Origin of the sequence: Niallia sp. FSL W8-0951 (assembly GCF_038006525.1) — a bacterium.
Classification (GTDB): domain Bacteria; phylum Bacillota; class Bacilli; order Bacillales; family Cytobacillaceae; genus Niallia; species Niallia circulans.
Genome location: NZ_JBBOVK010000001.1, coordinates 922745 through 980415, shown reverse-complemented (window position 1 = coordinate 980415; position 57671 = coordinate 922745). Strand labels below are relative to the sequence as shown.

Here is a 57671-nt window from a genome sequence, read left to right as displayed (position 1 = left end):
CTCTTTCTATAGCCTGGGTTCCATCGCAACAACTTTTTTATTTGTTCGATTTATGATGATACTGATTAGAAAAGCAGCTATTAGGCAGCCAGCTAAAAACTGATTGACTTTTTCAGTCCTTTTAACATGAGCAAAAAAAGCTACTAAATCTTTCGAATCTTAAAGGAATATTTTCCCCTTATATAGAATCTTTATCATACATTCTATATAAAGGTGGAAAATAAATGAACTCACTCTCTTCTCCTATTGCTTGTAAAGTAAATAATGTTTTTATTCATGTTGATAATCTTGAAAAGGCAGCTGAATGGTATAGTGAATTACTCGGACTTCCTTTCAATAAAAATAATGTTGAATCGCCTGTATACAATATTCCAGTTACTTCAGAAACGGGGATTACTTTGGACGACCATACTTTCGATCCAGGCTTTAAGTTAAATCCCTCTGAGCATGTTTTGTTTAACTTTTTTGTTCAAGATATTGATGAAGCATATCAGTTTATCAAAAACAAAGGGATTACTATTGTGAAAGAGATAGAACGAATTGGTGATTTTGCTTATTTTAACTTTAAAGACTTAGATGGAAATGTATTAATGATTTGCAATAACTAATACATTTCCATTCATCCATACAGCTTCTTTTTGCTGTATTTCTTTATTCTAGGCTTCTAAGTCCATTATTGTTCGTTTCCTTGTAAGTCTGCAATCACCTGTAAGCTTATACTAACTCTTCTATTAATAAAACTCTTCCTTTTCAATGAAAAACAGCCTTCTTATAAGCGGCTGTTTTTCTAAAAGTTACTTGGATGGTTTAGGAATAATGGGCACCCAGAGTTCATGGCGCGGCTTATGTCCTGGGCCATAATAACATTCTATGCATGGTAAATTGGCAAGCTCATATCCAGAGGTAGGAACCCATTCGGAATATAATCGTTTCCAAGCTTCTACGATATTGGGAAAAACAGCCCATGTTGCTGGAGGAATAAAGATGCTTTCCATCCCATTCTTTGCTTCTCCCTCATATCGGACACCCGTAAAATAATTGAATTCCTCGTCCATTATGGCGGCTTCTTTTCCACATATACCTAAAATCCCTTCCAATGAGCACTTTGGATTTTCCCATGACAGGTCAATCAATTCCTGCATAAATCCATCTTTTTTCGCTTTGCTCCAGATGGTCGGAATCGTTTTAAAGGCTCTGCTTGTTTGAACCGAATTGCTTTTCCCAACAATCTTTACTTCAAAGTCTATATTTTCGATTCGATATTCCATTTCTGTGTCTCCTTTCATAGTGATTTGAAAGGAGATTTTTGGAAAGGCCTTTAGCTGTGTTCCTTGATGACGGCATTCTGAAGGCTTTATTCCATGTAGTTTTTTAAAAGCACGAGAAAAAGAATCAGCCGATTCATAACCATATAATTGAGCAATTTCAATAATCCGCCTATCGCTTTTTTGTAATTCAAAAGCAGCAAGCGTTAAACGTCTTCGTCTTATATATTCAGATAGAGTAAATCCTGATATAGATGCAAACATTCTCGAAAAATGAAACTCAGAACAGTACGCAATTTTGGCTAATTCTTTGTAGTCTATCTCTCCTTCTAGATTTGCTTCTATGTAGTCTAGTACATGATTCATTCTATCCAGCCAGTCCATAGAATCCCTCCTTTCACTTCCTATCTTATAAAAATTAGAGACATTTCGTCCGACATATTCTGCCTATAAATGTCGTATCCAGATGGAATGATAAAGACCGCTAATCTGCCATATACTCATTCACTAATTCATAGCATCTCTTCTTAGTGGATTCGTATAAAGAAATATAATTAGCAACATTTTCAAACGTACCGCCACTATATTTTGATCTCTCTTCCTTTGCTGCCGCTTCCTTTTGTTCAATCCACTTCACTTGATCTGTTTTCAAATTATTCATTACTTCTGGTGATAACTCTGCCTTTAAAATGCTATAAATCTCGTTCAGAGCCTCATCATACTTCTCATAGGATACGCCATAGTAGTTAATCATCGCGTTTGTTACCCCTTTATCTGAATCTTTCTTATCAGGCATAGCATCTACTTCTTTTTGGATGTTATCTAACTTTGCGATAAACTCTGCTTTTCTTCCTTCTACTTTATCAACTGCTTGCGATTTATCTTCGCTCGCCGGTTTGTCCATCTTGCTATTCTTACTATTTACAGCAGTTTCTGTCCTATCTGCAGATGCTTCATTAGACGGAGAAGAAACGTCTGTGTTTTCTGCTTTCTGATCAGTTTCTGACTGCTTATTATTAGTGTTATTCGATGAATCACTTTCTGACTGCTTATTATTAGTGTTGTTCGATGAATCACTTTCTGACTGATTATTATTTGAGTTGTTCGATGAATCACTTTCTGATGCATTGCTGCATGCAGACATACCTGCTAATAAAAGAACAAGCAAGGTTGCTGCAAAAAATATACTGCTTTTTTTCATTTTGTAAAACTCCAATCTCTTTATGTCTTGTTCGAAAAATTTAACCTTCCATATCTATTTTAACATAGATTCCCAAATTTCTTCCTTTTTCGCTAATAAATAACTGTGTAAATGATAGAAAAGGATTTTTATCCAATTCTTAGATATAATTTGGGAGCTTTAGTTCATAAAACAATGTTTTACTATGACAGTGGCTTGGGATACTGAAGAAAAAAGCTTATTCTTAGATTTAATTCACTTCTTCTCCTGATAAAGGTACTGAAAACTCATATTAAATAAAGTGACTGTTGATTGAATCTTTCTAGTAATAAGAAAATACGGATACAAAAAAATAATTGGTGGATTGGCTTTTTTTGAGCTAAATTCTTTTTCTCCTAATCTATTTTGTATTTGTAATAGAAAGCGAGATAAAATGAAGATTTTATTTGGGGATAAAGGAACGGTTTTTGGCTCTATTAGCGTTATCTAGAAAGGCGCCAATAGACTATTTCCTGTTTTGCTGATATTTAGAATGTAGACAACCGTTTGAAAGTTGGTTTGAAAAGAATGGTATCAATAATAACAAGCGTAGAAACAACAAAGAATAAGTAGAAAGCAGCTAAAAAATGAATTTGAAAGCTGCAGTCTGCATTTACAGACACAGCAGCCTCCAATAAACTTTAGAAAATTAACGATAAACTAAGCCACCATCTGTTAAGATTGCTTGTCCTGTAATATAATCGGCATCATCAGAAGCTAAAAATGATACTAAGTTCGCTACATCTCTTGGTGTTTGATAACGCTGTAACGCAATATCTGCACTATACTGAGCAAATGCTTCACCTGGTTGTAAAGCACCATTACTATAACGTACCATTTCTTCATCAATTCGATCCCACATTTTTGTTTTCGCAATCCCTGGACAATAAGCATTAACAGTAATTTGATATTTGGCAAGCTCTTTCGCAGCAGAATGTGTAAATGAACGTACTGCATGTTTTGTAGCAGAATAAGTACCTAACATTTCAAAAGATTCATGACCTGCTATACTGCAAGCGTTTATGACTTTACCTTTTGAGCCTTGCGCTATAAATTGTTTAGCAGCAGCTTGTGTACCAAAAACTACACCATTTACATTGATGTTAAATAGGCGGTTTAATTCATTTTCTTCAATTTCCAAGAAAGGTTTAACTGCATCAACACCTGCATTGTTAACAAATACATCTAAACGTCCAAATGCGTCTACTGCTTTTTGGACAAGATTAAACTGATCTTCTCGCTTTGAAACATCTCCCACAACACCAATTACATCAGCATTTTGAGATTTCATTTCTTCTAGAGTGGCATTCAATAACTCTTGATTGATATCATGTATTACTACTTTGAAACCATCTTTAAGTAAACGTTCTGCAATACCACGACCTAAACCACCGGCTGAACCTGTAATAACTGCAACTTTACTCATTGAATAAACACCTCTTGTAATAAATTATTACAGAAAAATCAGTTTTCTGTCACTTTAATTATATAAATTACCTATAAAATAAAAATCAAAACATTTGAATTCAAGCAATTTTTAATTTTGGTCTCCAAGACCCTCAAAAAATCATGTTTCAGTGGATGTATTATGAGAGTTTGTTTGTATGATTGATGTTGGAATTTGTTAATCATCTATATATGCTCTACCTTTATCACTAAATCAATCAGCCGAACGTTTAACGAAAAAAACAACAGGGTACAAATTAAACATAACATAAAATGAGGAGTGATCAATCATGGCAGAAAATAAACATAGTATCGCAGATAAAGTAAAAAGTGGTGTATCAAAAGTAAAAGGCGAAGTAAAGGATCAGATTGGTAACGCGAAAGGCGATACGAGTATGCAAGCTGATGGTAAAAAAGATAAGCTGAAAGGAAAAATGCAGGAAACAGCAGGAAAATTTAAAGAAGATGCCGACCGTAAATAATGAAAACAAAAAGGGACGTCTTATTACCAGACAAAAAGTCTTGTTAAAGGAAAAAAGCGTAATCTCTTTTGGTGATTACACTTTTTTCCTTTATTTTATAGTTGGTTGGCAAGATATTATCCAAAACTGGATCCATATCAATCTTACGTTAACGGTAAAATTTTTAGTCGACACGAAACTGAGTATGACGAAGTCTAGTGTATGTCCCTCCTATTTGAATTAATTCTTTATAAGTTCCCTGTTTCTGTATGCCTGCTTCCGGAATCACTAGAATACAATCAGCAATTTTTATGTCGCAAACCAGCTGGCGATGACTAAGATAGTTCTTCTTTGTGACAATTCAGTGGATGCTCTTTGTATAGCTGCTTCGGTTTCAGTATCTCAAGCTGAAGTAGCTTGATCAAGAATTAATATAGATGGATTTAAATTTCTCCCTTTCGGATATATATCAATAGTTGTTCATAAAATAGTGAAGTTGATTATTAATTTATTTCGCAAAATTCTAAGTTAATAATATAGTAGTTTAAGTTATTTAAATAATCCTCAACTAAAGTACCTTTGTTGGAGGATTCATTCATTATTTATGATATGGTTCTCAGTGGTGTATCTCATTGAAGTTCAAAGTGCATTACTTTCCTAATAAAGTACGATGTTCAAGTAATAACCGAAGCCATTGCGAAGGTTTATGATTAGAATCAGATTTATCTTGTCTATTTGGTGTGATATATAAATGCCAGCTTAGCGCTCTTTGAATACATGCTAGCTCATCAGAAATCCGAAGAGTTTTATCAATCTCTTTCATTGACCCAAATCTGGTCCAAGGTTCCAGGTAATATGGACGAAATTCTTCTACCATACCCAACCATTCAGTTTCTGATGAAATTAAGTTATCAAGCGCATGCCAGAAAACTCGGGTACTGAAGAAGGGATGTGAAATTGATGCGTCACCCCAGTCAAAGAATACAAATTTATTTTCCACAATTCTAATATTGTTTGTATGAAGGTCCCCATGTTCAATTGAAGCTGGTATATTGGATGCCATTTCATCACACATCTCAAGTAATATTGGCAAGAGTGAAAGTATCTGATTAGTTTCTTCCTTGCTTAACCCTGTTAGACACATTTCTTCTAAATACTGGTTGATTTCCTCTTTAAGAATAGGCATTCTTCGATCAGGAACCCCAATCTGTAAAAACTTATCCACGTTACCGATTTGTGAAATTTGAAGTTCAGCATAATCCCCTATAGCTTTTTGCCAAAGTTTTTTATCTTTTTGTATCCGTAAGGGCTGGCCTTTAAAATCCTTCATCAATAGCCATCCTTCTGTTTCATTTATAGCTAGTATATCACCTGTTCTTTCAGGGCATTTCCTATATAATTCCTTGCTTAGGGCTGCCTCAAACTTTAGTACTGAACCAACTGCCTTAAAATAATAATTATCCTCGTTTGTTGGCACACGAAGTAGGAGTGTCAGATCGGTTTCTTTTATATGCTTTATATTACCTTGTACTCGTAAATTTACTTTGTCTAGTTCTTCCACAATCCAATCAATTATTCTTCCGTAATAGTTCTCTTGGGACCACGGAATAGTTCCTTTTTTTTTCGACATGTAGATATTCCCCTCAACAATTTCCTATAAATAATTGATATATAAATTATAATCAAAATTTCCATTTTTTTTAAATGAAGTATATTGTAACATGTTATTACTAAAAAACGGGAGATTTTCCACTAGATTTTCCATTTTAAATTCTTTGTTTTCATATAACGTTTGCTTCCTGTAGATAAATAGCGGTGATCCAATGACAAATATAATGATTCCTATAGGCAATTCAACATTATGTATTAATGTTCTTTGGTAGAATATCCGCTCAAATTAAAAGCAAGCCTCCTACTAGAAATGTTCCTAGCATTAACGTTTATAATCTTCCCCAAAAACACTTCTACATATATGGGGAATAATAAGCCCAACAAAACCAAACATTCCTGCATATGCAACCAATGTTCCTGTAACCAGAGCAGTAGCAATCATGTAAGATTTACGGAAAACGCTTAAATCAATTCCCAAAGTAATAGTAGATTCATCCCAAAGTAGCCTTGTGTTTAACACGCGATATTGAAAAAGAAACAAAATGCACCCTAGCATAATGACTACTGCCATAATAGGGACTTTTGTCCAACTAGATGATGCTAAGCTTCCCATAGACCCAAAAATAACTGTTTTGATACCATCACATTTATTAGAAAAATAAATAATGAGGCTAGAGAAGGAACCACATAATGTAGTAATCATAGCTCCAACAAAAGCACCAAACGCGACACCAAATTGGGATAAAATCGTACCACTGCTAACCCCAAATTTAATTTTTCCATAATAAAAGAGCCCTTCCATGCTTATACTAAACATCGAAGGGCTCTTTATTATTCTTATCTTAATTGGTGTTTTTTCCCCCACCATTTAAAGCTTCTTTAATTAACTCATTTACCTTACTATTTACTACTAATCCTAAATGGCCAACACCGCTTATTTGTATGTTTTTAGCGCCTTCCAATTTTGAGAGCATATTAGGAACTAAATAATCATTTTTGCTGTAAATAGAAGTATAAAGGATTTTATGATTAGGATCTTTTCCCACAGGTGCTTTTGACGTAATGAATTTGTTTGGAGATCCCAATGTAATCACATCATTTACCTTCGTTCCGCCCGTATTTTGGATATACTTAAGGGTATTGATTCCACCAGCACTGTGACCGATAATATCTACTTTGTTTTTTCCCGTTTCCTTTAACACTTTATCTACATATGATTCAAGCTGCTTAGCATTCGTCAAGCTGTTGCCTGTTTTATCAATTAATTCAATTGCGAATAATTCATCAGAAGACCAGCCTTGCTTAAGCAAATAATTTTTTATCGCAAGAAAGTTTGTACTGCTGCCGCCAGTTCCATGAACATAGATTACTGGATCATGTCCAGTTGTCTGAGCTTTTAAAACAGTTGGTTTCATCCCCATAACAGAAATGATTATCGCGATACTCATAGTTAGTGATAATAATAGTTTAGTTTTTCTCATGATGTTCCTCCCTGTTTGGTTGACTGCTATCTTGCTATATCATTGTTATATATTTTAAGAGCAGAAACAACCGGTAACTTTTTCTAGTCTGTTTAAAGATTATATGAATATGCCTTTTGGATCCACAACTTTACTCAAAAATACATGATACAAAACTCCTTTTCTTTTTCATTATTGTAATAAACCTTTTTTATTCATTTCCTCCTCTTCAACAAAAGTAAACAAAACAGAGACTAAGTTATTAAACAATACTATCTTTTATGTACATACATCCTCTCATCGACCCCAGCGTCAATTCGTGAATAGCTTGTTAGCTAGAAAATAAAAAAACACGGCTAGTACTAACCGTGTTTGAGAATTAACAATTACCATGTTTATTAAGATGTAATGGCGGTGGAATAAGCCAGCCTTTTTCTTTATTTAAGCGAAGAACTTTTGCTCCAAGAGCTGCCTTTTTGGTATGAAATTGACCATACATAGCAGCAACGTCTTCTCTGATGGATTTTCCAATTATTTGGCTGCAGGTAACTAAGCCCGCAGCAATATCAGCAGAAAGTGTAGCTGCTATTGCAGGATCTGGAATTTTTGCTCCAACTGGAATATCCTCTAAACATGCTTCAGGAGGTTCGGGAGCAGCTGGTGGTGTAGCGACACCATTTTCTTTCAGAATTTCTTCTAGCTGTTTTTTTTCTTCCTGACAAGTTTCAATAGCTTCGACTAATAACTTCTTTAAATCCCCATCACCAGCATGATTCAACATCGTTTGGTAACCTGCTGTCATACTGTTTCCGGCCAATAGGGAAGCCCAAATATCAAAAACTTCCCCATAGTGTAAGGGCTCTTCCTTTGGATTTCCAGATAAAATCCCCATTATAATCCTCCTTCATGTTAAGTAATTCTCTAGTTAGTGCATCTGTTCGCACTTCCATAGCTTTTCCAACAATAGAGAAGATTATTGATATTACGGTCGTTTTTTTCAAATAATATAAGCTATCACAACAATGATTAATATTATGCTAATAGACAACACCCGATTTTTAGTCTTTTTAAGGAAATAGATGCTGAAATCACTTAATATGTTGACTCACAGCAATAAACTAAAAGTCTGAAAGTACAATGAAGGAAAAAAACTTGTTAAAAATAAACGATGATGGGACAGAAATATTTCGATCCCAATAAGTTAAAGAGAACACATTTTCCTATTAATTCATCACGATTTGATCCCATCGGGGGCTGTTCCAGCCAACCATGTACTATCATAAGTAACCCCCAAGTAGAGATAATACAGTAACCATCCCCCTAAGTTACCTCTAATATGTACTAATCGGTTTATTATCCGAGAAAATCAACTAACACTATAGCTAATTTCTTTGTTCTTGTCGTTTATTACTTTAAAATGGTCATTTTCCTTCATAAATAGCTGAACTATTTAACGATATTGCTTTCAATACTAAGTAGTGATGTCTTTAATGTAGTCACAAGAAAGGCTTTGTTCTAGTAACAATACGTTAGCATCCAGCCATTAGACAAGAGTGTTATCACTATTTTTTTTTAATGATTTTCTTTCCTTTACAAACTGAAAGCCATATAAAAGTAAGGATTTAAAAAAGAATAACAATGATAGTTGATACTTTTTTAATCGAACTAACGAAGCAATTCCTAATTTTTTTAACCAATCTACCAAGAAATAGACGAAGATCGAATCAACCACTAAATTTATAAAAATGTATCTGAAGTATTTGCCGTAAGTCCATTTTAAAATCCACAAGGAACCAATAAAAAATGGGCCCCATAAAAAAGGAACAATGCCAGATAGCTTTGGATGAATTTTTTCGTACCACCACCACCATTTTCGCTTTTTTGCAATTATATCTTCTATGGTGACAATCAAAGCTATAAATAACCCTGCTGGCAAAAATCTTTTTACAGCATCTTTCCCTATTAAAGGAAGGAAAAACCAAGACAGAAACATCATCAATACTAGTAATCCCCTTGAATGCCTCATCAACTTCATTAACAATCCTCCTATTCATCCATTGGGAATAATATTCCCAATAACAGGAAAAATATAAAAAGAAATATTTTATATAAAGAATGGGCTAATTAAGGCAATCACTTTTCCAGTTCATATTAGACTTATTCTATTGTTTATTTAGCGTAATCTGTATTTTTTACACTTCATTCTTTTTACCCGGAAAAAATTTTTCTATTAAGTTTTAAATGGTATATAAGTTACTTGTTCCCTTAGGTAATGTTTCCCATTCCTTAACAAATATTTTTGTACAACTTTTATTGTTAAGAAAACTATTGTATAAAAATAAAAAATAAAAACCACAATAATTTATGGAGGAAAGGTGGTGTTATAATGAAACATGTTAAAGCTTTTTCGATAAAATTTATTTCAACACTTGTTCTACTATCTTTAATTTTAATGGTTCTATTTAATTTTCCATTTACAAATGTCTTCATGATTACGGTTGTATTAGGAGTTTTAGCATACGTTATTGGAGATATGTTTATCCTTTCTCGAACCAATAATCTAGTTGCTACTCTTTCGGATTTTGGATTGGCCTTCTTTGTTATATGGCTAATGAGTGAAAATTTCACATATAGAGGGAATACAGTTATGACATCGTTAATTGCCTCTTTAGGAGTTTTAATTTTTGAATACTTCTTTCATAAGTACCTTATTCAAAACTTTATGCAAGAAGCAAAATCCAATCCACGACAAGAAAAACTCCAGTTCCAAACTGAAATGGCCGAAGAATTTCATCCAAGTAATAAGCCAGATAAAGACAAATCTTAATATAGCTCATTTTACCAAAATAAATATCCACTCGGAGCCATTATTATAGCCGGTTTTTCGACTATGACAGCTGCTTTATTCGCCGTTACTAATTTACAAGATGGAGATGCTTCAGCATTCTTTGGAAAGAAAGCCCAAAGATTAAAAAAACTCCCGCTTCCTTCTTTAGGACTTGCCACAGTCGGGCTTATATATTCCATTATAACTGCCTTATTATTACTTGGGAAAATATATGGATATATTACGACTGCTGCTGGAATTTTGCAGATGTATAATTGGGCATTTATCATTATTTCGGCGTTGAAAATCCTCAAGATAAAGGAAAAGATAAAATCACTTCTGTTATTGGTCTTATTTTACTACTGGGGGCAGTAAGTGGAACTATTTCTGAAAGTATAGACGTTTTGGTTTCTTTTTGAGCATCATGAATAAAATATGGAATACCACAAATAAAAGTGAAGTAAAAGGAAATTAAATTTTTTAGATGTTAAAGTGAAGAGTCGAAGCCAGAAGGAATCGGCTCTATCATCTTAACCTAAAAAATTACAAAAGTGGGATATTGCTTTCTTTACAAGCAGTAATAATAGCATCATTCCATACAGATACTTGAACTTCGCCAATATGTGCTTTCTTTAACAGAAACATCATTAATCTCGATTGTCCTATCCCGCCGCCGATTGTATACGGAAGTCTTTTCTTTAGGATACCTTGGTGATACTCAAGATCTTTTCGATTTTCATGATTAGAGCATTTTAATTGCTGTAAAAGTGTCTTCTCATCTACACGTATCCCCATAGAAGATATCTCGACAGACTTTTCTAACAGCGGATACCATAAAATAATATCTCCGTTTAGATTCCAATCATCATAATCTGGCGAACGTCCATCATGCTTGTTACCAGATAACAATTCTCCGCCTATCTTCATAATGAAAACTGCCCCAAACTCCCTGGCAATTTCATCTTCCCGCTGTTTTGGTGTTAGAGATGGATATCTATCTTCAAGATCTTGTGTCGTAATAAAATGAATATTTTCTGGCAGGCTGGGTTCGATACGAGGATATAGCGTATATAAGAAATCCTCCGTAGACTTTATCGATCGATAAATTTTTTTGACCTCTAATTTTAGTGTTGTTAAATGACGTTCATCGTAGCTGATAACTTTCTCCCAATCCCATTGATCAACGAACATAGAGTGTAAATTGTCCAAAACCTCATCTCTTCTGATTGCATTCATATCAGTGTATAACCCTTCACCATAACTAAATCCATAACGTCCTAAGGCAATTCTTTTCCACTTTGCCAATGATTGAACTATTTCTATTTGTGAATGTTCTACATCCAGTGCATTAAAAGTAACAATGCGTTCTACTCCATTTAAATTATCATTAATACCATTTCCGGCCTTCAATATAATCGGGGCGGAAATCTTTGTTAAATTTAACTCTTTAGAAAAATGATTTTCAAAGTAAAGTTTTAATTTATTTATAGCAATTTGGGTTTCTATAAAGTTCAAGTTAGGTTGATATACATTGGGAACAATAAGTGATTTAGTCATAGAAAAAAATACCTCCATTTATATCTAGGGTTGTTCTTTATAATTGGGTTTTGATTCTGTTTACTATATGATGGAATCCTAAAGTTGATATCCGCTCCTGCCTAATTATTGATTTGGAAGATTAAATTCCCCTTAACACTTGCCCATAAATAAATGATACGGTACAGATTACTAAAAGAACTTGTACTAGAAAAGATACTGGTGACCTTAATCAATCAATTAGTTTATACCATTGTTCCCCTACAACCATACATCCCTGTTGTTTCATAGAAAATCTGCTAATATTTTTTATACTTCTCTTTACTCATGTTTTTATATTAAGACTCATATGGGTACAGCCTAAATACGTATGAAAATAGGTCATAAATTCACTTTTATTCCCCTTTATAAACGATACAGTTTTCCAAACTAAGTTTATCCTTCTAGCAAATGGAAATAATAATGGTATAAACTATTATATGGAGGAGTTAAAGTGGCCGACAACGCTAATTACAATGAAAAATTACCACCTAACACCGAATCTTATTGGACAAACACTATTCATTTACCAGAGTACCCATGCCTTGAGGATAACATGCAAGTTGATGTAGCTATTGTAGGTGGTGGCATTACAGGCATTACTTCCGCCTATCTGTTGGTGAATGAAGGTCTGAAAGTTGCTATTATCGAAGCAGACAAATTACTGAATGGGACAACGGGACATACCACAGCTAAAATCACTGCCCAGCACGATTTAATTTATGAGGAACTAATTCGCTATGCCGGGAAAGACACGGCAAGATTATATTACGAGGCGAACACCGATGCTTTAAAATTTATTCAAGAAACGGTCAATAAGCATCAAATTGATTGTGATTTCACTCATCAAGATGCCTATGTATATACCACAACAGAAGAATATGCACGGAAACTAGAAAAAGAAGCAAAAGCCTATGAGGAGCTTCATATTGAAGGAAAACTCGTAAACAAACTTCCTTTCGATTTAGAAATATATAATGCACTTGTTATGAAAAATCAAGCTCAATTCCATCCACTTAAGTACTTAGCTCATCTTACCAAAATAATCACCAAAAAAGGAGGATACATCTTTGAAAATACAACAGCTGTAAATATCGAGACTGGCGAACACCCCACAGTTCTTACCCGTGGGGGAGCACGAATTACAGCGAAATATGTTCTTTCCTGTTCTCATTTTCCCTTTTATGAGGGGGCTGGACTTTATTCTACAAGAATGCATGCAGACCGTTCCTATATTATTGCTGCAAAAGTAAAAACAGCCTATCCAGGTGGTATGTATATTAGTGCAGATGAGCCGAAAAGGTCTCTCCGGTATGCAACAATTAATGGGGAAGAAATGATTCTCATTTCTGGGGAAAGTCATAAAACAGGACAAGGCGGAGAAACACTGAAGCATTACGAAGCCTTAGAAGCGTTCGGTCAACAAGTATTCGGAATTGAAAATATTATCTACCGCTGGTCAGCACAAGATCTAACTACTCTGGATAAAATTCCATACATTGGCGAAATTACTTCCGGCCAAAAAAATATATTAATCGCTACTGGATACCGGAAATGGGGAATGACAAATGGAACTGCAGCTGCGCTTTTATTCCGAGATACCATACTCGGTAAAAAGAGCAAGTACCAGGAATTGTATTCTCCTTCCCGTTTCAATTTGAATCCAAGTCTAAAAAATTTCTTAACGCAAAATGCGAACGTTGTTAGTCACCTAATTAAAGGGAAATTAGAAATACCTCAAAACGATATCCATAACCTATCCCCTGATGAGGGAGCTGTTATTGACATTAATGGACAAAGAAAAGGAGCTTATAGAGATAAGGAAGGTACGCTTCATATTGTCGATACAACTTGTACTCACATGGGGTGTGAAGTTGCATGGAATGATGGTGAACGATCTTGGGATTGCCCGTGCCATGGTTCTAGGTTCTCGTATACAGGAGAAGTTCTTGAAGGACCAGCTGAAAAGCCATTACAAAAATATGATTATAAAATGATCGATAACCTTACCTCAGAAGACTCCGGTTATTAACTAAAATTAAGTAGGTAAAAACAGCTGAACCATATTCAGCTGTTTTTACCTACTTTTTTATTAAAACGAAAGCACCCGTATTAATTTAAGTGGGATTATTCCTTTATTATTGAATAAATACAAATGTCAGTTAGCTTGCTGCCATCTGCGGATAAATCATCATTTCTTAAAATTCCTTCTAATTCAAAACCTAGTTTTTCTGGAATCGAACGACTTTTAACATTTGTTGATTCACATCTTATTCCAATCCTGCTAAAATTGAGTTGTTGAAAACCATGGTTAACTAACGCTCTTACTGCTTCTGTCATATATCCTTTGCCAGTATATTTTGTATTAATCCAGTATCCAATTTCACATTTAGCAATCTTCCAATTAATTCCGTGAAGGCTAGCAGTTCCAATAAATTCGTTAGTTGCCTTATGAAAGATAAGATAACGAAAGCTTTCTCTTTTCAAAAAATCAATATGGGCATTTCTCAAGATAATTTCTATTTCTTCAACAGTAGGCATTGTTTGAAATAAGCTTAACCATTGCTTTAACTCATGAAATGAATCCTTTATAGCTTGGCATACGACATCGCCGTCACCAGCTTGAAGCGGTGCTCGAAGAATCAGTCTATCTGTTTCGATTTGTAACGGAATATCTAATAAAATAGGATTCATTTAAAATTCCCCCTCTAATACTTAAATTATGATTGTATTTATTATATTCTCTGGGTAACTAACTATCCCTGTTAGTAGCAGAACAAAAAACAAAAAAGAAGCATAAACAATTTAAGAAGAGTTTGTGTTTATAAATCCTTTCTTTGGTTCAAAACACCACTCAATATTTTCATTTAAACTCTTACCATCAAAATTTTCGTAAAATACCCAATTTTTATACTTCAATGATTCCCCTCCTATTAAATCAAACCTTACAATTACATAAACCAAATTTTATTTGTTCTTAACTAGATCTATCACGTATTTATTTAGTTTCTTTTTTTGCCTATAACTATAATACTCTTATAACTACTAAGTCCATTTACATTATGATAGGAATGGAAAGAGATAATTTAACGAAGGAGCAAACACTTCAACAAGTAAAGACCATTCAGCAGCAATTGGATAATGAGTCGATTGATTTTTAATTAGCTAAAGTTGGCTACTATAGTATTGTTAATGGCGAGAGAATGTTATGAATATGCTAGTTTTACTTCACATCAATAAAATAAGCATAAAAGATGTAGATTAAATATCGTACACTTTTTAGGCTTCCTTTCGGGCAATTAATGAAAGTTCTGTTCTAAGTTATCGGGCAACTTTATAACAGAGGTTATTAGGAATGCAAAAGTTAAAAAATTATATTTTTAGATTAGACTGACCTAGCCAAATGGGGCAGTAATAAAATACCAACATATGCTGCCTGTTGCCAATCTCTATTGGTAACAGGCAGCATATGTTTACTCGCTATGATCCTCATAAACTGTTCTACATGTTCTGTTACTTCTTTTGAACCCTCTCTAATTTTACATTCGAATGAAAAGGCTCAATGACTGTGTTTTCCCAATAATTTCCTCGGCGTGACATACTACTGACTAAATTTTTTCTTTAATCATATTTTTTGATATGTATAAGAAGCGTAGACGCTGCATTGATCAGAATGGATGATTATGCCTTTATGGTTTCCTCATTTTGCTAAGACTTCACCAAGGGGCAATCACCAAAATTGATGATATAGCTTATAAGCTACGATTTATTTATTAAACAAGTCTATAATTATTGAAAACCCACTGTTATTTCCTGCCTGTCCAATTACTATTTCTACACAGAGAGAATCTAATCACTTTTCTTTTTGATAAAATCGGCGGGCTTTAGCTCGATTGCCGCAATCAGCCATTGAACACCAGCGACGGCTCCTATTCCGACTCGTATCAAAAAATAACCATCCACAAGAGTCGCCCTCACATTTTTTGACTCGTTCTAAATCGTTTTTAGAAACAAGTAAATCAACAGCAGATTGCAAAATTGGAGGCAGCATAGTGTCCAAGTTTTCCTCGTTATCCATGAACTTCAACGTGTAATGATCCTTTTCATGGATTACACGCAAAGTTTGGTAGAAGTTACTTACAAAACCATTGAAACATTCAAGGTCTAGCGGATGTGGCGATGTCCCCTTTGAAACGGACTTGAAGATTTGATACATGACCTCCCGCATTTCGATAATCCGCTTTAGAACTTCTCCCGCTTCAGACGGTTTCTCCTCGGCCTTTAAAAGAAGTACTTTTGCTTTTTGTTTGGTCAAGACGTCAGCATGGATGCACCAGTCGACTATTTTAGCGTAACTCGTAAACCAATCGCGCCTTTTCTCATCACTTTCCCGCCAACTGACAGTATTGATAAAATCCATACACAAACGTTCTCCGACCATCATATAAGAGTTCATTTCCGACATATTCAAAGCTCCTTTACTATAACTATCATAATACAAATTGACAGTTAGAATCAACCTAGCTATAATTTAACCATCAAAAGTATTTTTGATGGTTAAACACTGAATTTAGGAGGTACTGAGATGGACAATCCGATGTTGGTGGCTGTTAGAACATTGTTGAAGGAAACATATGCTGGACCTGAAGAAAACGCAAGCTGGTACACAGAAGCGAAACCTGGTAGTGGTTTATTCGGAACACTTGAAAAGATATCGGCAGAAGATGCTTCAATACCTGTCAACGGTACGACAATCGCCGCACAAACAGATCATACCCGCTATTACTTATGGGTTGCGAACTCTTACTTAAATGGGGAAGTACCCAGTAAGGACTGGGGAGCATCATGGAAAATCACAACCGTTGATAAAATCACATGGGCTCAATTTACTGACGAACTTCAACAAGAATACACAAAACTAATAAAAAAGATTGATTCTCTTGGCTCCTTAGATAAACAAACATCGCATGGTTTGTTAGGGGCGCTCGCTCACTCCGCCTACCATCTCGGATCAATACGACAGATGATAAAATCGATTAAAGTTCCAAACCAAACATAATTCAGAAAAAAGCCTGTCACTAAGAACATACGTATCCCTTAGTGACAGACTCTTCCAATAAAGTGAAGGTGTTTAATTTAAACCATATCATTTAAAATAATTTTTTTATCAACTAGTATTAAATTCTCCTAATCTAGTCATCTTTAAAATTTCATGTATCATACTAGGTTTATTTAGAAAATATTTTTGTCATGTAATATTCGCTTTGCGATATTAGCCGCCTTTTTTCCATTGGCTTTTCCAGTTTTATTTTGAATATTTATCGAAAAATAATAACTATAGCCATCTTTTTTCACAAAGCCAACAAACCAACCATTTATTTCTTTCCCATTAATTGTACCAGTTCCTGTTTTTCCATATAGCTGTGCCTGCTTTTGTTCATCTATGAAAATAGCATTATTTACTGAACGAATATTTTCCTCTTTAAAGCCCAATTTATTTTCTTCTAATGCAGATAATAATTGAACTTGCTCAATTGGAGAAATTTTCAAAGAGGATTCCATCCAATAGCGATCTATATTACCTGACAAATTTTCATTCCCGTAGTTTAGTTTGTGAAAATAACTTTGCAGCTTTTTCTTCCCAACTTCACGATCAAGGTGTTGGAAATACCAGTTAACAGAACTCTCCATAGCAGTTGACAAATTCTGATTGGTATTCCATTTTTCAAAAGGATATGCCGTTCCATCCCACAACTGCTCGTTGCTTGTAGTGGAAATTACATTCGTTTCTAAAGCGAATAATGCAGAATAAATTTTATAGGTGCTATTGGGGGAAACCCTCTGTTCACTCATTTCACGATTATATATTTGATATTGTTTTTTGATAGCATCATATAGAACAAAACTACCCATATCCCCATTAAAATAAGAACTAAGATCTTCATAGATAACATTTTTCTCATTAAAATGATACACATCGTCTGAACTAGCGAGTACAGAAGAAAGCGAAGTAAAGAGTAACACAACAATTGCCAATATAGTATAAATAACTTTACTCTTCCATTTTAGTAATGGAGAATCCACTCTATAGTTAGCTATACTCTGAATTCGTCGTTTGAGTTGTTCCTTCGTTCCTCCCATTCCAGTGGAAAACTGTTTATATGGTCGGTTAAACTGTTTATCCGCAAACTGAATGATTGTATAGCCATATTCGGTGTATCTACTTTCATCCAAAAGATTTAGAACAGAAGCATCACATGCCAACTCACGGTCGATTCGCATTTTTTTTAAAGCCAACCATACTAATGGATTAAACCAATAAATAATTTGAAGCAACCACATTAGGTAATTAACGAAACTATCTTTACTTTTTTGATGGCATAGTTCATGTAAAAAGACATATTTTATTTTACTTAACGAGAATTCTTCTTTGGTTTTTTGGGGTAAAAATACATATGGCTTCCACAATCCTAATGTAATAGGAGAGGTAATAAGTGCGGTCTCCAGTAAAATTATTTTTCTTTTTACCCCGACAACCTCCTTGCACTCTTCTAACATTTCATTTATTTTTTGATCTTTAATACTCGTAGATGACTTTTTAATTTGCCTAATTTGATAATTTGCATAAATAGCACTCCCAATGAAAAACATGATTCCAGTGATCCAAATTACCAAAAAGAACTGTTGAAAAAATTCTGTATTTGTTTTGTTCACAGAAATAGAGAAATCATTCAATAAATCATAATTGGATGTCTGTGAAATGCCCAAACCACTGAACCTTTCATTGCCCTTAGTTATATCTTTCTCAATGAATAGGAAGTTTTGCATATATTGAAATATTTCTCGAAACTGTAAAAAATCCCATGGAATCACGTAAGTAATTATTGGAGCGAAAAGAAAATACCAAATTTTATAATGTGTTTGCTGAGATAAATGGTTGTAAAATACTTTTTTGATTAACAGGATTATTAAAATAAGGAGGGATACAACAAGTGTACTTAATAATAACCGGGTTACAACCATTATTTTTTCCCTTCTTTCTTATCCCTCTCAGCTAAAATACTCTTGAGTTCTGAAATATCTTCCTTTGATAGCTGCTCATTTTCAATAAAATTTAATACCATTGAGTTTAATGTACCACCAAAAAATTGTTTCAGGAAAGATTTACTTTTCTGTTCCACATATTCGTTCTCTTTAACAAGTGATGTATAAATAAATGCTCTGCCATCTTTTCTTGTTTGTAATACTTTTTTCTTCACTAGACGTACAAGCATTGTATGAATTGTATTCGGTTTCCAATCGCTATTTTTTAATACTTTCTCCACAATTTCAGGAGTGGAAATCGGCTCATAGTTCCAGACTACCTTCATCACTTCATATTCACCTTCAGAAATTTGCGGAATTTCTTTCATCATGACCCTCCTGCTTTTACATTTGTAGTATTTATTATAGCAGGTTGGGCCAAATTATTAAAGCATCACAAGGAATTAAAATATTTATACAACTCATCGATGAATGATTTATTTAATTGAGTAGCCGAACCGCCTTTTGAATAGTGTTTCACTAATGAAAGTAAAAGAAACTGATCATTCCCTGTATCAAAAGCTAATAAAAAGCTATTTTCATCCCCCTTCTCTCCTTGGTGCATTTTTAATTCAGCGGTACCCGTTTTGGCTGCTAACTGATACTGTTGATTATAGAGAAGATGGGCCGTTCCATTTGGGTTGCTCACAACAGCTTCTAAAAAGGTTCTCATTTCATTTGCTGTTGAAGGGGTAATAGCTGATTTAGTTTTCGGCCCGCTTTTATCCTCTAGCAATCTCGGATAAACGATTTTTCCTTCGTTTTGAAAAATAGAATACATGGCAGCTTGTTGAATAGGTGAAAGTAATAATTCTCCTTGTCCATATCCTGTATCAGCAAGAAGGATATCTGAATTAAATGACTTGTGATTTGAAATTTGCGCTGGCTTCATTGCGATTGGTAAATCCAATTCCTCGCCAAAGATAAATTTATCCAGCCCATTTCGAAACGTTTTTTCTCCCATTTCTAACGTTTCTTGAGCAAAATAAATATTATCGGAATAAACAAGTGCCTTTCTCATATCGACATGTTGCACATTAGAAACACGTGTAACGGAATACCCTCCCCAGGATTTATCCTTTTGCCAACTTAACCCATTTATTATTCTTCGCTTTTCTGGATATGTCACACCCGCATCAAGCCCGATACTAGCTGTAATCGTTTTAAAAGTGGAGCCTGGAGCATAAGCTGAAGCAAACCTTGAAAGAAATGGCTTGTTTTCATCCATAGCATATTTATTATATTCTTTCTGTGATATGCCACGAACCATTTTGTTCGGATCGTATGAAGGAGAGCTAACTACAGCATAAAGACCACCTTCTTTCGGATTCATGACTACAGTAGAACCTGGATTTTCTTTCAAATGATTGTATGCCTCCATTTGAATATAAGCATCAATGGTTAGTTTAATATCTCTTCCATCTATTTTTTCGGTTTTTTGAATTGCTTGCTTGTTTTTTCCATTTTCATCGACAATCAGAATTTCTCCACCATCTTTTCCACGCAACTCTTTATCAAGAGCTCTTTCTAATCCGGCTTTGCCTATCATGTCTCCTTCTTTCAAATCAGAATTTTTATCTAAATCTTCCCTTGTTACTTCTCCGATATATCCAATTAAATGTGCCGCAGCTTCTTTTAAAGGGTAATATCGGAGGTTAGTATTTTGATAGGAAATCCCAGATATGACTTCCGCTTTATTGGCTTCGATAATTTTAAGAGGAACAAATAGGTCATCCTTTACCCATCCTTGTTTCAGTTTTTGTTGAATCTCTTCTATAGATATATTTAATTGTTTGCTAATGTTTTGCAGTTGCTTCGTTTTTTCATTTCCCTTGAGTAAGTCTTTCGGAACAATCCCTGCCTCCTTAAAGTTTTCATTCACTGCGATGCCATTGCCAAGACGATCTATAATTTCTCCACGTTCTGCTCTCCATTGATGAAAAGCTACCTTATCTTTTCCCTCCATATTAGGAAAAATTAATGAAGGGTCCCATTTTATCAAATACTGATCTCCTGATTTGATAATCCTTGCTTGATAATTAATTTTATCTAATCTACCTAAAGGAGTTATTATGCTTAATTGATAGGATAACTCTTGCACATTGTGATTGAGTTTTTTTAATTCAATATTGGACGCGTGAATCCCATGAATATTAATTCCATTAAATATATGATCATATTTGTCGATCACTTCCTCCAACGTATATCCTAATGAATCGTATGAGTCTTTTTCGAGAACTTCTCCTAATTTTTCATACTCTTTGTTCACTAATATTTGAATAAAGGCATCTGCAGCTTTTTGTCCTTGGCTACTATTACTATTATTCATGATCATATAAAGACTTAAGCCAATAATCCCAGCTAAAGTGACAAATATCATTATGATATAGGGTTTGATTCTTCTCTTTTTTCTTTCTACTCTGCTAGTCAACTCTCTTCCCCTCATTTCCTTTCACTTAATTACTACATTTGTAGTAATTAAGGCGAATTAAACACAATGATTATTCAGAATCTTGCCTCTTTTCCTTTAGTTCAAAGTACGCTTTAAACACATCATTCGCTATTTCTAAATTAACGTGTGATTGGTCTGTTCGTAACCAAGGGACAGTGACAGAAACAGCAATTTCTGGGTGATCATAAGGTGCATACCCTCCAAATGTAATATTCCAGAGCATTAGACCTGGGCTATGTGGTAACGGGCCATTATATAACGCCTGTGCAGTCCCTGTTTTCCCAGCAATCTTATATTCTTTGTTCTTTATTCCATATCCGGTTCCAAGTGGCTCATTCACTACTTGCTTAAAGCCAAGCTGGACACGTTTAATCCACTCTTCCTTCATGTCAATTTTATTGTACACCTTTGGTTCAAATTCCTGAATAATAGGTCCCAATTCATTTGCTTGGTTAGGTTCACGTACTTCCTTGGCAATATGCGGCTGGATTCGATAACCCCCATTTGCAATAGTGGAAATATATTGGACAATTTGTAATGGCGTATATGTATCATATTGCCCAATCGCATAGTCTAATACTTTTCCAGATTCAGAAGGGATTTGACCTCCACCATAACCAATTTGTTCACCAGGTAAATCAATTCCTGTTCTCACTCCTAGCCCAAATTGAGAGAAATTGTATCTGAATGTTTCAATCGCGAACACTTTATCAATACTTAATAGTCCATTGGGAATATAGGTTTGCTGTCCACCTAATTTCATGGCCGTTAAAAACATATATCCATTAGAAGATCGTTTCAATGCATAAAGATCATTAATTGGACCGAATCCTGTCTTATTCCAAGATTTTTTTGCATTCGTTCCTAAAAACTTTAAAGGTCGATCATTAAGTACCTCACCTGGAACAATTGCACCTGTTTGATAGCCCGTTAATACGGTAGCTCCTTTCACAACTGATCCCATTTCATATGAGGTCGTTATATTTCCTAATGCAAAATCATTTACTTCCGTTTTACCTGTTTTTTTATTTTGCTCAAATTGTTTTCCCGCCATGGAAAGAACTTCACCGGAATACGGATTCATAACAGTAACAAATGTTCGATCGAGATAAGGCTCACCAATTCTAGCTTTACCTATTTTTTCTTCAATTATCTTTTCTATCTCACGCTGTAAATCGATATCAATTGAAAGGATTAAATCATCACCTCGTTTTCCTTCTTGCACAACTTCCGACTCTAATATATTTCCGTTTTTATCGATTATGTTTTTGATTTTTTCTTTTTGGCCTTGCAATACATCCTCATATTGATTTTCAATATAACTTTTTCCTACTCGATCATTTCTGCTATAGCCTCTTGCTAAATAATAATCAATAGAATCTTTAGGCAAGCCTTCTTTAGAAGAGGATACTTTACCAATGACCGAGGCTAAAGTTTCATTCCCTTCTGTATCTTTATAAAGATTATAGCGATCCCAATCTATCGTTGTATCAACCCCAGGCAGGGAATCTAGATTTTCACTAATCATTGCAACTTCTTTAGTTGTAGCCTCTTTTTTGATGATCTGTGGTGTCAACGGATATCCGCTACTCATTTCACGATAAATAGCTAATACTTCTAGTTCTTGCTTAGTAAATGAGTTTACTTCTTTACTTGTTATACGGTCTAGGGTTAGCTGATAAATTTTTGCATCGTAATTTTTATCATCTTTAAGCTTTTTCTTGTCAGCTACAGTAATTTTCGCTTCTGCTTCATTTGAGTGTTTTATAATCCAGTAATCTTTTTTATCTCTTTCTGTTATTGCTTTTAAATCCTCTTTAGAATCCTTTTTAATAAATATCGCTAGCTTTTCTGCAATTTTCAACATTTCTTCAGTTTTACTATTTTGTGCTCTTGTGAACGTTATTGCGTTAGACGGCTTATTCCCTACGATTAACTTCCCATTTCGATCTAATATTTCCCCACGCGGCATAGCAATTTTTACAGTTACATTCTCCTTTCTGTCAACTTCCCGCTTATAGTCCTCTCCATTTACTATTTGCACAATCCCAAGCCTTAAAATAAGAAGCGAGAACAGCAAAAAAACAATTAAAAATAATATGTTTATTCGGAAGGAGAAAACAAATGGCTTTGTCCTCTCTTTTTTTTTCTTCAACGGCACCCTCCCTTTCATAACAATAAATATACGTATTTTGACATTTATTCTTCCATATTGGATATAGATTCTCTTTTCTCAAAATACTACATTTGTAGTTTTTCAACCAAAAAAAATTATTTAAAATAATTCGTTAACCATTTAATGATTGTAAAATTCTATAAATAGCTTATTTTCTATATTTAGATTTTCTAAAATTACATTCATCACGCCCCAACTTTTACATTTGTAGTATTTACTATAACATGACTCGTCAAATGATTAAAGTACTTTAATCTATAAAATTTTCGTTAGCTGTATGCTTATTATTTAAAAGGAAGTAAGTCTGTTCATCCATATGAACAGCATTTAAACGACATTTAGCTCTTTAAGCTAAGTATCCACTTGTTGACGTAAATCCGCAATGGTTTTATCTATTTACAAGTAGGTTTTCTCCTTTCTATACTACAATTAACTCCGTTTTACTACTCTAGATTGCTTTAAATCATCCTTCTTGGGCTATACTCCCCCCCGTTAGTATAAGAACAAAAAAGAAGCATTATCCCTTATTGGATCAATGCGCCATAGTAATTCTTTTATCTAATCTAAATTAAATACTTGCAATTTATAGTAAATATCGTTGACTTACAAATATGCAGTTGCTGGGTCATTATTTAGCTCTTCGATTGTTATAAAATCAAAACGAACTTCTTGTTCTCTTCCTTGAGGACTGCAAGCATAGACTCCTGCTAAAACAGTTGAACTATCTGCCACATCTAAGTGGGCAATTCTAATTTGATTCCATACCTCTCCGTCCCACGAAAAATCCATATAACAATTTTGCCCAATTTTGGATATACGGTAATATATTTGCACTTCTTTACAGTCTACATATTGAGTAGACCAATCGGAATAACCTCTATTGGTGACAACTGCACCCAGCTTGCTTAACCCATCTGGTATGTACTCTAGAGACGTTTTCACCCATGTCTCTTCGGAAAATCGAATCATCAGTCCAGCTTGGTCATATTTAGATTTGGGAATAGCTTTAACTCTTGTTGTCATTCTGAAATTCTTGTTCGTTTTGGTAAAGAGAAAATGGCCATTATCAACCTCAAAACCGTAGTGAGTTTTTTGCCAATAGTCGGTTTCTTGATCTGTTTCTAAAACTAGTTGAGAAGATTTCGTGTCTACAAACCATTTCTTTGGTTCACAACGCCACACAAGATTTTCCGTTAAACTCTTACCATCAAAATTCTCGTATAATATCCAATTTTTATTCTTCAATGAATCTCCTCCTAAATAAAATCAAATCTTCCAATTACATAAATCAAATGTTATTTATTCTTAACTATATCACAAATTTATTTAGGTTCTCTATTGGCCTATTGCTACATTACTTCTTTAATCCACTATATATAATAGTAGCGAAAAGCATTTGTTTCTCATTCCAATTAATTAATTAATTAATCAGGCTTCCTAAAATAAAAGGAAGCCTGCACAAAGCTTATAAAAAATGTACTATCTTAAATATCCTCCGTTATTAATATCAAATGTGGCACCAGTATAATGTTTAGCTTTATCTGATAATAAAAAAACAACCGTATCAGCCACATCTTCCGGTAAGACAGGCTTATCAATAAGCTGGTGGCTTAGATACTCCTCTTTTCTCCAATCGGGTATTGTATCCATCATAGATGTATCCACCATCGTGGGCGCAACAGCATTAACTCGAATATACGGTGAGAAATTGATGGCACAGCTTTTAGTTAAACCAATTATGGCAGCTTTTGAGAGCCCGTAAATTGCATCTGAACTGCCTTCAACGCCTGACACGGAAGACATATTTACGATTACTCCATTTGACTTACTTTGCATCAATTTTCTACCAAACATTTGCGAAAAATAAATAAATCCCTTTATGTTTACATCTAGAACTTTATCAATTTCATTTACTTGATAATCCAAGATATTTTTAGCCAAATAAATTCCCGCATTATTAACCAAACCATCTATATCAGCATGGTCTTCATCAATATATACAAAAAATTTATGAACCTCTTCGTAGTTACTTATATCCAAATGATATGTATGTAGATCATAACAGTCACCCATTGACTGTTTTAAACTATGTAAGGACTGTTTATTAATATCGCAAGCAATAACGGAAGCACCTTCATGTAAACATCTTCTGACGCTCTCCTTTCCAATACCGGAGGCTGCACCTGTTATAATAACTTTTCTATTTTCGAGCACTTTGTAAGACTCCTTTCTTTTATTATTTTTCTTATTATCATATATTTCATTGTATTTACTACTATCATAAACTATTTTGTTATTAAGTTATACTGCCAGAGCTAGGTAGAAACATTTCTTTTAAAGCAAATCATCTACGTTTATGTTTTATAAGCTGTATAAAGCATATTCTCCTTTATTGACGTAATCTCTATAAAAAAGTCCCTCCAATAAACTTCTGCTTGGAGGGATCCATCTAAGAATATTAATTTCACTGAGAGTTAGCTCAATTTAAAGACTATAGAATCCATTTAGTGATGAAACCCATTGTTAGACTTCGAATCATGTGGCATGGGTCCGTCTAGAGAATCCAAAAAAGCAACGGTCTGTTTGAGATTCATCAAAAACAGATGCGCGAGATCCATAGAAAATCCATTTCGAACCACAATGCGCATTATCGTCACTTCTTCCATATCTGGAGGTAAAGGATAGGCGGGTACTTGCCAGCCGAATACACGTAATTGTCGAGATAAATCATAAAGATTCCAATTTAATGTGTAACCATCCTTAAGCCGCCAAGCGAAAACCGGAATATCCGAACCATCGGACAAAAGTTCGAACGGTCCCATCTTTTGAATCGCCTCGCTAAGAAAAAGAGCGACTTTCTGAGAAGCTCTTTGAACATCATAGTAGCCACTTTTCCCCAAACGCAGGTAATTGTAATATTGAAGGAGCACCTGTGCGCCAGGACGAGAGAAATTCAAAGCGAAAGTCGGCATGTTCCCGCCTAAATAGGAAACACGGAAGATGAGATCCTCAGGGAGATCTGCAGCTTCCCGCCAAATTATCCAGCCCAGCCCGGGGTATACTAACCCATATTTATGTCCAGATACGTTGATGGATTTCACTCTCGGTAATTGAAAATCCCAGACTAAATCTGGTTGAAGAAATGGTGCTATAAATCCCCCAGAAGCCGCATCTACATGAATCGGAATGTCAATACCTGTCCTCTTCTGCAAATCGTCCAACGCTTTTGCAATAGCAGCAACCGGTTCATAAAGCCCTCTGTAAGTCTCACCGAGAATTGGTACCACACCAATTGTATTTTCATCCACTGCAGCGAGAACCCCTTGAGGATCCAATAGAGGATGATCAGGGCTAACCTTCACATAGCGTGGTTCAACCTCCCAATAGTTCGCGAATTTTTCCCAAACGACTTGAACAGCAGAACTAAACACAATATTGGGGCGATCTACCGACTTTCCTGTGCTTTTGCGTGTGTTCTGCCAGCGTCTCTTTAACGCAAGCCCCGCGAGCATACATGCTTCCGACGAACCAGTTGTAGAAACACCCATAGTCGTGAGAGGGTTGGGCGAATGCCAGAGGTTGGCTAAAATGCGGACACATCGCTCTTCAATTTCAGCTGTCTGTGGATATTCATCCTTGTCAATCATGTTCTTATCGAATGATTTAGTATATAAATGCTCTGCGGCTGGTTCCATCCATGTGCTAACAAATGTAGCAAGATTCAAGCGAGCATTGCCATCAAGAGCAATTTCATCATGGACGATTTGATATGCTGTTTCTGGTAACATGCCTTTATCAGCCATGTGAAAACGTGGAACGTCCGATTCCCCTTCACGGGCAAATAAAGGATTTACCGATAATTCTTGCGGCAGCTCCTTTTGCACATGATGAGGTAGACTTTGTGAATTATCTGAAATCATCTCTTTTTCTTCGTATGTATCATTTTGAAGTTCTGCTTTTCGATGGTGTGGCATAGATGTCCCCCCTTAAATAAAATGGTTTAACCATTATATTATTTACTAAAAAGCATTTATTTTATTCTAATTAAAGGTTCTTCCACCACTCGGATAAAAGATTATTAACGTAAATCATTTAACTTAAATAACAACACAGTCCTTTTCTAGCAAAAGTAAGGTTTTACTTAATAAAACCAGAAGTTACCCAAGAATCTTCTTTTCCTTCAACTGAAATAAAAAACGTCTAATTCCTTATATATCAAGGTTTTAGACGTTTTTATTAAAAATCTTTGAAGCATTAATATGTATTATACAAATGCACTCTATTTGTGAATATAAAATTATACTGGATAATTTAAAGATCTATATTCCCCTTCGTACAACTATTTATCCGCTAAATAAACCACCCTATAGTTGAACACGAATATCACCTATTTAAAGGCTAAATATCTTTCTACTAAACTTTTAGCAAGAATTTTTGATGAATCGAAGAAATTTAAAGAAGTATAAGATCCACAAAAATATAGATCAGTACATACACAAACTACATCTGTTACACCATTTTCTACAAGCTCCATTTCTATGTTTTTCCATTTTTGAATAAGCTCTTCCATTTCGTGATTCTGTTTAACATCATAAATTAATTGATCAACCTGGCTTTGAATACGTTCTGTCCAATAAATATCTTTATTATTATTGTGTAGGTAAGGCTGGTATAGCTGATTTTCTACTGTGCTTCTGGTACCAATTAAACCAACTTTTGAACTTTGGACACCAATAGCATTTATTGTTTCTTGGATAATATTAAGAATAGGTATATTGGTCATCTTTGTCATATCTTCATAAAATTGATGGACTACATTACAAGGAACAGCAATAAAATCGCAATTAGCTTCTGTTAAAGATTTTATTCCTATTTGTAAAGATTTCACCATATCTTCTTTAATAATAGGTTCTTTTGGATGAAAGGGTGTAGGTAATGAATAAATAATCATATGGGGAAAATCTATGTCATTTTTTGCACCATATTGTCGCTCGCATTCATCTAAAACCGACTCAATAAATGGAGCGGTCGAACGTGGACCCATCCCCGCCAAAATACCGATTCTACAAAATTTATTGCTTAGCATTATGAATCTCCTCCTTATTACTTGTCCATTATATATCATGAGATAGCGTTTTTTTCATACACCTATTGTTCAATTAAAATACGATACTTCATTATTAAGTATCGCACAGTGTGTATGATAAAGGCTTAATATCTCCTATTAACTATTAGAACATAAAGCAAAAAAAGTTAAATAAGAAATGACATGAATTAAGTTATTGTAAGGCTAGATTTTATTTTCATAGTACCCTCTATATTAATTATACCATACAAAAAATGGTTATTATAGACTATTTATTCTCCTTTATTACTGCTAAAATCAATAGAACATTAATGGTTAGGAGCGATGCGGATGAGTTCTTTGGTACTCGATCTAAAGAAAGTTGGAAAAACAGAACGTATGCTTGTTGGTGGGAAAGGAGTCCATTTAGGGGAATTATCAAAAATTCAAGGAATACAAGTACCCGATGGATTTTGTGTGACAACAGTAGGCTATCAAAAAAGCATCGAACAAAACGAAATGTTTAAAGCATTAATAGAAAAGCTTACATGCTTAAAAGTAGAAAATCAAAAGCAAATAAGTCAGATTTCTAGGGAGATTCGACAAATCATCATGGAAACGGATATTCCCTCCGATGTTGTTAGTGAAGTTGTCACTTATCTCGCCCGTTTTGGTGAAAAACATGCATATGCAGTACGTTCTAGTGCAACTGCTGAGGATTTGCCGCATGCGTCTTTTGCCGGCCAGCAAGACACTTATTTAAATATCATCGGCAAAGAAGCCATCTTGGAGCATATCAAGAAATGTTGGGCTTCTCTATTTACAGATCGCGCTGTAATCTACCGAATGCAAAATGGATTCGCCCACCAGCAAGTTTATTTATCTGTGATTATTCAAAGGATGGTTTTTCCACAGGCTTCTGGGATTTTATTTACAGCTGATCCCCTTACCTCCAACCGAAAAATACTATCGATTGATGCCAGTTTTGGACTTGGAGAAGCGCTAGTCTCTGGCTTGGTATCAGCCGATAATTATAAGATTCAAGAAAATGAAATTGCCCATAAAAAGATCGCTGCCAAAAAGTTGGCTGTAACTGCTGTTAAAGATGGCGGAACAAAGACGCAAGCGATTAATCCTGAGCAGCAAAAGACACAATCACTGACTGATATGCAAATCTTGCAACTGGCACGCCTCGGAAGAAAGATTGAAGATTATTTTGGCTGTCCTCAAGATATTGAGTGGTGTTTAGTTGATGATAAATTTTATATAGTTCAGAGTCGTCCTATTACAACGCTTTTCCCAATCCCCGAGGCGAATGATCAAGAAAACCATGTCTATATCTCTGTCGGTCATCAGCAAATGATGACCGACGCAATTAAACCGCTGGGATTGTCTTTTTTTCTGTTAACCACTAACGCACCTATGCGTAAAGCAGGTGGAAGGTTGTTTGTTGATGTCACACAGCAGCTTGCTTTACCTGCTAGCAGAAACATGTTATTAAATGGCATGGGACAACACGATCCACTTCTAAAAGATGCACTCATGACCATCTTGGAGCGGGAAAATTTTATCAAGTTATTACCTGATGATAATCAAGCTCCCAATCATGTAAAAGGCAATACAGCTATACAGGCACAATTAGAAAATAATAACCCATCCATCGTTTCTGATTTCATAAAGCGCAGCCAAATATCCATTGAAGAGTTAAAACAAAACATTAAAACTAAATCCGGATCAGAGTTATTTGATTTTATTCTAGAAGATATTCAGGAATTAAAGAGGATATTATTTGACCCGCAAAGTACAGCTGTATTTATGGCTGCCATGAATGCAGCAACATGGCTCAATGAAAAGATGAACGAGTGGCTGGGAGAAAAAAACGCAGCGGACACCATTTCCCAATCTGTATCGAATAATATTACTTCAGAAATGGGTTTAGCTCTCTTGGATGTCGCAGATGCGATTCGACCTTTTCCAAAAGTAATTGATTATTTGCAAAGTGTAAAAGATGATAACTTTTTGAATGAAATGGTCAAGTTACATGGTGGGCAGGAAGCAAGCAATGCCATAATTGCCTTTCTTACCAAATACGGAATGCGATGTGCTGGTGAAATTGATATTACGAGAATACGCTGGAGTGAAAAACCACTTACACTTGTTCCCATGATTCTTGGTAACATCAAAAACTTTGAACCCCACGCTAGTAAGCGGATATTTGAACAAGGACTTCATGAAGCTTTGCAAAAAGAAAAAGAGTTATTGGAGCGCTTGAAATATTTACCGGATGGTGAACAAAAGGCAAACGAAACAAAACAGATGATTGACCTAATCCGAAATTTCATCGGTTATCGTGAATATCCGAAATTTGGGATGATCAGCCGTTACTTCGTTTACAAGCAGGCCATATTGAATGAAGCTACCCAGCTCGTGCAAGCGGGAGTTATTCATGAAAAAGAAGATATATTCTATCTCACTTTCGAAGAACTCCATAAAATAGTACGCACAAATAAGCTGGATTATCAAATTATCAGCAAGAGAAAGGAAGATTACAACATATATGAAAAGCTGACTCCCCCGCGTGTGATCACATCTGATGGCGAAATCATTGAAGGTAAGTATAAACGTGAAAATCTCCCAGAAGAAGCAATTCCAGGTCTGCCAGTTTCTTCAGGAATTATGGAGGGCCGCGCTCGCGTTATCTTAAACTTGGAAGACGCAGATTTAGAAGATGGAGATATACTAGTCACAACCTTTACGGACCCTAGCTGGACACCATTGTTTGTATCAATAAAGGGTCTCATCACCGAAGTGGGTGGACTTATGACGCATGGAGCCGTTATTGCACGGGAGTACGGATTACCAGCTGTGGTTGGAGTAGAAAATGCCACGAAACTAATAAAAGACGGACAAAGAATCAGGGTGAATGGAACAGAAGGATATGTAGAAATATTATAACTCATTACCTTTAAATCATAATATCAAGCATTCAAACTAGGAGAATGCTTGATATTATGGCTCTTTGCCGCCTATGATAAAAACCTCGTTACTTGGACATATAGCGGGATAGCAACTGATGATTGTTATTAGTATGTTAAGATAGATAAGTTTTTCCCAAAGAAAGAAGCCATGTTATTTAATCTCTATTCAAAATGGCTTCTTTTGATTTTAAGGTGAAATCGTTTTGTGTGGTGTTTTCGGCCAAACTTTATCTTTATGCTCCATTTCACTTATTACAGGAATATGCCCCATAGATTAGAGAAGTGCATATTCCTGTTAAATTACATACAAATGTTTACTAGACATTATAACAATCTTTAATTTTGAAAGGTATCAGCAACTAAATTACTAAATTCCTTTAAATAATAAAGGTAGTTTTCACCTCCATAGTTATAACGTTTATTGTACATCTTCGCAACGACCACATTGTATTTAGGAATAACCAAAAGTGTTGGTCCTGTTATTCCCAATATTTGATAAGAACCTTTTGGAACTCTATGACCAAGTTCACTGTAAACTGCAGGATCACCTTGCACATACCAAAACAATCCATTTAATGGTAGTTTATTATCTCTATAAATAGGACTATGGATTTGAGTCGCAATCTCGATAACTTCTTTGGGCACAATCTGCTTTCCGTTTGCAAAACCTTTATTTAAATGAAGATTTCCCCACTGTGCAAACTCCCGTGCAGTGGTATGTAAGTTTGACTCCATTCCATCAGCAGAATTCCCTAGTTTGAAGGCTCCTTCATCTTCACGATTAATGATTTGTTTTACTAATAATTCACTCTCTTTCGTTTGCCAAGCTGTTTCCCTAAAGCCCAATTTTGAAAATACTCTTTCTTCCAAAAAATCTGGAAAACTTATTTTAAATAGACGATTTACTAGTTCTGTCATCATTGACACATTAATCCCTCTATAAGCCCAATTTTGCCCAGGTTCAAACTCTCGAAAAATAGTACCATCCTCTTTTTGGTGTAACCCGTGCGAGTGGGTAACTAAATGACGTAAAGTTGTTTTACCTAATAATCCTTCATCCATATCTCCAAAGTAATCACTGGCATAATCATTAATACTATTAATTTTCCCCTCATATATTGCATAGGCCACTACTAATCCAAGGTAGCTCTTTCTAGCAGATGCTACATTAAATTGAGAAGATGCAGTGATCGGATTTGCTTTAGTGGAATTGGAATGAAGGCCATTATAATGTTCAAGTATTACTTCATTATCCTTTAAAATATATAATGCTGAGCTACTACTTCCATTTTTTTCTCTAATATTCTCTACCCACGTAATCAATTTATCAAGATGCTCCATGCTACTACTCCTTCTAAATCCATAAACTGTATAATTCCTTTATTAATATTCTCTACAAATTATAGAAGTCCTTTTTCCCCTAAACTCCGATAGTTACATAAGAGTCCCCTTCTTTGTAATTGAGCTACGCTTCAACTTCTAGCGTGATGTTAATCCTTCTAAAAAACGTCTAATCCCTTTGTATCAAGGTTTTAGACGTTTATTAAAAAGGATTGAAGCTAATTAATTGTCTCGATATAACCTGTCATCTTTTTGCTGGCAAGATCTGCTCCATTTGTCCAATTATGAAAATTAAAATCGAGAACGTCCTTTCCTTGCGCTAGAGAAGTAAGAATTCTTGATTCTTGGAAAGAGTAGGAAAATGTGTGTAGTGTTCCGAATAGTTGGTCATAATTCTGAAAGAATACGGGAGAATTTTTCTTTGCGAATATGCTAAACATCTCTTGCTGTGTTCGTTTCTTCCCTTGGAATGATTGTAAATAATTATTTCTTTTGACGGAACCATTAATAGCTGATCTGTTTTTGTCTTGGAGTGCAGAAGTTTGAAAATGATTAACACATGATAAGAGCTTCTCATCCTTTCTAATGCACACTTTTTCTGGAGTTGCTTCTATCACCGCGATGTTTCCTTTTTTATCTCCCACCGAAAAATTATAGCAGGCTGAATGAGGGATTTCTTTTAGCAGAGCAGATGCGTCATCGACCGAAGAACAAGTATCCAAAGCCATCCGTATTGCAGCCCATGGGGAAACACCCTTTGTATATCCACTATAACTAACAAAATGGAAGCCCATCACTAACCCTTTCTCATTAACTCCATCATGTCTCCCTAAAATTTGCAAATTATAGCCTGCGGTGGCCAGCGTATTCTCCGCTTGGATACAACTAAAAATACCATCATAGAGATTGGGAGAAAAATCGTAGTTCCGAACATAAATTTCATCTGTAAGAATAGCCGTGCATCCCATCACATCTATCTTGGGAACGTGATAACCGCTGAACATGGATGCAGCTCTGATAGACGAAATCCCCAAACCCTGGGCCAGTCCTTCTAATTCCTCTAATAGATGTGGAGCATATGCGGAATAGATGGAGTGCATATTTTCATAATCAATGTCCTGTTCGAAAAACTCACTCCACATCTTAACAATCGAACGATCCAATATTCTCTCCGCTGTTTTTAAACCAATATGAAAAGAACGATCCCTAATTTGAATAATATCCACCTCAAAATTCTTCATGAAATCCCCTCCATTATTGTTTCTAAATCTGACTATACTTAAAAAGAAAAATAATTTCCTGTCTTTTTATGCTCTTTTTAGACTGTTATGAAATATATCCTTTTTTTATCCAATAGGACCTCTAATTATAAATGTTGTTATTTATTGGCAGAGCCATTTAGTTTATAATATTAGGCGAGGAGGTAATCGGATGTATTGCAAATAGCTCTATCTTTAAAGGAGGGAAAAATATGTTAAATTTCAACTGGATTAACGAAAGCACTATCGTGGAAGAAGACGGCAGAATAGAAATATACGCTCCAAAAGAAACTGATTTTTTCTGTAACAATGGCGCAGTTGGAGCAGAAGGTATCACGCCTCAATCATTGTGTAACGCGCCCTTTTATTATACAGAGGTGGCCGGCGATTTTATCATGAAAGTAAAGGTTTCTCATGATTTTAAGGACACTTATGATTCTGCTTCCATAATGGTTATGAAGGATATGACATATTGGGCAAAGGCTTGTTTTGAATTAACTGATTTTGATACTCATGCAGTTGTAAGCGTTGTAACGAAGGAAGAGTCGGATGATGCGAACGGTTGCAATATTGATGATAATGCTGTATGGCTACAAGTTTGCAGAAGTGGACATTCTTTTGCATTCCACTACTCCACAGACGGTCAAAATTATTATATGATGAGATTTTTCAGCTTGCCTGTTGATGAGATTGTAAAAGTTGGACTATTAGCACAAGCTCCCTTAGGAAATGGCGGAAAGAGAATTTATGAAAACTTGAGTATTGAAAAGAAGACCGTAAAGAATATTCGTATGGGTAAATAGCATAATTCCAAATTTCTTCTGCGATTGGTGTAACAGTCAATCGTTTTTTTTTTACGTTCACCGACTTTGAATATCCACTACAGAGATGAATCCATCATTATAATAGCCATTTTCCATTTTAGCTCCCCCAAAATTGAAACATTAATAAATGCGTCTATTTAACCTTTATATTCTTTAAATTAGAAAGAAAATGGCATTTTTTATGCATAATAAATAATCTTAATAAGAATCCTATAAAAAACAGGGAGGATTCTCGGATGTCATTAAAACTACAACAGTTATACAATATCTTAATAATTGTCCTATCGTGGTTATCATTAACTCTTATAGGCGTTCGTGATATAAAAAGATTTTTTCCAGCGACACTCATAATCGGTGTCATAGAAATTTCAACAGCAAGAATTGGAAAAAAACGAAAGTGGTGGACTTTCTATAATAAACCAAATTCTTACTGGTTTAACGAATTACCATTTAATATGGGACCATTTATCTTTATCTCACTGTGGACGCTAAAATTTGCATATGGAAATTTCAAGAAATACCTACTAATCAATGCAATAATACATGCCTTTTTTGCCTTCCCTTTTTCATTTTTCGCAAAGAAAATAAAATATTATTCATTGGTTAGATTTAATTATTTCCAATTTTTTATGTATTTCTTTTTAAAAGCACCATTGTTATATTTCCTTCAATTTTATTTAGAAAAGAAAAATCTGTACGGGCTATTCAAACAACGGTAAACTTATATCCATTTCCTTCATACTGTTATCTCATAAATACAGCAAAAGTCTCCCATTATCATTAATGAGAGACTTTTATATAGCCTTAGCATCAATTTTGATCCTTCAAAGCTCTATGAGCATAAAGGAATACTACCATTTTCTTTTAAATACTCACTCGTATACTCCCCATTACTAGTTTCCAGAAAAAATAGCTTTTATCTTTCTTACCGCCTTATTGTTTAGATTAGAAATAAACTTTAATATACTATCAAAACTATCTTATTATACCTATCCACTAACCAAAAAAGGCAAGACAAACCCTTTACATTTCAATACCTAGGATATTATATAACTTTTCTTTTCCTTCTATGGTAATTTTCACTGCTCGATCAGGCAGCTTTTCAATCCAATTAAGTTCTAATAACTTTAATAAAACTGCATGACCTAATGATCCTGCTAGATGATATCGCCTTTCGCTCCAGTCTAGACACTTTCTAGCGAAATGTCTTCTTTTATTTCTCAAAGTGTTAAGATCAATTCCAAAATCACGAAAAAACGTTTCTCCCTCTTCCGTTACGCTAAAATTATCCTCTTCCTCAATCATATATCCTTTTACAATAAAGGCTTCGGTTAACTTTACACCAAGTCTCCCTGCCAAATGATCATAACAAGTTCGAGCGATTTTAATCTTTTCTGCTCGTGAAGAATCTTTTAATGAGCGAATGCGCACAGGTGGGGCAATAACGATCAATGTCTCTATTGCTTTAGCAACATCGGTATTTGCTAGACTATAATAGCGGTGTCTGCCATGTTTTTCTACACGGATCAGTTTTCCTTCAACCATTTTAGAAAGATGGCTGCTTGCTGTTTGTAAGGTAACGTTTGCTTTTCTTGCTAGTTCATTCGCTGGAAGTCCATCAAGTCCAAGTAGAGCCTCCAACATAGCCGCTCTTGAAGAATCAGCCATTAGTTTTGCAACATATGAAAAATCGGGGCTAATAGCCATGACCATCCTCCCTTTACATTGATAGTTCGATTATAACCGAAGTTTTTATATGCTACTATTATAAATATCAATTTGAAAGGAGATTCACCTAATGGGTAAAACAGATTTATTAATCTTAAATTTTAAAGAGGTACGACGTAGAAGTATAAAAGTTTGGAAAGCAATCCCTCCTCAGCTGCTAAAATGGAAGCCAGACGAAAAGGCCCTTTCATGTGCTGACATGATTAGACATGTTGTTGAAGGAGAATATCTTTATCATCAAATGCTTATTAACAAAGGCAGTATCGAGCCCAATTCTTTTCACAATCCATTCGAGCAGAAGGAATTTACAACCGTTGAGGAAGAATTAAAATTCTCTCAACCATATCGTGAGGAATTTTTGACATATATTAAATCAATTAGTAATGATGACCTTGAAAATGGAATGATTGACCGTTCAGATGTTGGTTATATTAGAACACTTGAGGATATGCTCTTGCGTATTGCTTATCACGAATCAGTACATACAGGTCAGTTATTGGGCTATATGAGGACAATGGGGATTGAACGACCGCAAATTTGGGATTAATATTCTATTATTTTTATATTGTAATTTGATATCTATGTTAAATAGAAACAGCGAGAATGCAAGTTTGTAAGTTTAGAAAAAAATTATTCATTCCAACATAAGCGCGCTAGGAAGCAACTAATTTACTGATATGGATACGGTGTTGAACCAGACTTAGTTCGTAAATTTTTTGCTTGATGCGCGCTTATTATTATTCTCTTTCTTATCTTTCAAATCCACAGGTAATTTTCTCTTCATGCTTTCTTTCCGATAAAATAATTAAAGTCTTCTTTTTTAAAATATCGTTAACAACTTCTGTTTCTTTTTAAAGCTATTATTCCCTCGATTCATCATCTTTACTTTCTTCCTCTTCCGGTTCTCCATTTAGTTGATTAATTTCTTTTGCTAATTGATCTAAAAATTCATCTGAAATAATAAATTTGTTTTCTTTGCTCATAAAATTCCTCCTTATTAATTAACTTTTATTATGTAAGTGAAAAGGAAAATAGCTATTTCTATTAGCTTTTCCAGCTTCACAATTATTACACAAAATAACTATTTACATTTCCCAAGTACGAGAGTAAGATAATATCGTTGTTTCAAATTTCTAGATCGCTGAAACCATACGGTACGGGGGAACCATTCTTTGCTGGGCGTTTATTATGCCCATGGGGTGAATCCTTTTTAAGGTAGGGCTACTCAAGGCCCGAATCCGACAGCTAACCTCGTAAGCGTTAATATGAGAAGGAAGGTGGAACTTGTGACACAAGAAAATTAACGTGCCTACAAGTCTATTAATAATGGCTTGTAGGCTTTTTTATTTAATTACGTAAATGAGTAAAAACATTATTTGAGGTAGTTATTAATAACACATATAATCAGGCGGTGAATTCGCATGTTAGGTTCCATTAAAAGATTATTAATTGGACGTCCATTGAAATCCTATGAACTAGGTGAACAAAAACTCAACAAAACAAAAGCTTTAGCGATTTTATCTTCCGATGCGCTGTCTTCGGTTGCTTATGGTCCTGAACAAATTTTGATCGTTTTAATAACGATAGGTGCGACTGCGTTTTGGTATTCCATCCCGATTGCGATAGGAGTATTAATTCTTTTAAGCGCCCTTATCTTATCCTATAGACAAATTATCTTTGCCTACCCAAATGGCGGCGGTGCTTATATGGTGTCTAAAAGCAATTTAGGGGTAACTCCTGGATTAATTGCTGGAGGTTCCTTATTAGTAGATTATATCTTAACGGTTGCAGTAAGTGTCTCTGCTGGTACAGATGCCATTACATCTGCTTTTCCTGCTTTACATGGTTATAATGCAGAGATTGCCATTGCATTTGTATTTCTTCTCACTGTTTTAAATTTGAGAGGAGTGACGGAATCTGCTTCTATATTAGCCTATCCCGTTTATTTATTTGTCTTAGCATTATTTATTTTAATTGGCGTTGGTATCTATAATATATTGACCGGAAATGTTCCACCTGAATTGCATACGCCAATCGGTACTCCTGTAGCGGGAATCAGCTTATTTATTATATTAAAAGCATTTGCTTCAGGAAGCTCTGCTTTAACAGGAGTCGAAGCAATTTCAAATGCGATTCCTAATTTCAAAAAACCAGCGCCTAACAATGCTGCTAAAACACTAGTCATGATGGGAGCTTTACTAGCGGTATTATTTGCAGGGATTGTTACTCTCGCCTATTTTTACGGAATCACACCGAAAGCAGAAGTGACAGTTGTTTCTCAAATTGCTGAGGGAGTCTTTGGGCGTAATTTTATGTATTTCTTTATTCAAGTAACTACAGCCTTGATTTTAATTCTTGCTGCTAATACTGGATATTCTGCTTTTCCTTTACTTGCAGTTAATCTTGCAAAAGATAAATTTGTTCCTAGGATGTTTCTCATTCGAGGAGACCGTCTAGGTTATTCCAATGGGATAATCATTCTTGGTCTAGCTTCCATCCTATTAATATTAGTATTTAACGCAAAAACAGAGCATTTAATTCCACTCTATGCTGTTGGTGTTTTCCTCCCATTCACTTTGTCTCAAAGTGGCATGATGGTTAAATGGCTTAGAGAAAAACCAAAAGGCTGGGTACCGAAATTTATTATTAATACCATTGGTGCAGTTATCAGTTTCATCGTTACAATGGTATTCTTTATAACAAAATTCTCCCAAATATGGTCGATTTTAATTTTCTTGCCTATCATCGTGTTTATCTTTTATAAAATAAATAAGCACTATTTAGCAGTTGGCGATCAGCTTAGACTTACTACTTCTGAACCACCATTGACTATTCAAGGAAATGTGATGATTGTACCTATAGCAGGAATGACACATGTCGTGGAAAATACGTTAAATTACGTTAAATCACTTAAACCAGAACAAATTATTGCTGTTTATGTTTCTTTTGAGAGAGAAGAAGAGAAAGTATTCGAAGCGAAATGGAATAAATGGCAGCCCGAAATTAGGCTTGTAACACTTCATTCGTATTATCGAAGTATCATTAACCCGCTTAGAAAATTTGTTGATACAATTGAACATAAAGCAAAAGAAGGAAACTATCAGGTAACAGTGGTGATTCCGCAATTTATACCGAAGAAAGGCTGGCACAATATCCTTCATAATCAATCTAGTTTATTGATTAGAACATTTTTATTGTACCGAAGAAATGTAGTAATAACAACCGTACCTTATCATTTAAAAAAATAAAATAGCAAAATTGGTCCTATTCAAGCTAAAAGGAGTTTCTTTTTCATTATAAAAGAGACTCCTTTCTTCTTATTATATGGAATGTAATAGAAAAAAAAGAGCCTGTTAGATCGCGCATGATTATTTGTATTTGCCTTACATCTCCTACCTATATCATTTTACAATAACCGTAATGCTTAAAACGCTTGTTCCTTTTTCTCATTTGTATAAACTTATCCTCTTATTAAATGAAATACCGCTTTAATAAACCGAAAGAGATTAACCAACTCTGCTTAAGGCCTGATACACTGCCCAACAATGATGTTCATGAAAAAGCTGGCCTTTCACACTATCAATAACTATCCACTTTATAAAGTGGTCATCTTCGATAGGGTCTTGTATTTTTTCTAACAGTTTTGCCAAGTAAAAATATCCCTCGTTTATTAATGGTTCATTCTTAGTCGATTGAAAATATCTCTTTGCATCACCGATAAAAGTCCCTATGGATATTCTATATCCCGTTTCTTCCAGCATTTCTCTTTCTAGACATGCTTGATAGCTTTCATCATTTTCCATTCCCCCACCAGGTAAAAAATAATGCCCTCTGGAATTCTGCACAGTTAATACCTTATCCCTCGCAATAGTAAAAATAACAGCATACACACTCTTTCTCTTTTTATAATCAAGACCAGCAACTTTTTCTCCAAAAACCTTATACACTTTCTCTCCTCCTCGCTCTAACATTCATTTTATTCTTCAAGTAATCTGCTCTGATGCATATATAAAGATTTTTAATACGAACACTATTAGAGAGAACTTCATTATTCTCTTAAGAATTTTCCATATCAAAAAGCTTTTATAAGAAATGATTAACCATCCATATAAATAGAAATTATTAATTCTACTGTAACTCGGTCCTTCTTTAAATCTTCCTATAAATGTATCTAGCTCTCTCTTAAATCGTCCATCATATTTATAAATTTAATTAAGGAGGAAGGCAAATACTTATCCTTTCTATATATGAATAGTGTTTTAACTTTACTGAATGAACTTGGAATTTGATGCTGTCTAAGCGTACCTTCTGTTATTTGTTTTGCTGCAACACTTTGTGGCAGCATACTAATACCTAAGCCAGCTGTTACACAGCCAATAATCCCATCAAGGGTTCCAAATTCCATCATCTTTTTCGGACATGCTCCCTCAGTACGAAACCATTGTTCAAGTCTTTCTCGATAAGAACATCCTGGACGAAATACGAGCAATGTTTCGTCTTGTATATCTTCAATTGTAAATATGGGAGAGTGAACTGGATTTGTTACAAGTATCAATTCCTCCTCAAAGACATCTTTTTGAATTAGTTCCGTATTTGCAATTGGTCCAGCAACAAATGCACCGTCTAGTTTATAGTTAAGTACACCAAGAATATTTTCTTTCGTAGAACCAGTTTTTAAGGTTAAATCAACATCGGGGTAATTTTTAAGATACTTTGAAAATAGGACTGGCAACCGCACTGCTGCCGTTGTTTCCATGGAGCCGATCATTAAAGGACCTTTTGGTGATTGATCATCATTCATCACACTTTTCGTTTCCTCGATAAGATGAAATATCTTTTCAGCGTATGTTAACAGCATCCTTCCTTTAGCTGTCAAAGCAGTCCCGCGATTATGTCGATAAAATAAGGTTGTTTGCAGTTCTGCTTCTAATTGTTGTATTTTCATCGTGATATTAGATTGAGCATATTGCAGTTCTCTTGCTGCCTGTGAAATACTACCTAGCTTCGCAACCGTCTGGAAAACTTTTAATGTTTGCAAATCCATCAAAATCCCCCCTCTTTTTTGTTATCTAAATAACTGATGACAAATATCAGTATTATGTATTATTCAATATAGCAGATAAGCGTTATGATGGAAATATAATCAATTTAGCGGCAGCTATTTAAAGCAGAGATCTTACATAATAAGGGAGGAAGATACATGTTAAATAATGAAATGACAAAAATATTAAAAATTAAATATCCAATTATACAAGCTCCCATGGCAGGTGGAATCACAACTTCTGAATTAGTATCTGCGGTTTCAAACAGTGGGGGTTTAGGTATGATTGGAGCAGGATATATGACTCCTCTTCAAATGAGAGACCAAATAAGAAAGGTAAAGACCCTAACATCCAATCATTTTGGCATAAATCTATTTGTACCTAATAAGTTTGCGATTAGACAAGGTACTATTCAATCAGCTAATCAATTGCTAAATCCTTTTCGAGAACAGTTGAATTTACCCCCAAAAGACAGCATTGATATTCCTGATTTCCACCATGTCTATGAAACGTTTATCGAACAAATAAAGGTAGCAATGGAGGAAAATGTCCCAGTCTGTTCTTTTACATTTGGCATCCCACCTGCAAAAGTGGTTTCTGAGTTAAAAACCGCGAATACTATTCTAATAGGAACTGCAACTACTGTGAGAGAAGCAGTCGAAAATGAAAAAGCAGGAATGGATATGGTCGTTATCCAAGGCAGTGAAGCGGGGGGACACCGCGGGAACTTTATTGATGATAAGAACAGAAGCTTAGTGGGTTCCATGTCATTAATTCCACAGGCAGCGGACAATGTTCGTATTCCAGTAATAGCTGCTGGAGGCATAATGGATGGCCGCGGGTTGTTAGCTTCTATCTGCTTAGGGGCAAAAGGTATCCAAATGGGCACAGCTTTCTTGACCTGTATAGAGAGCGGGGCACAGCCAATTCATAAAGATATTATTACTAATAGTACAGAGGAAGATACAGTACTAACCCGATCATTTTCAGGTAAATGGGCAAGAGGAATAAAAAATACGTTTATTACGTGTATGAAGAATAAAGAATGAAATTTACCAGACTTCCCGATTCAAAACACATTAACCCAGGATATTAGAAAAAACGCATTCTCTAAAAATAACAAAGAATTTATGTCACTTTGGTGTGGTCAAAGCCCAAGATTAGCTAAACAACAAACTGCAAAAATATTAATCCAGAGCATAATGGCAGAAGCAGAAAAAATAAAATCAACTATGTGATAAGGAGCAGAATTGCTCCTTCTAGTCTTTCAAGCTATCTAATGCTGGATACTGTAACAATAATTTTTCATTTGCTGATTCCAGTTGCTGACAATATGCTGCATAAGAAGCACTCAGCTTTTTCATAGCAGGAATAAATACATCATAATAGCCACTTGTATTATTAAACTCTTTGAAAATTTGTTGGATTTTATTAATGGGAGAATTTTTGTATTCCTCAGATTTTATGTACTCCAAGTATCGCTCTATAAAATCCTTACTTACAGTTAAAAACTGATCAGGATCTTCAATAGACTGCTTTATATTCGCCAGCATGTCCTGCATACTTTCTGTGTTCATATTGTTTGTACTTTCTATTAAGAATAATTGTAAGTCCTCCGCTAATTGAAGTGGCGGAACATTATCTAAAAACGCAATGATCTCTTCATATGCCGATTCCTGCACGGGAGTAGTAATAGGCTCTTTTAAAAATCGTGCAAAATGCAGGCAAATAAAACGACCATAGTAATCTGGAAAAGCTTCTAATATTTTTTCCGTTACAGTTTCATGCTGTTCTATCATTCTCAGCTTCTTACTTATTTCAGCATAATCTTTACTAATGCCGAGTTCGTTCAGTAAGGATTTTTTCTCTTGCTCCCTCTGTAACGTCAATTCTTTCTGGGTAGATATCCTTTGCAGTGTGTTGCTTGTTCTATCAACAAGCACGGACCTAATTTCTTCTGTACTAAGTCCCAGTTTCCGAAGTACATAAATTTTCTTTAAACATTCAATATCCTTTTCACTAAAATCACGATAGCCATTTTCTAACGTATTCGGAATGAGTAATTTTTGTTCGATGTAATACTCAATCGCTTTTTTCGTTAAATTTGTTGTCTGACTTGCTTCACTAATTAACATGCTATCACCTCTCAACTAAAGCTTAAGCTACCCCCTAAGGTGATAGTCAATCATTCATTTTTCATGATTCTAATATTGCCACTACATGATTTAATTCCTGCAAGGCATGGGGTTCGATTTTTAATGTGCATGTAGCTTTTCCTGTACCTCCATAGACAAAATCATATTTAAAAAGCTGCTTGTCAAGGACACAAGGCAAATCTAAGCCGATCATCGGAATACTACCAACCTCAAATCCTGTCACCTTTGGAACTTCCTTTGGAGATGCTAATTTTACTTTGCTACAGTCTAATAGAATTGCTATTTTTTTCAAATCAAGTTTGTCACGGTTACCTGATACAATGAAAACAAAGTATCCCTTATCTGTTTTCAAAATGAACGTGGGAGCAGTCTGTCCTGCCTCAATCCCAAAATACTTAATGCCATCTTCTCTAGAAAGAATCGGTTTTTGATGATGAATGATTTCATACCTATATTTAGATCTTTCTAAAATCCCTTCTAATTCATTCACAAGAGCACCTCCAACTACGGCTTTACTATATCATTATTCGGCTGAGGTTGAAAGATTTCTCTTAGGATATGGAATCTCACTTATTTTTTTGAAGTATTCAATATACACATACTGAAGCAAGCTTAAAGAACGAATGTGCCTGTTCCAGATACTGTTGCTATTAATACCCCCGTTTGTTATAGATGAATTCTAAAAAAGAAAAGCAGCTATACAAAGGAGTCTTCATCAAAGAATTGCTTATCTTTAACATTAATTCATTTGCTCTATCTTATGACCAATATATCCTTATCCAGCATATAAGGACATTAAAAAGTTATTATCTAAATCAGACCAATAAAGACTCTTTTTATCACGAATTACCGATACATCACCTTGTGTTTCATCACTTACTTATTGAATTAACCGCCATATTTGTCATCTAAGAACGGTACAACTTTCTTTAGGATCTACATCCGAATTGTTTCTTTTCTCTTATTCTATAAAATCCATTTTCCGCTAACTCCCCCCTTTTTTTTCTACCATTAGCAAGGGTTCACTTATTAAATGCTGCCCCTTTAATTTCAATTATTTTTTAGTTTAACAACCTTTTTATTTAACTGCTATCTCTAAGAAGATGAAGATGCACAGACAGATAGGACGTTAAATAAAACGTTACTGTTAAAATGTCCATAACCAAGAGAAGGCCCTTCTGTTAATCAGAAGGGCTTTAGTGTGGTCATTCATGTTGTATGAATAATATATAACCATCCTATTTACTTTAAGTGTAATTTTGGAAATAATAGAGATAATTCCTCCAGAGGTCTTAGAAGAAATATTCGAAAAAAAGCACATAAAAAGACGACTTTTTTACACTAATAGGAATCTTCATTAAACACTTATAGAAATTAATATTGACAAAAATCTATTTAGATATAGAATAATGACTTAACTCTGACAAATTCATTTAGAAGTGGGCATTTCCCGCTAACAATGAAAACAAACTATCCTACTTAATCCGTTGTAATACTCGTATATATTTCTAAAACAAATTTAGTTTTTTATTAAAACTTCTAATAATTCTTGACTTTCATTTTTATTTAAAAAGACATATTCAGTTTTTTCTCTAGAAATTTGAATTGTATCATTATCTATTAGCCAAACATAATAGGTAATTGGTTTCTCCTCAACACTTGGATTCGTATAGGAAAAATTAAATATATAATCTGCTTTCCTATTATGTTCTATCTTTTCATTTTTCCAATCATACTCATTTAACAGATCTTTTATCTTTAAAACTTGATTTTGATCCGCAATTTCAGTTTGTTTATACTCCCCATTATCAGCTAATTTTTCAACAACTATTTTTAGTTCTTCATTATTAGAGCAACCACTCATAAAAAGAATCAAAAATAACATGCTATAAACCCACTTAATCTTGAGCATTGTTTTCCCCCTTTAAGCTTTAATAAAAATCCATCCTATTTGTTGAATTTTACTCTTGCTTCCTTATGAATCTAACTTTTTATCCTCATTTTTAACACCTACTTTTCCAAAAGTAATACCTTTGGTAAAGTAGTGATCTGCATTTACATCTGTTGAAGGTCTTAAGAAGAGGATGTATTGTTCGTTTTTCTCCATAAGTTCATATTCATTTATTTGATAAAGTATATTATTCTCTTTATCTAAAGTAGAGAACTCAGAAATCTTAATTGTATTATTTTGGTTTAACTCTTTATTTGTAGTGTTTTTATAGATTTTAGTAATTTTAAAACTTGAAATTGTAAACTCATTCATTAAATAACCCTCTTCATCTCTAATGAGTGATGGCTCTTCCTCAAAAACTTTAATACCTCTAACTATTAGTGGGGAATCTTCTATTAGTAGAGCTAGATTTTCATATGAGTCTGTTTTTGCGTGCGCTTCTGAAATAATAGGTTTTATTTCACCAAATCTATTATTATATGTAGTAGGTTTTATTTTCTTGGAATTACTATTTTCAGATTTAGATTGATTTAATGGTAATATAAATAAAACTACCACCAAGGTTAATATACCAGATAAATACAATTACTTCTTTTTTATATTAACATCCTCCATTATTTAGTAAATATAATTTAAACCAGCTTTATCAATAAAACCTTTTGCTCTCCTTACAGATTTAGACTCATTAGATTTTTGAGTATGATGTAATCCGATGATATGACCAAACTCATGAACAGCAGTCTCTTTTTTTCTAGTAGTACTTAAAGTGTTAAATGGTTTATAAAAAAATGTTACTATTCCCTTTATAAGCTGTGGCGTATGTACCACTATCCGTATTGCTATAAGAAACTCTAATTTTTGCTGAATTTGAATCAGTGGTTGTATTAAGTTTAACAGGGCTACCTGAAATAATTCCAAGTACATGGATTACTTCAAATATCCAAACATTCTTAAACAATTAAAATAAATGGTTTTTCTGATAATTCAAGTCGATTGCGAACCAGAAACAATGTTGTAGGCTATAATATTATTCTTATCAAGAGCAGCAATAGTGATGTGAAAATAACATTTTTTTAGTAAAAGAATCTGCCTTTCCATTATTATTACCATCTACTCCCTATCCCCCACTTTATTACAATCAAATTTGTAGTATTTGCAACGTTACCGCGACCAATATTGTATTTTCATCAGGTCTAAGTATAAATTAATCGAGTATAAGTGGATGGCGATAAATTCTTTCAAATTTGTAATCTTCACGTTTTGATTGTTTGGTTAAATTGTCTAACACAATGTTCGGACTTCTTATAGAACCTCACATTCCTTACCAATTTTAAGTTAGACAAGATAAGCTGTTCCGCTTCGCCACGTACTAGGCTTTCCCTAGCTCGGACTACTACGGGAACTCCGTTACCCTATCAGATATTCAGATACAAATTATCTTAGATTATGGTTAATCTTTCTGACTTAAGTAATCACTATTTAATCCATATAAGAACGAGCACGATGTAATGTCGGATATAATCATCCTCCGTCATAGATGGAACAATAGTCTCCTCGAGCTGTCATTGAAGCAGTTTAGCTTTTATCTCATTTATATCTTCTCACTTCGCTATTCAGTCGTAACGTGATGGTTCGATAACTTATAACTTTCCAAACATGCTCCATTCCCCGATACTTGGTTTCCCTCACGGACAAGTTTAGTATAAGAAATCATTGGCTTTAATGTGCTGAAAGCTGTCTCCTTAATAGAAAAAAGCACTCCTTATTTGTTGGAAGGAATGCATACCACTTCATATATATGTTCTGTTTTTTAGGTCAGGCCAATTGCTCCTTCCCCTGTCTCTCTCGATTTAGTAGTTCTTCTCCTTGATGGCAAGGAACAAAGACGATGTTACCATTCATCAGAACCGTCTATCAACTAGGTGTCACTACCATCCTTTTTAGGGGAAAACTTTATTATATCTTAAAGAAAAAGCTACATCATAATTAGAAGCAAATAAATGCTCCTACAATAATCAATAGGATAAACAATACAACAATTAAAACAAAGTCATTTCTTGGACAGGCTGGTGCGCAATAACCGTAAGCGGGTGCTGTATAAGCTGGTGCTGTATAGGTAGGAAAAGATGGCGCACTTGGAAAAAATTCAGGTGATACATTCGGCTGAGGAGCAGCATTCGCACCAAAAGTTGGAGGTGCATTTACGTTAGCATACATTTTCATTCATCCTTTCTTCTAGTAAGGCTATCCCTACATTATACTCTCAAAAATGAAAATGGAGCCCGTCTATTGAAAAATGGGTATGTACCCAGCAGCCACCAGGCAGAATAAAAACAAATTACCCTTTGTACATATATCCAAGCTGCACTAGATAGTTCTGATACCTTAAAGTTGATATAGAACTGCGGTTATGATGTACAACAGGTAGTTGTCGTTTGAACGTCGTGCTTCTTGTCTGCTGCCGTGTCAATCTTGATAAATGGGTAAATGATGGTCTCGTTACCAAGCTTGACAGAAATGCGGATCGATTACTAGCTGGTATTCTTATCTCATTAAGATTTTGAATAATTTCCTGATCAGTTCTTATGGAAAAGCCATGTCCGAAAAACCTCCCATCATCCAGAAGTATGGCATTTAGCCCTCTAAACCATGGGGCTGCTAAGTCAAAATCGGGATTTTCAAAGTAGATAATGTCACCAGGCAAAAAACTATTGGAATTAAACGTAACAAGGCCGAGGTCTGTGTCAACATGCCAGCTGTATAGATAAAGATTGCGAAAATGAGTATCGAATGCACGTTTCCCGATCGTCTGTAGTGTAGCATGATAAATGATAATAACAGCAGCAGTTGCACATTCAAATGCATAAAGCGAACTGTTCGAATAAATATCCATAATGGCATCAGAAGGCTGCACATCCGGGCTCAGCGAGAACCCCCCGGCCGAGGTTAGTTGCCAGTAAGCAGGGTTGCACCGAGATTGCTCGAAAACAGTAAACTGTGCCTCTGTTTCATTTATTGCTCTTGCACTATTAATGATATTTTTGCGCATTGTCAATTCGAACTGCAATTCCTCTAATGAAGGATAAGAATACATGTTATGATCATCTTGCATGTACTGCAAAATACTTCTTTCGATTTGATCCAATGGCCAATTTTCTGGAAGCTGAAAGGTTGTTCCTGCTATTTGTAACATTTGCTCCTCCATTCAACACTTTTCTTGCTGGGTATAATTTAAGATATTCTCCTTCCCGCTCAAAAATGTACTTAATTCTCATTGGCTATTAAGAAGCAAATAGTCTGTCACCGATATTTCTCGCCCAATCTTTTTTGCTATTGGCATAGTAAAAGTATAAATAGCATGTATACTTAAACAAAACAAAGAGCAATGCTTGGAAGCATCACCCTAAAAAATCATTTAAAAACATGTAAACGAAACAATTCTTCTTGTATCAATACCAAAAATCATCCAAAACCTGCCGTTCCATCTAAAACCAGCTACAGATCTTGGTCCTATGAAAACAGGAAAAAACCAAAAGCTATCTCCATTACTTAGCCATATATAAGTATTTCGAAACATGCACAAGCTAATGGCACCTGGATCAATCGCAAATGGTGAAGCCGCTGCTTGCTGTGGAATAAATGCGGGAGGAGGTGCGGTTGGAGCTTGTGAAGGTTGTAATCCAGGTATACCTGATGGTCCTCCGAATCCAGGTATACCTCCAGGGCCTCCAAATCCAGGACCTGGGATACCTGGAGTTCCTATAGGTCCTGGCGCTGATGGGAATAGAAAATTCAGTCTCTCTGATTGTTGATAGGCATTCGTAGTAGGATATACTTCTTGATTATACATACAAACATAACCACCTTATTTTTTATCAATGTCTAAAGTATTGTATGTTTTCTTGATTTTTAGGTAGCTTATCCGTTGTATAAATGCATGCCTATTTTCTTCCATAACTAGTTTGGCAGCTTAAAATATGGGGTATATTTAAATCTTTCCCTCTAAAAAAAGCCAAAAATATGCAAATAACATGCATGTTTTCAGCTTATTTATAAATGTTCATCCTCTATAAACACTTTCACAAGTTCCGGCCTTTGGTTCATAAAAACAATGTTGTTTAAATTGACCAGTAAAAGGCTGATCATACCATGTGGATGGACAAGGACCATATGGATTAAAGTACCACAAAGCAAATTTTGCGGGATGATCTCTCCAGTATTTCACATTTTGAAGCGCTAACCGTCTTTCCGATTCTCTTGCTCTTTGATAAAAGACATTTCCTTTTTGAACAGCTTCAAAAGAGTAATTTCCCCCTTGAACATGAAAAATGACTTGTTCAACGGTACGTAAATCTTTAAAATCTAAACAATCTCCAACAACGCGGTTTACAATTACATTTCCGACATAGAGCATTCCTTGGTTTCCTTCACCTTCCGCTTCCGCTCTCATCATTCTTGCCATTAAATCAATATCTGCATCCCTGTATGCTATTCTTGCCATTTTTTCACCTCCAAAATATTTTATGAGAAAAAAATACCTTATAGACCTTAAGCAGGAAATATTGATCCCCCCTTTTAACTGGCACAGGATGCTGTAAGTTATAGTTATAATTTACATTTTTCTATTTCTTTTTCTTGCCTATCATATATTGTCACTTTATCGTTGATTTTTTAACATTTTATTTATTATCTTTTTATGAAGATATCGAAGTTTATTTTCATCATAAGTGAATAAGGCTTTCGGAATTATGTATAGGTGGATGACTTTATATTGTTTCCCAACATCTATTCACTATATAAATCACTCAATATTAAAATTTTCCTTTTTATTTCAGTCTTTAGCTCTACGGGTTCAACGACTTTTGCATGGTTCCCCATTTGTATGAAATAGTCAGATAAAAAGTCTATTTCTGTTTCACTTATTGAACCATTCATGACTCCATACCCTTTACTGTCAATTGTAAGTTTATAATAAAGCGAAACATTCGATTTATATTTTTCTACTCCTATCGGTGTTAATTCCACCTTAAGGTCATACTTTTTCTTTGTTTGTAACATTGTAATCATCTCATGTAAGCTGGTTTCTTTTAGATTTAAATTATCCCTTCTGTCACTTAATTCAACTTCCGAAATACGATCACACCGAAAAAGTCTAAAATCTTTCCTAAGATAACAATACGAAGGACAATACCATCTTCCATATTGAGAAAATAACCCAACTGGTTGAATCTCTCTTTTAACACCCAAGTAAGAAATCCAGAGCGACTCATTTTCGATTGCTGCCATAAATAGCTCTTTTAATAAAGGACTTTCTTTACTCTGATTATCTATTTTAAAATCAATCTTATTTTTGATTAAATCTATTTCCTCTTTCATCTTTCCGTTTAAATTCAGATAAAACTTTCTTATGATTGACTGATATTCTGATTCAAAAGGTAGGCTGATAAAATGTTTTAAAGACAAAAGAGCAAAAAAAATAGAGAGAGTTTCCTCTTTTGTAAAAGAGACAGCAAGTAAATTTCTCTCTTCTAAAACTCGATATCCTCCGTTAGCCCCTACCTCTGAAATTAATGGTACCCCTAAAATACTTAATTCTTCTAAATCCCTTAGAATCGTTCTTCTTGAAACATTAAATTCCTTTGCTAAATCGTCTACCTTAAACTTTTTGACTCGATTAATATACAATCTTAATTCATTTAACCTAATTGCCTTGCTCAAAATTTTTCACCTCTTTTGCTAATTGTGTCATCATTTGTCACTATTACATTATATACTGAAGAAAGTATCATAATTGAATTTTTAGGAGGAATTAAGCATGAACCAAACCGAAAAAAAAGAGATTTTAATTGTTATTTTGAACGAATTTGCTGATTGGGAAATATCTTATGTAGCATCTTTCTTAAATAATACAGATAAGTATATCTCTAAGATTGTTAGTGTAAGTGATGGTGTTATAACATCAATCGGCGGATTAAACGTTCTTCCAGATTACACCTTAGAAAGTGCCCCCGAAGATTTTTACGGTTTAATACTAATTGGAGGAAACTCTTGGCGTAAACCAGTAAGCAATAAAGTCATTCCCATAATAGAAAAGGCACTTACAATGGATATTCCAGTAGGGGCAATATGTGATGCGACAGTTTTTATGGGAGTCAATGGTTGGTTAAATGAAGTAAAGCATACAAGCAATGAACTTCATGATTTGAAAACTTATGCACAAGACAACTACACCAATGAGAAGAATTATCTATTAGAACAAGCAGTTACTGACAGAAAAATTGTGACAGCAAATGGAACAGCTTCATTAGAATTTGCAAGAGAAATTCTTGAATTATTAGAAGCATATCCTAAGGATTATATTAATCAACTTTATCAATTTCATAAATTAGGTTATTACGAGGCAAAAAAGATCAGTTTGTAAATATCAACTATTCACAATGTCCATAATTATTAAGATGGAAAATTATGGACATTGTGTTTTAACAACCTTTACTTTCCAACTTCTTTGTATAAGAAAATCATGGAAATCTGATGCTCCTTTAAATTTTCATCTTCCTTTTCCCCCGCTGCGTTAACTTAATAGCTTCAACGCAAGCTGTTTTATCCTTCTTAGACCAATGTACTCGTTTGTTCAAGAAGAAAAAGATAAACCTTTCAGATCGAATTGGCTATACAGCCAATCTATTGCATCCTTAATATCCTCAGCGATATATTCAATTTCTATGTCTTTTATTTTTTCGTAGTGTTCGTTTAATGCTGAATGACCTGCACCTGTTTTTACCAGTATCTTCATACTATTCGTTTTAGAAGCAGCTAACATATCACTCCATCTATCACCTATAACCACACAATTTTTTAAGTTTAATTTGTATTTTTCAGCACCATTGATAAGCATACCTGTATTGGGTTTTCTGCAATTGCACCCTTCGCTCTGACTATGTGGACAAATAAATATATCATCAAAGCCAAATTTAGTAAGTTCCTCCATAAATTCTTGTGAAGTTGCTTTTCCCTCTGATATTCCTGGTTGATTTGTAAAGGAGAGTACTTTTATTCCATCTTCCTTCAATTTACTTATTTGTTGCTGAGAATCAGAAAACAAGGTAAATGTACCAGGATAGTGTACAGTGTCATCTCCACCAATTGTTCCATCTCTATCTAAAAATACTGCCTCTATTTTACGATTATGATTCATGTAAAACAATCTCCTTACCCCGATATTAAGTAAATAATTATTTTAAACTACTTCCCTTAAAGTTTGGGAAGATACATAAGTTCATTTTCCAATGTAGAAATCTTCAAGAATGTCTGTTAGACAATACTTTTATACTACTCCTGTTTTTTTATTATCACTATAGCAGAACGTACGTTTCGCAGCAATCAAATATTTGTTATTTTACAAAACATTCGATTAAAAATCCCTTTAGAAATATCAAAAACTTCCCTTTTCTTTAAAAGCACCTGTTTATGTAAGTGTTATCCTTCGCAACTATGAAAAAGCATTAATCCTTTTGGATTAACACCCGAATTTTTAGTAGAAAATAATCCCTTACATTAAAATTATTTAAATGAAAAATAAATGCATAATTTGGCATGCTAATTTATCAACATCAGCTAAGTTATGTATGCAATGAAATGTTAAAGTATTCACAAATATATTCTAATTAAGTATCCATACATAGTACAGACACCTCCTATCCTTGGTTTGATGGAGGCGCCCGAATTTTTCAAACTTATTCTTCTATAGTACTTTGGCTTATTATTAATTATTCCTCACCCAAGATAGCTAAAGGGCTGAAGGATTCAAAGTGAATGTAACTTCTGGGTACTCCTATTTTGTCTAAGATTGAGACGATAGCTTGCATGAAAGGAACAGATCCGCATAAATAAACTTCTGTATCTTTATTCTTTATAACTGAATTAAGTAAATCCTGATTCACATAGCCTTTTAGATAAAAGTCAAGCCCTTGTTTGTCTTCTGTAGTTGGCGAATCATAACAAACTAGCGTTTTTAAGTTGGTATGACGTTTTTCTAACTGCTTTATATGCTCTTTAAAAGGATGATACTTACTGTTTTTGGTAGCATATATTAATGTAACTTCACGATTAGGTTGTTCTGAAACAACTGAGTTTAACATACTCAAAATAGGAGTAATTCCAATTCCCCCACTAACTAAAACTAATGAAGTATCTTTGGTGTCTAAAACAAAATCACCCGCAGGGGCGGAAAATAGTAAAATATCTCCTTCCTTTATTTCATTATGTAAATAGTTCGAAACAATTCCCTCAGGAGTGCTTCGATCATCATCCTCTCTTTTAACGCTGATTCGGTAATAATCCTTACCAGGTGCTTCCGATATGCTGTAATGCCGAATGTGTGTGTATTTCTCACCAGGTATTGTAGCTTTAAGTGTTAAATATTGACCTGGTTTGTAGATCGCCATTTCCTTGCCATCTTTAGGCTTTAAATAAAAAGAGGTTACATCTTCACTTTCCTTTATTTTTTTTTCAATATAAAAATCTTTATATCCTTCCCACCCGCCAGCTTGTTTTTTTGTTTCTTCATATAATTTTTCTTCCAAACTTATAAAAGCATCGGAAATGTAGCTATATGCCTTTTCCCAAGCATTAATAATTTCATCTGTAGCAGCGTCACCCAGTACATCCTTAACTGCTTGCAATAATGTTTCTCCCACCACCGGATACTGTTCTGCTTTAATTCCGATAGCACGGTGCTTTTGAGATATTCTCTCGATAACAGGTTTAATAGCATCCAAATTTGTAATATACTCTCCAGCAGCATAAACAGTGTAACCTAATGCCTCTTGTTGAATTCCTCTTTTTTGATTTGTCTGGTTGAAGATATTATACAAGTCAGGTGCTTTTTCAAAGAGTAGTTTATAGAATCTTAAACCAATTTCCTTGCTGTGCTCCTTTAGTATGGGAGCAGTTGATTGAACAATTAATATCGTTTTTTCTTCTAACATGTTAAACACCTCTTAGATAAGTTCATTATTCTTGCAGCAGCTAAATAGTATAGCTAAAAATCAAACTATCTCTTCCTTTTATAATAGAATAGGCAGACGTCTAAATAAAAAAAGAGCTTCACGCTAGTTTCTCCCAAAAGTTGGTCTTTTACCCTAACCTTTTGGGGACAGTACACAATCTGCTGAGATCAAATTGCTCTATTTCCCATGTGCTTCTTTACTAGAAATATTCTTCTTAGATATATACAAATTATTAGTATTGTCTACTCCCGCATAGAAAATCTCTGAACAACTCGTAATTTTTTGCTTCCTTAATTCAGCTGTCAACCATTCCTTATCTAAACCAGCAGTTGTTAAGTTTTCCTCCAATAATTCTCCATCAATGATAATATCCTTTTTGATAATTGAACTTGTTGTTTGAATGTGTATATCGAAAGGCGTAAGTGGTCGCTTATCTGAATTGAGCAATACAGATAAACTACCGTCAGTTTCCAGTATGGCAAATTCTACATCGGCAATATGAAAGACATCTTTCGACCTTAATTTCATCATTAATTCATTTATCGTTAACTTCATTTGCTTCATATTCTCATACACAATTATCCCGTTTTTAACCAATGTAACTGATTCAGAATTGATTAATTTCCTTAACTTCCAACTTTTCAAGCCTAAATAACTAGATAATACTGTTAAGATAGCAAACATTATAAAAGCAGTGGTGGCTGATAGTGTAGGAAAATCTTCATTAATAAAATCATTTGCAATTAATGACCCCATTGAAACTGCCATAACAAAATCAACAAAATTCATCTGTGATATAAATCTGGTACCGATTTTTCGACTGAGAAATAATGCTAAAATATATATTACAATACTCTTCAGTATAGTAATAAAAAAAATATCTCCCATTTATGCATTACCATCCTTAAATTTATTATTCTTTAAGTAGTTTGTAGAGAAATTAATAAGCTATTCACTTTTCTTAATAAATCTAGTTCTCTATGTATGAATGTTTTTTATTCAACTTAAATTAAGCTAAGTCCACTTTTTTAGAATTCACTCCCTAGGTGCAAAAAACAAAATTTTATTCTTTTACGCTTGATTTTTTAAAAATTATCTATTATATTTTAGTTAGTAATTGATTAATCACTAACTAAAAGGTGGGAGTTTTTTGAAAGAAAAGCAAAATATGAGTAATCGCCGAGATGAAATTTTATCTGCTGCCATTGAAGTGTTTGCGCAAGAAGGATATTACCGGGCAACAACAATGAAGGTTGCAAATAAAGCAGAGATTTCTCAGCCCTATATATTCCGTTTTTTTTCTTCAAAAGAACTATTACTAGAAGAAGCCTTAAAATTATCGTGGTCTAGAATTCAAGCTGCTTTTTCACAAGTTATCCAATCTGCTTCTGTAGAAAATCTAGAAATAGAACTTATTCAGGCTTATGAAGAAATTATGAGGAATTATGAAAATGAAATCTTGCTGCAAATGCAGGCTCAAACAATAAGAGAAACTAATATCGTTACGCTTATGCAAGAGGAGTTTTTAAAGATACAATCCATCGTATATACAGCCTTTCAAACAGCTGGTGTCTCTAACCCCTCTGAAAAAACTTTATTATTTTTAGCCCGTGGAATGCTGTGTAACATATCCCTAGCTTTAAATTTGCCAAAATTAATGGAAATAGACGACTAACTATCGTCTATTTTATTAAAAAATAGTTATTGATCAATCACTAAATAAAATAGAAAGGCTGAACTTATTATGAAAAATGTTATTGTATTAGGTGCAACCGGCGGTACTGGAGCTGCCATTACAGAGGAATTACTAAATAGAGGAATTAAAACGATAGCTTTTGGTAGATCTATGGAAAAACTTCATAGCTTAAAAGAAAAATTGGGTAATAGCCATTTATTGACATTGGAATCAGGAAATGCCTTTGACTATAACAGTATTTATGATGCTGCTAAAGATGCTGATGTAATTTTTCAATGTGCAGCTGTTCCATATGTGGAAATGCATCATTCTCAAATCCCTTTAGGAAAGGCTGTCATGACTGCTGCAGATAAACTTAGCAAAAAAATCGTATTTATTGATGGAATATATCCCTATGGAAAAGCCAGAACCCCATTAGTCGATGAGGAACATCCTAAAAACCCCCATACAAAGAAGGGAAAAGTTAAACTTGAATTAGAAAAACTAATTTTCAGTAATGAGTGGATAAAGGCCGAAACAATGATTATAAGACTTCCAGATTATTATGGCCCTACAACAAATTTCAACTCCTATTTAGGGATGACGTTGGTAAATATAGCGAAAGGAAAATTATCTTCTTATATTGGTTCTCTTTCTATTCCAAGAGAGTATGTATATCTACCCGATGCGGCAAAAATGATAATAGAACTTGCTATGAATAATGATGCATACGGACAAAACTGGAATATCCCAGGAAACACTATAACCGGCAAGAGACTTATCCAGATAGCTCAATCTACAGCAGGAAAATCTGCTCCGGTAATCCCCTTAACAAGATACATGTTAAAGCTGATTGGAATATTCAGCCCTGTCATGAAAGAGCTGGTTGAAATGTCTTATTTAACAGAAACTCCTGTTTACTTAGATGGCAGCAAGTATAAAAAGACAATTGGTTCCTTAATCCAAACTTCATTTGAAGTAGGTATAGCCGAAACAATTCGCTCCATTCAAAAAGACACTCAGTCAGCCAAATAATATATTCAGATATTGAGCGAATTTAGGATATAAT

At 34.5% G+C, this 57671-nt stretch carries 54 protein-coding genes, 3 pseudogenes and 1 riboswitch (1 of these 58 cut by a window edge); of the genes and pseudogenes, 17 read left to right on the top strand and 40 right to left on the bottom strand.

The features are described from left to right. A protein-coding gene (locus NSS71_RS04430; RefSeq protein ID WP_328283570.1) for a CBO0543 family protein crosses the window boundary here: on the top strand, nt 1–103 show its 3' end. It extends 389 nt beyond the left edge of the window; 103 of the gene's 492 nt are visible here — the last part of the coding sequence; its start codon lies beyond the left edge, outside the window; the stop codon is at nt 101–103. A 121-nt stretch (nt 104–224) separates the two neighbouring features. Continuing rightward, complete coding sequence (locus NSS71_RS04425; RefSeq protein ID WP_095257481.1) at nt 225–608, top strand: VOC family protein; 384 nt, start codon at nt 225–227, stop codon at nt 606–608. A gap of 186 nt (nt 609–794) precedes the next feature. On the opposite strand, the gene NSS71_RS04420 is transcribed toward NSS71_RS04425, so the two are convergent. From NSS71_RS04420 to NSS71_RS04405, 4 genes are all read right to left on the bottom strand, one after another. Next, the gene (locus tag NSS71_RS04420; RefSeq protein ID WP_328283571.1) at nt 795–1649 is read right to left on the bottom strand and encodes an AraC family transcriptional regulator; all 855 of its coding nucleotides are present in this window, start codon (nt 1647–1649) and stop codon (nt 795–797) included. 100 nt (nt 1650–1749) lie between these two features. Next, the gene (locus tag NSS71_RS04415; protein WP_328283572.1) at nt 1750–2466 is read right to left on the bottom strand and encodes a lysozyme inhibitor LprI family protein; all 717 of its coding nucleotides are present in this window, start codon (nt 2464–2466) and stop codon (nt 1750–1752) included. 506 nt (nt 2467–2972) lie between these two features. After that, nucleotides 2973–3107: a hypothetical protein gene (locus NSS71_RS04410; RefSeq protein WP_268874878.1), complete on the bottom strand. Its 135-nt coding sequence runs from the start codon at nt 3105–3107 to the stop codon at nt 2973–2975. A 26-nt stretch (nt 3108–3133) separates the two neighbouring features. Further along, nucleotides 3134–3910, bottom strand: a complete 777-nt coding sequence (locus tag NSS71_RS04405; protein WP_047940142.1) for an acetoin reductase — start codon at nt 3908–3910, stop codon at nt 3134–3136. Nucleotides 3911–4220: 310 nt separating this feature from the next. Between NSS71_RS04405 and NSS71_RS04400 the strand changes: the two genes are divergently transcribed. Further along, complete coding sequence (locus NSS71_RS04400) at nt 4221–4412, top strand: CsbD family protein (protein ID WP_047940141.1); 192 nt, start codon at nt 4221–4223, stop codon at nt 4410–4412. 163 nt (nt 4413–4575) lie between these two features. Here the strand turns inward: NSS71_RS04400 and NSS71_RS25650 are convergent. From NSS71_RS25650 to NSS71_RS04375, 6 genes and pseudogenes are all read right to left on the bottom strand, one after another. Then, a pseudogene (locus NSS71_RS25650) lies at nt 4576–4835 on the bottom strand (multidrug ABC transporter ATP-binding protein); the annotation flags it as partial. 205 nt (nt 4836–5040) lie between these two features. Beyond that, nucleotides 5041–6021: a phosphotransferase gene (locus NSS71_RS04395; RefSeq protein WP_061800987.1), complete on the bottom strand. Its 981-nt coding sequence runs from the start codon at nt 6019–6021 to the stop codon at nt 5041–5043. A 303-nt stretch (nt 6022–6324) separates the two neighbouring features. Beyond that, complete coding sequence (locus NSS71_RS04390; protein ID WP_369988543.1) at nt 6325–6819, bottom strand: iron chelate uptake ABC transporter family permease subunit; 495 nt, start codon at nt 6817–6819, stop codon at nt 6325–6327. Nucleotides 6820–6844: 25 nt separating this feature from the next. Then, complete coding sequence (locus NSS71_RS04385; RefSeq protein WP_047940139.1) at nt 6845–7483, bottom strand: esterase/lipase family protein; 639 nt, start codon at nt 7481–7483, stop codon at nt 6845–6847. A 358-nt stretch (nt 7484–7841) separates the two neighbouring features. After that, nucleotides 7842–8354: a DUF3231 family protein gene (locus NSS71_RS04380; RefSeq protein WP_095319978.1), complete on the bottom strand. Its 513-nt coding sequence runs from the start codon at nt 8352–8354 to the stop codon at nt 7842–7844. A 651-nt stretch (nt 8355–9005) separates the two neighbouring features. After that, nucleotides 9006–9497 (bottom strand): hypothetical protein, encoded by a 492-nt coding sequence (locus NSS71_RS04375; RefSeq protein WP_095319977.1) that lies wholly within the window; start codon nt 9495–9497, stop codon nt 9006–9008. A gap of 351 nt (nt 9498–9848) precedes the next feature. Here NSS71_RS04375 and NSS71_RS04370 point away from each other — a divergent pair, with 351 nt between their 5' ends. After that, nucleotides 9849–10289, top strand: coding sequence for a DUF2512 family protein (locus NSS71_RS04370; protein WP_144546251.1), 441 nt, complete (start codon nt 9849–9851; stop codon nt 10287–10289). Nucleotides 10290–10322: 33 nt separating this feature from the next. Next, nucleotides 10323–10764, top strand: a pseudogene (locus NSS71_RS04365) (hypothetical protein); the annotation flags it as partial. 68 nt (nt 10765–10832) lie between these two features. Here NSS71_RS04365 and asnA read toward each other — a convergent pair. Continuing rightward, nucleotides 10833–11846: an aspartate--ammonia ligase gene (asnA, locus tag NSS71_RS04360; RefSeq protein ID WP_144546253.1), complete on the bottom strand. Its 1014-nt coding sequence runs from the start codon at nt 11844–11846 to the stop codon at nt 10833–10835. Nucleotides 11847–12318: 472 nt separating this feature from the next. Here asnA and NSS71_RS04355 point away from each other — a divergent pair, with 472 nt between their 5' ends. Next, a complete protein-coding gene (locus tag NSS71_RS04355; protein WP_061800990.1) occupies nt 12319–13896 on the top strand; it encodes an FAD-dependent oxidoreductase in 1578 nt (525 codons plus the stop codon). 95 nt (nt 13897–13991) lie between these two features. Here the strand turns inward: NSS71_RS04355 and NSS71_RS04350 are convergent, their stop codons facing one another. Next, nucleotides 13992–14558, bottom strand: coding sequence for a GNAT family N-acetyltransferase (locus NSS71_RS04350; RefSeq protein ID WP_095257488.1), 567 nt, complete (start codon nt 14556–14558; stop codon nt 13992–13994). 302 nt (nt 14559–14860) lie between these two features. On the opposite strand from NSS71_RS04350, the gene NSS71_RS25645 reads away from it, so the two are divergent. Next, nucleotides 14861–15025, top strand: a complete 165-nt coding sequence (locus NSS71_RS25645; RefSeq protein WP_438825713.1) for a hypothetical protein — start codon at nt 14861–14863, stop codon at nt 15023–15025. Between the two features lie 692 nt (nt 15026–15717). On the opposite strand, the gene NSS71_RS04345 is transcribed toward NSS71_RS25645, so the two are convergent. After that, a complete protein-coding gene (locus tag NSS71_RS04345; protein WP_047940134.1) occupies nt 15718–16329 on the bottom strand; it encodes a CGNR zinc finger domain-containing protein in 612 nt (203 codons plus the stop codon). Between the two features lie 120 nt (nt 16330–16449). Here NSS71_RS04345 and NSS71_RS04340 point away from each other — a divergent pair, with 120 nt between their 5' ends. Further along, nucleotides 16450–16923 carry a hypothetical protein gene (locus tag NSS71_RS04340; protein ID WP_047940133.1) on the top strand — a complete coding sequence of 158 codons (474 nt, stop codon included), beginning with the start codon at nt 16450–16452 and terminating at the stop codon, nt 16921–16923. Nucleotides 16924–17096: 173 nt separating this feature from the next. Here NSS71_RS04340 and NSS71_RS04335 read toward each other — a convergent pair whose 3' ends face one another. The 8 genes from NSS71_RS04335 to NSS71_RS04300 all read right to left on the bottom strand — a co-directional run bounded on the left by NSS71_RS04335 (nt 17097) and on the right by NSS71_RS04300 (nt 28661). Continuing rightward, entirely contained in the window at nt 17097–18887 is a 1791-nt protein-coding gene (locus NSS71_RS04335; RefSeq protein ID WP_047940132.1) for a BlaR1 family beta-lactam sensor/signal transducer, read from the bottom strand. After that, complete coding sequence (locus tag NSS71_RS04330) at nt 18887–19276, bottom strand: BlaI/MecI/CopY family transcriptional regulator (RefSeq protein WP_047940131.1); 390 nt, start codon at nt 19274–19276, stop codon at nt 18887–18889. The genes NSS71_RS04335 and NSS71_RS04330 overlap by 1 nt, the downstream gene beginning before the upstream one ends. A 65-nt stretch (nt 19277–19341) precedes the next feature. After that, nucleotides 19342–21378, bottom strand: a complete 2037-nt coding sequence (gene pbp4 / locus NSS71_RS04325; RefSeq protein ID WP_341151310.1) for a penicillin-binding protein PBP4(5) — start codon at nt 21376–21378, stop codon at nt 19342–19344. A gap of 70 nt (nt 21379–21448) precedes the next feature. After that, entirely contained in the window at nt 21449–23554 is a 2106-nt protein-coding gene (locus NSS71_RS04320) for a peptidoglycan D,D-transpeptidase FtsI family protein (protein ID WP_438825712.1), read from the bottom strand. Nucleotides 23555–24178: 624 nt separating this feature from the next. Beyond that, a complete protein-coding gene (locus NSS71_RS04315) occupies nt 24179–24820 on the bottom strand; it encodes a DUF1349 domain-containing protein (protein ID WP_053215549.1) in 642 nt (213 codons plus the stop codon). Nucleotides 24821–25054: 234 nt separating this feature from the next. Next, nucleotides 25055–25789 carry an SDR family NAD(P)-dependent oxidoreductase gene (locus NSS71_RS04310; RefSeq protein ID WP_047940128.1) on the bottom strand — a complete coding sequence of 245 codons (735 nt, stop codon included), beginning with the start codon at nt 25787–25789 and terminating at the stop codon, nt 25055–25057. A gap of 290 nt (nt 25790–26079) precedes the next feature. Next, nucleotides 26080–27549: a glutamate decarboxylase gene (locus NSS71_RS04305; RefSeq protein ID WP_047940127.1), complete on the bottom strand. Its 1470-nt coding sequence runs from the start codon at nt 27547–27549 to the stop codon at nt 26080–26082. 413 nt (nt 27550–27962) lie between these two features. Beyond that, complete coding sequence (locus tag NSS71_RS04300) at nt 27963–28661, bottom strand: aspartate/glutamate racemase family protein (protein ID WP_341132422.1); 699 nt, start codon at nt 28659–28661, stop codon at nt 27963–27965. A 330-nt stretch (nt 28662–28991) separates the two neighbouring features. Between NSS71_RS04300 and ppsA the strand changes: the two genes are divergently transcribed. Next, complete coding sequence (gene ppsA / locus NSS71_RS04295; protein ID WP_341151309.1) at nt 28992–31595, top strand: phosphoenolpyruvate synthase; 2604 nt, start codon at nt 28992–28994, stop codon at nt 31593–31595. Nucleotides 31596–31954: 359 nt separating this feature from the next. Here ppsA and NSS71_RS04290 read toward each other — a convergent pair whose 3' ends face one another. Further along, the gene (locus tag NSS71_RS04290) at nt 31955–32959 is read right to left on the bottom strand and encodes a serine hydrolase domain-containing protein (RefSeq protein WP_047940124.1); all 1005 of its coding nucleotides are present in this window, start codon (nt 32957–32959) and stop codon (nt 31955–31957) included. Nucleotides 32960–33177: 218 nt separating this feature from the next. Further along, nucleotides 33178–34200: a C45 family autoproteolytic acyltransferase/hydolase gene (locus tag NSS71_RS04285; RefSeq protein WP_095257499.1), complete on the bottom strand. Its 1023-nt coding sequence runs from the start codon at nt 34198–34200 to the stop codon at nt 33178–33180. Nucleotides 34201–34430: 230 nt separating this feature from the next. On the opposite strand from NSS71_RS04285, the gene NSS71_RS04280 reads away from it, so the two are divergent. Continuing rightward, nucleotides 34431–35021: a DUF1349 domain-containing protein gene (locus NSS71_RS04280; protein ID WP_095257500.1), complete on the top strand. Its 591-nt coding sequence runs from the start codon at nt 34431–34433 to the stop codon at nt 35019–35021. Nucleotides 35022–35278: 257 nt separating this feature from the next. Continuing rightward, nucleotides 35279–35761 carry a hypothetical protein gene (locus NSS71_RS04275; protein WP_095257501.1) on the top strand — a complete coding sequence of 161 codons (483 nt, stop codon included), beginning with the start codon at nt 35279–35281 and terminating at the stop codon, nt 35759–35761. Nucleotides 35762–36065: 304 nt separating this feature from the next. On the opposite strand, the gene NSS71_RS04270 is transcribed toward NSS71_RS04275, so the two are convergent. Further along, nucleotides 36066–36749 carry an ArsR/SmtB family transcription factor gene (locus NSS71_RS04270; RefSeq protein ID WP_095257502.1) on the bottom strand — a complete coding sequence of 228 codons (684 nt, stop codon included), beginning with the start codon at nt 36747–36749 and terminating at the stop codon, nt 36066–36068. A gap of 91 nt (nt 36750–36840) precedes the next feature. Here NSS71_RS04270 and NSS71_RS04265 point away from each other — a divergent pair, with 91 nt between their 5' ends. Further along, nucleotides 36841–37317: a DinB family protein gene (locus tag NSS71_RS04265; protein ID WP_341151308.1), complete on the top strand. Its 477-nt coding sequence runs from the start codon at nt 36841–36843 to the stop codon at nt 37315–37317. Between the two features lie 313 nt (nt 37318–37630). On the opposite strand, the gene NSS71_RS04260 is transcribed toward NSS71_RS04265, so the two are convergent. Then, nucleotides 37631–37753 (bottom strand): hypothetical protein, encoded by a 123-nt coding sequence (locus tag NSS71_RS04260; protein ID WP_047940119.1) that lies wholly within the window; start codon nt 37751–37753, stop codon nt 37631–37633. 146 nt (nt 37754–37899) lie between these two features. Further along, a riboswitch (cyclic di-AMP (ydaO/yuaA leader) is annotated at nt 37900–38045 on the top strand. Between the two features lie 146 nt (nt 38046–38191). On the opposite strand from NSS71_RS04260, the gene NSS71_RS04255 reads away from it, so the two are divergent. Continuing rightward, nucleotides 38192–40018 carry an APC family permease gene (locus NSS71_RS04255; protein ID WP_341151307.1) on the top strand — a complete coding sequence of 609 codons (1827 nt, stop codon included), beginning with the start codon at nt 38192–38194 and terminating at the stop codon, nt 40016–40018. A 258-nt stretch (nt 40019–40276) separates the two neighbouring features. On the opposite strand, the gene NSS71_RS04250 is transcribed toward NSS71_RS04255, so the two are convergent. Both NSS71_RS04250 and NSS71_RS04245 read right to left on the bottom strand, forming a co-directional pair. Then, entirely contained in the window at nt 40277–40717 is a 441-nt protein-coding gene (locus tag NSS71_RS04250) for an NUDIX hydrolase (RefSeq protein ID WP_341151306.1), read from the bottom strand. A 224-nt stretch (nt 40718–40941) separates the two neighbouring features. Continuing rightward, entirely contained in the window at nt 40942–41814 is an 873-nt protein-coding gene (locus NSS71_RS04245) for a LysR family transcriptional regulator (protein WP_341151305.1), read from the bottom strand. Between the two features lie 156 nt (nt 41815–41970). On the opposite strand from NSS71_RS04245, the pseudogene NSS71_RS04240 reads away from it, so the two are divergent. Beyond that, nucleotides 41971–43050, top strand: a pseudogene (locus NSS71_RS04240) (NAD(P)H-dependent flavin oxidoreductase). Between the two features lie 21 nt (nt 43051–43071). Here NSS71_RS04240 and NSS71_RS04235 read toward each other — a convergent pair. The 10 genes from NSS71_RS04235 to NSS71_RS04190 all read right to left on the bottom strand — a co-directional run bounded on the left by NSS71_RS04235 (nt 43072) and on the right by NSS71_RS04190 (nt 51637). Further along, on the bottom strand, nt 43072–43947 hold the full coding sequence (locus NSS71_RS04235) for a MerR family transcriptional regulator (RefSeq protein WP_341151304.1): 876 nt from the start codon (nt 43945–43947) through the stop codon (nt 43072–43074). Between the two features lie 61 nt (nt 43948–44008). Next, nucleotides 44009–44458 carry an aminoacyl-tRNA deacylase gene (locus NSS71_RS04230; RefSeq protein ID WP_095257511.1) on the bottom strand — a complete coding sequence of 150 codons (450 nt, stop codon included), beginning with the start codon at nt 44456–44458 and terminating at the stop codon, nt 44009–44011. A 1029-nt stretch (nt 44459–45487) separates the two neighbouring features. Next, nucleotides 45488–45880 carry a hypothetical protein gene (locus NSS71_RS04225; protein ID WP_047940113.1) on the bottom strand — a complete coding sequence of 131 codons (393 nt, stop codon included), beginning with the start codon at nt 45878–45880 and terminating at the stop codon, nt 45488–45490. A gap of 63 nt (nt 45881–45943) precedes the next feature. After that, entirely contained in the window at nt 45944–46480 is a 537-nt protein-coding gene (locus tag NSS71_RS04220; RefSeq protein WP_144546269.1) for a hypothetical protein, read from the bottom strand. A gap of 57 nt (nt 46481–46537) precedes the next feature. After that, nucleotides 46538–46837, bottom strand: a complete 300-nt coding sequence (locus NSS71_RS04215; protein ID WP_341117642.1) for a hypothetical protein — start codon at nt 46835–46837, stop codon at nt 46538–46540. Nucleotides 46838–47905: 1068 nt separating this feature from the next. Continuing rightward, the gene (locus tag NSS71_RS04210; RefSeq protein ID WP_047940111.1) at nt 47906–48136 is read right to left on the bottom strand and encodes a YjcZ family sporulation protein; all 231 of its coding nucleotides are present in this window, start codon (nt 48134–48136) and stop codon (nt 47906–47908) included. Between the two features lie 121 nt (nt 48137–48257). Continuing rightward, nucleotides 48258–49112, bottom strand: a complete 855-nt coding sequence (locus tag NSS71_RS04205; RefSeq protein ID WP_047940110.1) for a protein-glutamine gamma-glutamyltransferase — start codon at nt 49110–49112, stop codon at nt 48258–48260. Between the two features lie 222 nt (nt 49113–49334). Next, nucleotides 49335–49769: a hypothetical protein gene (locus tag NSS71_RS04200; RefSeq protein WP_047940109.1), complete on the bottom strand. Its 435-nt coding sequence runs from the start codon at nt 49767–49769 to the stop codon at nt 49335–49337. 210 nt (nt 49770–49979) lie between these two features. Then, nucleotides 49980–50420, bottom strand: a complete 441-nt coding sequence (locus NSS71_RS04195; RefSeq protein WP_047940108.1) for a cell wall hydrolase — start codon at nt 50418–50420, stop codon at nt 49980–49982. 284 nt (nt 50421–50704) lie between these two features. Further along, entirely contained in the window at nt 50705–51637 is a 933-nt protein-coding gene (locus tag NSS71_RS04190) for a WYL domain-containing protein (RefSeq protein ID WP_144546273.1), read from the bottom strand. A gap of 97 nt (nt 51638–51734) precedes the next feature. Between NSS71_RS04190 and NSS71_RS04185 the strand changes: the two genes are divergently transcribed. Continuing rightward, nucleotides 51735–52340 (top strand): DJ-1/PfpI family protein, encoded by a 606-nt coding sequence (locus NSS71_RS04185; protein WP_047940106.1) that lies wholly within the window; start codon nt 51735–51737, stop codon nt 52338–52340. Between the two features lie 210 nt (nt 52341–52550). Here the strand turns inward: NSS71_RS04185 and NSS71_RS04180 are convergent, their stop codons facing one another. From NSS71_RS04180 to NSS71_RS04170, 3 genes are all read right to left on the bottom strand, one after another. After that, nucleotides 52551–53114, bottom strand: coding sequence for an HAD-IIIA family hydrolase (locus NSS71_RS04180; protein ID WP_341151303.1), 564 nt, complete (start codon nt 53112–53114; stop codon nt 52551–52553). Between the two features lie 571 nt (nt 53115–53685). Next, nucleotides 53686–54906 (bottom strand): NO-inducible flavohemoprotein, encoded by a 1221-nt coding sequence (hmpA, locus tag NSS71_RS04175; RefSeq protein ID WP_061796602.1) that lies wholly within the window; start codon nt 54904–54906, stop codon nt 53686–53688. A 198-nt stretch (nt 54907–55104) separates the two neighbouring features. Beyond that, nucleotides 55105–55716, bottom strand: a complete 612-nt coding sequence (locus tag NSS71_RS04170) for a DUF421 domain-containing protein (RefSeq protein WP_095257518.1) — start codon at nt 55714–55716, stop codon at nt 55105–55107. Between the two features lie 379 nt (nt 55717–56095). On the opposite strand from NSS71_RS04170, the gene NSS71_RS04165 reads away from it, so the two are divergent. Then, the gene (locus tag NSS71_RS04165) at nt 56096–56602 is read left to right on the top strand and encodes a TetR/AcrR family transcriptional regulator (protein ID WP_061796851.1); all 507 of its coding nucleotides are present in this window, start codon (nt 56096–56098) and stop codon (nt 56600–56602) included. A 69-nt stretch (nt 56603–56671) separates the two neighbouring features. After that, the gene (locus NSS71_RS04160) at nt 56672–57637 is read left to right on the top strand and encodes an NAD-dependent epimerase/dehydratase family protein (protein WP_341151302.1); all 966 of its coding nucleotides are present in this window, start codon (nt 56672–56674) and stop codon (nt 57635–57637) included. Nucleotides 57638–57671: the final 34 nt, after the last annotated feature.

What these genes read in the sequence shown, in the direction of transcription:
- NSS71_RS04425 (WP_095257481.1), top strand. Translation starts at nt 225, where the DNA reads ATGAACTCACTCTCTTCTCCTATTGCTTGTAAAGTAAATAATGTTTTT.
- NSS71_RS04420 (WP_328283571.1), bottom strand. Translation starts at nt 1,649, where the DNA reads ATGGACTGGCTGGATAGAATGAATCATGTACTAGACTACATAGAAGCA.
- NSS71_RS04415 (WP_328283572.1), bottom strand. Translation starts at nt 2,466, where the DNA reads ATGAAAAAAAGCAGTATATTTTTTGCAGCAACCTTGCTTGTTCTTTTA.
- NSS71_RS04405 (WP_047940142.1), bottom strand. Translation starts at nt 3,910, where the DNA reads ATGAGTAAAGTTGCAGTTATTACAGGTTCAGCCGGTGGTTTAGGTCGT.
- NSS71_RS04400 (WP_047940141.1), top strand. Translation starts at nt 4,221, where the DNA reads ATGGCAGAAAATAAACATAGTATCGCAGATAAAGTAAAAAGTGGTGTA.
- NSS71_RS04395 (WP_061800987.1), bottom strand. Translation starts at nt 6,021, where the DNA reads ATGTCGAAAAAAAAAGGAACTATTCCGTGGTCCCAAGAGAACTATTAC.
- NSS71_RS04390 (WP_369988543.1), bottom strand. Translation starts at nt 6,819, where the DNA reads ATGTTTAGTATAAGCATGGAAGGGCTCTTTTATTATGGAAAAATTAAA.
- NSS71_RS04385 (WP_047940139.1), bottom strand. Translation starts at nt 7,483, where the DNA reads ATGAGAAAAACTAAACTATTATTATCACTAACTATGAGTATCGCGATA.
- NSS71_RS04380 (WP_095319978.1), bottom strand. Translation starts at nt 8,354, where the DNA reads ATGGGGATTTTATCTGGAAATCCAAAGGAAGAGCCCTTACACTATGGG.
- NSS71_RS04375 (WP_095319977.1), bottom strand. Translation starts at nt 9,497, where the DNA reads ATGAAGTTGATGAGGCATTCAAGGGGATTACTAGTATTGATGATGTTT.
- NSS71_RS04370 (WP_144546251.1), top strand. Translation starts at nt 9,849, where the DNA reads ATGAAACATGTTAAAGCTTTTTCGATAAAATTTATTTCAACACTTGTT.
- asnA (WP_144546253.1), bottom strand. Translation starts at nt 11,846, where the DNA reads ATGACTAAATCACTTATTGTTCCCAATGTATATCAACCTAACTTGAAC.
- NSS71_RS04350 (WP_095257488.1), bottom strand. Translation starts at nt 14,558, where the DNA reads ATGAATCCTATTTTATTAGATATTCCGTTACAAATCGAAACAGATAGA.
- NSS71_RS04345 (WP_047940134.1), bottom strand. Translation starts at nt 16,329, where the DNA reads ATGTCGGAAATGAACTCTTATATGATGGTCGGAGAACGTTTGTGTATG.
- NSS71_RS04340 (WP_047940133.1), top strand. Translation starts at nt 16,450, where the DNA reads ATGGACAATCCGATGTTGGTGGCTGTTAGAACATTGTTGAAGGAAACA.
- NSS71_RS04335 (WP_047940132.1), bottom strand. Translation starts at nt 18,887, where the DNA reads ATGGTTGTAACCCGGTTATTATTAAGTACACTTGTTGTATCCCTCCTT.
- NSS71_RS04330 (WP_047940131.1), bottom strand. Translation starts at nt 19,276, where the DNA reads ATGAAAGAAATTCCGCAAATTTCTGAAGGTGAATATGAAGTGATGAAG.
- NSS71_RS04305 (WP_047940127.1), bottom strand. Translation starts at nt 27,549, where the DNA reads ATGCCACACCATCGAAAAGCAGAACTTCAAAATGATACATACGAAGAA.
- NSS71_RS04300 (WP_341132422.1), bottom strand. Translation starts at nt 28,661, where the DNA reads ATGCTAAGCAATAAATTTTGTAGAATCGGTATTTTGGCGGGGATGGGT.
- ppsA (WP_341151309.1), top strand. Translation starts at nt 28,992, where the DNA reads ATGAGTTCTTTGGTACTCGATCTAAAGAAAGTTGGAAAAACAGAACGT.
- NSS71_RS04290 (WP_047940124.1), bottom strand. Translation starts at nt 32,959, where the DNA reads ATGGAGCATCTTGATAAATTGATTACGTGGGTAGAGAATATTAGAGAA.
- NSS71_RS04285 (WP_095257499.1), bottom strand. Translation starts at nt 34,200, where the DNA reads ATGAAGAATTTTGAGGTGGATATTATTCAAATTAGGGATCGTTCTTTT.
- NSS71_RS04280 (WP_095257500.1), top strand. Translation starts at nt 34,431, where the DNA reads ATGTTAAATTTCAACTGGATTAACGAAAGCACTATCGTGGAAGAAGAC.
- NSS71_RS04275 (WP_095257501.1), top strand. Translation starts at nt 35,279, where the DNA reads ATGTCATTAAAACTACAACAGTTATACAATATCTTAATAATTGTCCTA.
- NSS71_RS04270 (WP_095257502.1), bottom strand. Translation starts at nt 36,749, where the DNA reads ATGGCTATTAGCCCCGATTTTTCATATGTTGCAAAACTAATGGCTGAT.
- NSS71_RS04265 (WP_341151308.1), top strand. Translation starts at nt 36,841, where the DNA reads ATGGGTAAAACAGATTTATTAATCTTAAATTTTAAAGAGGTACGACGT.
- NSS71_RS04260 (WP_047940119.1), bottom strand. Translation starts at nt 37,753, where the DNA reads ATGAGCAAAGAAAACAAATTTATTATTTCAGATGAATTTTTAGATCAA.
- NSS71_RS04255 (WP_341151307.1), top strand. Translation starts at nt 38,192, where the DNA reads ATGTTAGGTTCCATTAAAAGATTATTAATTGGACGTCCATTGAAATCC.
- NSS71_RS04245 (WP_341151305.1), bottom strand. Translation starts at nt 41,814, where the DNA reads ATGGATTTGCAAACATTAAAAGTTTTCCAGACGGTTGCGAAGCTAGGT.
- NSS71_RS04235 (WP_341151304.1), bottom strand. Translation starts at nt 43,947, where the DNA reads ATGTTAATTAGTGAAGCAAGTCAGACAACAAATTTAACGAAAAAAGCG.
- NSS71_RS04225 (WP_047940113.1), bottom strand. Translation starts at nt 45,880, where the DNA reads ATGCTCAAGATTAAGTGGGTTTATAGCATGTTATTTTTGATTCTTTTT.
- NSS71_RS04210 (WP_047940111.1), bottom strand. Translation starts at nt 48,136, where the DNA reads ATGTATGCTAACGTAAATGCACCTCCAACTTTTGGTGCGAATGCTGCT.
- NSS71_RS04205 (WP_047940110.1), bottom strand. Translation starts at nt 49,112, where the DNA reads ATGTTACAAATAGCAGGAACAACCTTTCAGCTTCCAGAAAATTGGCCA.
- NSS71_RS04200 (WP_047940109.1), bottom strand. Translation starts at nt 49,769, where the DNA reads ATGTATAATCAAGAAGTATATCCTACTACGAATGCCTATCAACAATCA.
- NSS71_RS04195 (WP_047940108.1), bottom strand. Translation starts at nt 50,420, where the DNA reads ATGGCAAGAATAGCATACAGGGATGCAGATATTGATTTAATGGCAAGA.
- NSS71_RS04185 (WP_047940106.1), top strand. Translation starts at nt 51,735, where the DNA reads ATGAACCAAACCGAAAAAAAAGAGATTTTAATTGTTATTTTGAACGAA.
- NSS71_RS04180 (WP_341151303.1), bottom strand. Translation starts at nt 53,114, where the DNA reads ATGAATCATAATCGTAAAATAGAGGCAGTATTTTTAGATAGAGATGGA.
- hmpA (WP_061796602.1), bottom strand. Translation starts at nt 54,906, where the DNA reads ATGTTAGAAGAAAAAACGATATTAATTGTTCAATCAACTGCTCCCATA.
- NSS71_RS04170 (WP_095257518.1), bottom strand. Translation starts at nt 55,716, where the DNA reads ATGAATTTTGTTGATTTTGTTATGGCAGTTTCAATGGGGTCATTAATT.
- NSS71_RS04165 (WP_061796851.1), top strand. Translation starts at nt 56,096, where the DNA reads ATGAGTAATCGCCGAGATGAAATTTTATCTGCTGCCATTGAAGTGTTT.
- NSS71_RS04160 (WP_341151302.1), top strand. Translation starts at nt 56,672, where the DNA reads ATGAAAAATGTTATTGTATTAGGTGCAACCGGCGGTACTGGAGCTGCC.